Source organism: Candidatus Poriferisocius sp. (genome assembly GCF_965219775.1).
Classification (GTDB): Bacteria; Actinomycetota; Acidimicrobiia; order Acidimicrobiales; family Bin134; genus Poriferisocius.
In genome coordinates this window covers 3,382,214-3,439,302 of the sequence record NZ_OZ244793.1, presented here as the reverse complement: position 1 = coordinate 3,439,302, position 57,089 = coordinate 3,382,214, and the positions used below count along the sequence as shown (strand labels likewise).

The following is a 57,089-nucleotide window of genomic DNA, read 5'->3' as shown; positions in this document are numbered from 1 at the left end:
AACGTGTTCGCGGTCGCGTCCCACGTCACCCACGCCGGCCACGCCGAACCCGCCTTCAACGCATACGTCACCGGCGCGTTCCCCGTCGCCGTCGGCAACGCCACACCAGCACGCTGCTGACCCACCACCCACGACTCCGTCACCGACGACGGCGTGAACACCACGTCCACGTTGCCGACCACCTGGATCGTCACCGTCAACTCGGCCGACTGCCCGTCGAAGTCCGTCGCGGTGACCACCACCGTCGAGGTCCCCGCCGTCGACGGCGCCGTCCCCGACAACGTGTTCGCGGTCGCGTCCCACGTCACCCACGCCGGCCACGCCGAACCCGCCTTCAACGCATACGTCACCGGCGCGTTCCCCGTCGCCGTCGGCAACGCCACACCAGCACGCTGCTGACCCACCACCCACGACTCCGTCACCGACGACGGCGTGAACACCACGTCCACGTTGCCGACCACCTGGATCGTCACCGTCAACTCGGCCGACTGCCCGTCGAAGTCCGTCGCGGTGACCACCACCGTCGAGGTCCCCGCCGTCGACGGCGCCGTCCCCGACAACGTGTTCGCGGTCGCGTCCCACGTCACCCACGCCGGCCACGCCGAACCCGCCTTCAACGCATACGTCACCGGCGCGTTCCCCGTCGCCGTCGGCAACGCCACACCAGCACGCTGCTGACCCACCACCCACGACTCCGTCACAGTAGCAGTCAACTTGTAAGTGGTCTCCGCCACCACCGACGACGGCGCCTTCACCGACAACTTCTGACTAACCAGATCAGTGGTGTCATGGGTCAGCCAATTGGGCAACGCCTGGGAGAAAGTGAAAGTGGTGGAGCCGTTACCAGGAGAAAACGCCGGCAACACCACATCCACCTGCTGGCCCGTCACAAACGTGAACGACACCACACCATCATCATCCGCGAACGACGGCACCAGGTTGCCCCCGATGGTGATCTTCACGTCCAGGGTTGCTTCGTCGCCGTCCTCGTCTTCGGCGATGAGCCGGTAGGTCTGTTGCGAGGTCGCGCTCGCCGGCGTGCCCGTCAACCGGTGGTTGGCCCCGTCGTAGGTGATGTTCGCGGGCAGGGTGCGGGCGAACTCGTAGGTGAGGGTGCCGTCACCGCCGGTGGCCCTGGGCAACGGCTGGTCCACCGAGCGGCCCACGGCGAAGGAATACGACACCTCCGTCGGCGAGAACGACGGCGCCTTGTCCTCGGTGATGGTCAGCGTGAGCGGCAGCGAGGCGACGTCGCCGTCGCGGTCGGTGGCCCTCAGGGTGAACGTGGCCGTCTTGTGTACCGTCGGCCGGCCCGAGATCGTGTTCGTCGTGGCGTTGTACGACAGGCCCGTGGCCAGGTCGGCCTCATTCTCGAGCGTGTACACCAGCGTGCCGTTCCCACCGGAGGCGTCGGGCAGCTCCCAGGTGAACGGCTCGTTCTGGATCCCCGTTTGCGAATCCGAACTCACGGAGAACGACGGTTGCCGGTCGCCCTCGATGGTGATGTCCACATTCAGGGTGCCGGTGTTCTCGTCCTCGTCGGTGGCGGTCAGCACGTACCTGGTCTGCGGGGCGGTCGTGGACGGGGCGGTACCGCTCAGCTTCAGCCCGTTCTCGACGAAGGTGATCGGCGACGGCAACGCCGGGTCGAAGCTGAAGGTCAGATCACCCACGCCACCCGACACGGTGGGCAGGTCCTCGTCCACCGACTGGCTCACCGTGAAGGTGAACGACACCTGCGGGGAGGCGAAGCGGGGCGACGGATCCGGTGAGCCGCCGGGTCCCGGTGGCCCCACCACCACCTCGCGGTAGGGGGCGCACTCGTCGACGGCCTCCGCCTCCGGCTCCCCGAAGGTGCCCGAGACGGCCCGGCACTCCTGCGCGAACAGTTCTTCTGTGCGGGTCGGCTGCTCGGCGGCCAACCTCTCCAGGGCGAACTGGCGGGCCACCGCGGCCCGGCGGGTGCGGGGCAGCGAACAGACGTCGGCCACCCCGTCGTCGTCGCTGTCGAACGGGTAAGTGGTGGGCCCGCCCAAGCTCCGGTTCAAGCAGAAATCCGGCCCGGTGACCACCGAACCGGAGTAGAACCAGAACTCATCGGCACTCGGCACCATGGCCGTGCTCTTCGCGGGCACCGAGGTGGCGTTCTGCTCCCGGGGGGCGGCGCACTCGTCGATCCGTTCGGCCTCGGGCTCGCCGTAGGTCTCGGCCACCTTGCGGCACTCCTCGGCGAACAACACGCCCAACCGGAACGGCAGCTCCCGGCCCAGCGCCTCCAGGGCGTGCTGGCGGGCCACGGTGGCCCGTCGGGTGCGAGACAGCGAACACACGTCGGCCACCCCGTCGCCGTTGCTGTCGAACGGGTAGGTCCTCGGCCCGCCCAAACTCCGGTTCAAACAGAAATCCGCCCCGGTGATGACCGGACCGGAGTAGTACAGCTCCTCGGGGGTCAGCGTGACATCCCCACCGGACTGGGCGGATGCCGTGGTGCTGGCCAGCAGGGCCACGGCGAGCGCGCACGACAACAACAGGCCCAACCGATGGACATGCTTGCGTGCGGGCATCAACGACCTTTCAGCGACCGAGGCAGAATGTTATGGCACCTTGCTTGCGCATTCACGCATCCCAGCCGAAGAGACAAACCGTGGCTCACTGTAGACCACCGACGGGCACAGAGAAACTTGGGTGAGGCCGAATCCCATTGTCGGGGAACGGGCGCGCCGGGCGTCAATCCAAGATGCGGCGCACGCCCTCGACCACCTCGGGGCGCAAGAGCGCCACCTGGGGTTGGTCGGCGCGCAGATGGCGCACGGTGACGGTGTCGGCGGCCAGCTCGTCGTCGCCGATCAACAGGGCCAGGCGGGCGCCGGACCGGTCGGCCACCTTCATCTGGGCCTTCATCGACCGTCCGTCGAACGCCCGGTCCGCGGCGACGCCCGCCCGGCGCAACTCGAACGTGAGGTCGCGCCCGGCCTCACCGCCGGCCACGTCCACCACGAACACCTCCACGGCTCCCGTGTCCGGGGTGAGGGCCCCCTCGGCGTCGGCGGCCAACAGGATGCGCTCGATGCCCGCGCCGAACCCCACCCCCGGCGCCGGTCTGCCCCCCAGGGACTCGGCCAGGCCGTCGTAGCGGCCCCCGCCCCCCACCGCATTCTGGGCGGTGCTCAGGGCACCGGCGGCGAACTCCCAGGTGGTGTGGGTGTAGTAGTCGAGGCCCCGCACCAGGGTGGGGTCGATGTGGTGGGCGATGCCCAGGGCGTCCAACCCGGACCGGACCCGCCCGAAGTGGTCGGCGGCCTCGCCGGACAGCCCGTCGATCAGCTTGGGGGCCTCGGTGGTGACCGCCCGGGTGCGTTCCCGCTTGGAGTCCAGCACCCGCAGCGGGAACTCGGCGGCGTTGGCCCGGTCGGCCTCGTCGATGTCGTCGATGCGCTCGCCCAGCCACCCGGCCAGGCGGGCGGCGTAGGCCCGGCGGTCGGCGGGGGTGCCCATGGAATTGAGCCGGAGCGACAGGGTGCCCAGGCCCACGGCCCGGTAGAAGTCGTGCTGGAGGGCGATGACCTCCACGTCGAGGTCGGGGTCGGCCGAGCCGATGGCCTCGATGCCCACCTGGTGGTGCTGGCGGAACCGTCCGGCCTGGGGCTCCTCGTAGCGGAAGCAGGGGGTGAGGTACCACACCTTCCACGGCACGGTGGGCCGGTGCTGGTTGAAGGCCCGCACCACCGAGGCGGTGCCCTCGGGGCGCAGGGCCAGGTGGCGGTCGCCCTTGTCGCGGAAGTCGTACATCTCCTTGCGCACCACCTCGGTGCCCTCGCCGAGGCGGCGGAACACCCCGATGTCCTCGAACATGGGGCTCTGCACCAGCCCGTAGCCCGCCCGGCCCACCACCCGGGCGAAGGCGGCCACCAACGCCTGCCACCGGCCCGATTCGGGGGGCAGGACGTCGCGGGTGCCCTTGGGGGCCTGGAACGACTCGGCCACCGCGCCTACCCCGAGGGGCCGGTGGGCAGCACCCGATAGGCGCTGTAGACCGACTCGATGCCCCGGATGGTGCGCAGCAGGGCCTCGAGGTGGGTGTTGTCGCTCAGCTCGAAGTCGAAGCGCATCACCGAGATGTGGTCGGCGCCGGTTCGGGTCTCGCAGGCCAAGATGTTGACCGACCCGGTGGACAGGGCGTTGGCCACGTCCTGCAGCAGGCGGGTGCGGTCGAAGGCCTTGACCTCGATGGTCACGCAGTAGGCCCCGGTGCGCTCGGCGCTCCAGTCCACGTCGATGAGCCGGTCGCCCTGCTCGAACGACAGCGACACCGCGTTGGCGCACTCGGCCCGGTGTACCGACACGCCCCGGCCCCGGGTCACGAACCCGATGATCTCGTCGGGGGGCACCGGCTTGCAGCAGCGGGCCAGGTTGACCAGCACGTCGTCGAGGCCCTCCACCTCCACCGGCTGATCGGTGCGGGGGGCCAGCGCGGCGGGCGAGGCCACCGGCACCAGGGCGTCGTCGGGGTGTTCGTCGGTCGAGGCCTCCACCCGCATGCCCGCCACCCGCTCGGCCACCGCCTTGGCCGACACGTGGCGCTCCCCCACCGCGGCGAACAGGGTGTCGAGGTCGCGGTAGTTCATGGCGTCGGCCGCCTGGGTGAGCTCGTCGCCCGAGAGGATCTTGGCCACCGGCAGGCGCTCCCGGCGCAACGCCGCGGTCACCGCCTCCCGGCCGGCCTTGACGGCGTCCTCCCGGCGGGCCTGGGCGAACCACTGGCGGATCTTGTTGCGGGCCCGGTGGGAGGCCACCAGGCCGAGCCAGTCGCGCGACGGGCCCTTGTCGGCCACTTTGGAGGTGAAGATCTCCACCATGTCGCCGGGGCGCAGCTCCCGGTCGAGGGGGACGAGTTGGCCGTTGACCCGGGCGCCGATGCAGGCGTGGCCCACCTCGGTGTGGATGGCGTAGGCGAAGTCGATGGGGATGGCCCCCATGGGCAGCGACACCACGTCGCCCTGGGGGGTGAACACCTGCACCTCGTCGTGGTCGAGGTCGGTCTTGAGGTTGCTCAGGAACTCGGCGGCGTCGGCGGTTTCCTGCTGCCAGTCGATGATCCGGCTCAACCAGGCCAGGTCGTCGGTGGCGGTGCCCTCCTTGTAGCTCCAGTGGGCGGCCACCCCCTGTTCGGCCCGGGCGTGCATCTCGTTGGTGCGCAGTTGCACCTCCAGCGACTTGCCGCCGGGCCCCACCACGGTGGTGTGCAGCGACTGGTAGAGGTTGAACTTGGGCATGGCGATGTAGTCCTTGAAGCGGCCCTGCACCGGCTTCCAGGTGGCGTGGATGGAGCCGAGGGCGGCGTAGCAGTCGCGCACCGACTCGACGATCACCCGGATGCCCACCAGGTCGTGGATCTCGTCGAAGCTGCGGTCCTTGGACATCATCTTCTCGTAGATGCTCCACAGGTGCTTGGGCCGGCCGGTGACCTGGGCGGGGATGCCGAGTTCGGCCAAGCGGGCCTCCACGTTGGAGAGCACCTGGGTGAGGTAGAGGTCGCGCTCGGGGGCCCGGGTGGCCACCATGCGGTCGATCTCGGCGTAGCGCTTGGGGTGCAGGGCGGCGAAGGCGAGGTCCTCGAGCTGCAGCTTCATGTCCTGCATGCCCAGGCGGTTGGCCAGCGGGGCGTAGATGTCGATGGTCTCCCGGGCCACCCGGTGCTGTTTGGCCAGGGGGAGGGCGGCCAGGGTGCGCATGTTGTGGAGGCGGTCGGAGAGCTTGACCACCAGCACCCGCAGGTCCTTGGCGATGGCCACCAGCATCTTGCGCATGGAGGCGGCCTGCTCCTCCTCTTGGGTGTTGAACTGCAGCCGGTCGAGGCGGGTGACGCTGTCGACGATGGAGGCCACCTCGGCGCCGAAGTGCTGCTCGACCTCGCCAAGGCCCATGGCGGTGTCCTCGATGGCGTCGTGCAACAAGGCGGCGATGACCGACACGTCGTCGAGGCCCAGCTCGACCACGATGTGGGCCACGGCCAGGGGGTGGGTGACGTAGGGTTCGCCGGATTTGCGCTTCTGGCCGGCATGGGCCTGCTCGGCCAGGTTGAAGGCGGTTGCGATGCGCTCGGGGGAGTCGTTGGGGTGGCGGTTGAGGTAGGCGTCGAGCAGGGGGCCGACGTCCTGGCCGGGCTGGTCCATCCAGGGTCGGGCCCGCTCGGTGAGGGTCATTGGTCACCGCCGTAGCGGAACAGGGAGACCACCGGGTAGCCGTCGCCCAACTGGGCCCGGCCGCCCAGGAAGTCCAACTCCACCAAAAAGGCGGCGCCCGCCAGGTGGGCTCCGCCGGTGCGCACCAGCTCGGCGGCGGCCGCGGCGGTGCCCCCGGTGGCCAGCACGTCGTCGACCAACAGGATGCGCTGACCCGGTACCAGCGCGTCGGTGTGGGATTCGAGCGAGGCGGTGCCGTACTCGAGCTGATAGCTCACCGAGCGGGTGTGGTAGGGCAGCTTGCCCGGCTTGCGGAAGGGCACGAAGCCGAGGCCGAGGCGGTAGGCCACCGCCGCGCCCAGGATGAAGCCCCGGGCCTCCACGCCCACCACCCGGTCGGCCTTGGTGTCGCCGAAGCGGTCGGCCAGGGCGTCGGCGGCCCAGCGGAGGGCGTCGCCGTCGTCGAGCAGGGGGGTGATGTCCTTGAACAAGATGCCCTCGGCGGGGAAGTCGGGGACATCCCTGATCAGGCTCTCGGGCCAGCCGGACTCCACTGCGATCTACCCTACCCGTGCGGCGCAGGGTGCTAGCGCCGTTTGCGCTTGCGGGGGCGGGGGGGTATGGCGGTGCCGGTAGGGGCCGGGCGGCGGGGGGTGGTGGCCGAGCCGGTGGCCGGGCGGGACGATGCCGGGCGGGAGGTGGCCGGGCCGACGGCGGCGTCCTCCACCTCGTGGACGCTGGTGCCCCGGGACTGGGCCCGGGCGGCCAGGCGGTCGCGCAGCTCGGTGAACTCGGGTTGGCGCTCCTTCAGCCAGGAGGCGGCCGGGGCGGCCACGAACAGCGAGGAGTAGGTGCCCACCAACAGGCCGATGAGCAGGGCCACGGCGAACTCGGCCAGGGTGACCGCCCCCAGGATGAGCGCCCCCACCACCAGCATGGACAGCACCGGCAGCACCGAGGTGATGGTGGTGTTCACCGACCGCAACAGCACCATGTTGAGGGCGGTGTTCATGATGCGGGTGTAGGTGGCCCGGCCCACCAGGGCGGAGCGGCGCTGGTAGTCGCGGTTCTTGTCGAACACCACCAGGGTGTCGTAGAGGGAATAGCCCATGATGGTGAGGAAGGCGATGACGGTGGCGGGCGTCACGTCGAACTGGAACAGGGCGTAGATGCCCACGGTGATGACGATGTCGTGGGCCACCGCCACCAGGGCGGCCACCGCCATCCGCCACTCCAGGCGCAGCGTGATGTAGATGGCCACCACGATGAAGAACACGATGAGGGCCCGGATGGCCTTGTTGGTGATCTCGTCGCCCCAGGAGGCGCTGATGGAGTTGAAGTTGATGTCGTTGACGCTCTGGCCGGTGAGGGCGGCCAGCGCGGCCGACACCCCGGCCACGCTGGTGGCGTCGGTGGCGTCGAGTTCGGCGCGCACCCGCAGCACGTCGCCGCCCACGAACTGGATCTTGGCGTCGGCCTGGTCCACACCCCGCAAGGCGTCGCGCACCTCGGCGGTGGAGACGTCGGGGGCCTTGGCCTCCCACACCGTGCCGCCCTCGAACTCGATGCCGAGGTTCACACCCCGCACCAACAGGGCCACGATGCTGATGAGCATGAGGGCGGCCGACACCTTGAGGGTGGTCTTCCAGAGGGTGGGGAAGTCCACCCTGGTCTGGTTGCGCAACAGGCGCCGGAACCGGCTCACGTTGTGCTCCCGGCGGCGGCGGTGGGCAGGGCCTCGTCCCGGGTGGGCAGGCCCAGGCGGTGGGGGTGGGCCATGAGGCCGGCCGAGCGCGACATCAACAGGGCGCAGGGCCGCAGGAAGAAGTAGGTGGCCACCAGGTCGAGCACCGAGGCCAGGCCCAGCATGAGGGCGAAGCCCCGCACCGAGCCCGCCGACAGCCAGTAGAGGATGACGGCGGCGATGAGCGAGGCGAAGTTGGCCCAGAAGATGGTGCGGAAAGCGGCGGGGAAGGCCTGCTCCAGCGACGAGCGCAGGGAGCGGCCAGTGCCCACGTCTTCTTTGAGGTGCTCGAAGTAGACCACGTTGGAGTCGAGCGACACGCCGATGGACACGATGAGGCCGGTGACCCCGGCCAGGGTGAGGGCGAGGTCCTGGGTTTCGCCGAGCCAGGCCACGATCACCCACAACAGGGTGGCCGACACCCCCAGGCTGAGGATGGCCACCAGGCCCAGCAGGCGGTACATGGACACCATGAACAGAAACACCAGGGCCAGCCCGACGATCCCGGCGATCACCCCGGCCCGCAGGGCGTCGCCGCCGATGGTGGCCGACACCGCCCGGCTGGTGCTGTCGCTCTGGGGGTCGGTGGGGTCCTGGAACTCGATGGGCAGGGCGCCGTAGCGCAGCACCAGGGCCAGGTCGTCGGCTTCCTGTTCGGAGAAGTTGCCGGAGATCACCACCCGGCCGTCGAAGTTGGGGGTTTGCACGGTGGGGGCCGACTGCACGTTGCCGTCCACCACGATGGCCAGTCGGCCCAGCCCGGCCGGGCCCGCCGGGCAGATGGGCGAGTTGCCGAAGCACTCGGCGGCCATGTCGTCGAAGGCGTCGGCGCCCTCGTCGCCGCCCTTGAAGGTGGCGTCGACCACGAACTCGCCCCGAAAGGAGCTGTCGGCACCGCTCAGGCCGGCCCCGGTGAGCACCGACGGGCCGAGGAGGTAGCGCCGCACCACCGTGCCGTCGTCGGCGCGCTCGGGCAGGACCACGAAGCGCTCGAGCACGTCCTCGGCGGCGGTGGAGGTCTCCAGGAAGTTGCCGTCCACGTCGGTGGGGCACGGGGCCAGGCCCCGCTCGTCGGGTTCGGGGTCGGGCAGCTCGGCGTCGGGCAGCTCGATCTCCACGTCGCCGAAGGAGATGGGCTCGGCGGTGAGCTCGGCGCACACCGGGCGGAAGCGCAGCTCGGCGGTCTGGCCCACCACGTCGATGGCCCGCTGCTGGTCGCTGATGCCGGGGAGCTGCACCACCACCCGGCCGCCCTGGCGGGTGACGTCGGGCTCGGCCACCCCGAGGCCGTCGATGCGGTCGCGGATGATGTTGACGGCGGTGTCGAGGTCGCCCTCGGTGATGGCGACGGGGCGGTCGGGGTCGTCCACCGGGACCAGCACCACCTCGACCCCGCCCTTGAGGTCGAGGCCGAGGAGCGGTCGGTTGCCCACGACGAGGGAGGCGGCCAGCAGGCCGGCGGCCAGGGCCAGGATGAATGCGAGGGAGATCAGCGAACGGCGGTTCATGAACGCTGAGGGGTGGGGCTAGGTGCCGGCAGTGTCGTCGCCGTCGATGTCGGCGTACACGATCTTGTTGGCGATGGTGTCGCGGCTGATCTTGATCTCCACGCCATCGCTGATCTCGATGAACACGGTGCCGCCGTCGAAGTCGGTGATCATCCCGTAGAGGCCCGACGCGGTGATCACCTCGTCGCCCACCTCCAGGGCGGCGAGAAGCTCACGGTGCAGGCGCGCCTTCTTCTGCTGGGGTCGGATCATGAACATGTACATGACGACGAAGAGCATCAGTATGAGGTAAATGGCCTCCAAGGCTCGCGATGTTACCGGATCGAGGGGCTGGGCGGCGACTCGGCGGGAGGCGCCCATATCTGGGCCACGCGGCGGCGGAGTTGATCGAAGGTGCCGGCGGCGATGGCCTGTTTGGCGGTGTCCATGAGGTTCAGCAGCCAGGCCACGTTGTGGAGGGTGAGCAGGCGGGAGGCGGAGGGTTCGTCGACGTTGAGCAGGTGGCGGAGGTAGGCCCGGGAGTAGCGGGCGGCCGGGCTCCGGGGGAAGTCGGGGTCGATGGGGCGGTGGTCGGTGGCGAAGGCGGCGTTGCCCAGGTTGAGGCGGCCCTGGCCGGTGAGGGCGGTGCCGTGGCGGGCCAGGCGGGTGGGGAGCACGCAGTCGAACAGGTCGACGCCGAGGGCCACGGCCTCCATGAGGCCGACGGGGTCGCCCAGGCCCATGAAGTAGCGGGGTTGGTCGGCGGGCAGGTGGCCTACGGTGGCGGCCAGGGTGGCGAGCGTGAGTTCGGGGCGCTCCCCCACCGACAGCCCGCCCACGGCGTAGCCGTCGAAGCCGACCTCCACGGTGCGGGCCGCGCTCTCGGCCCGCAGGTCGGGGTCGAGGCCGCCCTGGACGATGCCGAACTGGTTGGCGCCCCGGTTGGGGCCGTTGCGTTCAAGGAAGCGGTGGCGGGCCCGGCGGGCCCAGGCGGCGGTGCGGTCCACGGCCAGGCGTTGGGCGGGGGCGGGGGCGTCGGACGGGGGGCACACGTCGAGGGCCATCTGGATGTCGGAGCCGAGTTGGAGTTGTACGTCGACCACCTGTTCGGCGGTGAACCGGTGGGTGGAGCCGTCGTAGGTGGAGCGGAACACGGCCCCGTCGTCGTCCACCTTGGGCTTGAGGGAGAACACCTGGTAGCCGCCGGAGTCGGTGAGCACGTGGCCCGACCAGCCGGTGAAGCCGTGGAGGCCGCCGGTGGCCTCGATCACCTCGGGGCCGGGCCGCATCAGGAGGTGGTAGGTGTTGGCCAGCACCACCGGGGGGTTGAGGGCTTCGAGGTCGGCGGTGTCGAGGGTGCGGACGGCGGCCCGGGTGCCGACCGGCATGAAGCACGGGGTGGGGATGGTGCCCCGGGCCGTGGTGATGCGACCGGTGCGGGCCTGCCCGTCGTGGGCCAATGTCTCGAATCGGAGGGTCATGGCGGCGGGGGGTGGGGTTGGTGGCGGGTGTTTGGGGTCATGGCGGCGGGGGTTCTAGGCGGGTGCAGAACATGGCGTCGCCCAGGGACAGGAATCGGTAGCCCTCGGCCAGGGCGGTGGCGTAGAGATCGCGCCAGCGGGGGCCGATGAAGGCGGCCAGCAGGGCCAGCAGGCTGGAGCGGGGCAGGTGGAAGTTGGTGAGCAGGGCGTCGACCACCGCGAACCGGTAGCCGGGGGTGATGAACAAGCGGGTGGGGCCCTCGGCCGAGCCGGTGGCGGCGGCCGATTCCAGGGCGCGCACCACGGTGGTCCCCACGGCCACCACCCGGTCGGCCCTGGTGCAGGCCGCCAGGGTGCTTTCGGGGATGCGGTACCGCTCGGTGTGCATCACGTGGTCGTGGAGGTGCTCGGTGGTCACCGAGGCGAAGGTGGCAGTGCCCACGGCCAGCTCCAGGGCGTGGATTTCGGCCCCGGCTCGGCGGCAGCGGTCGAGCACCGCGTCGGTGAGGTGCAGGCCTGCGGTGGGGGCGGCGGCCGAGATGGGGCGGTCGGCGTAGATCGTCTGGTAGCGCTCCGGGTCGGCCAGGGTGGCGGTGACGTAGGGGGGCAGCGGCACCTGTCCGGCCCGGCTCATGAGGGTGTGGGCATCGCCGGTGGGGCGCACCCAGCGTCGGCCGTCGTCGGCGATGCGGTCCCCCACTTCCAGCACCGGTTGCCCGTCGAAGCACAGGTGGGTGCCGGGCGGAACCCGGCGGCCGGGCCGCACCAGGGCCTGCCACCAGCCGTTGTCGCCCGGCTCCAACAGCAGCACCTCCACCCGGCCCCCGGTGGCCTTGCGGAGCCCCAGGCGGGCGGCCATGACCCGGGTGTTGTTCACCACCAGCACGTCGCCGGGTCCGACCAGCTCGGGAAGATCCCGGGTGTGGTGATGCCGGGGGGCGTGGTTCGGGCCGCGGTCGACCAAGAGTCGGGAGCTGTCGCGGGGCTCGGCGGGCTGTTGGGCGACGGCGGCGTCGGGCAGCTCGTAGTGCAGCGCCGCGGTCTCCATGGCCAGTGTCTACCGGACGGAAATCACCATGGCCGAAATTGTCGCTGCGTGGCGGTAGTTTGGGGCTGATGTTGGTGATGGGGATTGATCCCGGCTTGTCGCGCTGCGGCTACGGCGTGGTCCGCCACCAGGGGCGCGCCAATCAGGCGGTGGCCGCGGGCACCATCCGCACCGACCGGGCCGACCCGGTGCCCCAACGGCTGTTCGAGCTGCACGGCGAGCTGGTCGAGCTCATCGGCCACCACCGGCCCGATGTGGTGGCCATCGAGCAGGTGCTGTTCCAGGTGAACGTGCGCACGGCCATGGCGGTGGGGCAGGCCAGCGGGGTGGCCATGGCGGCGGCGGCCGGGTCGGGGGCCGAGGTGTTCGAGTACACCCCCACCCAGATCAAGAAGTCGGTGGCCGGGTGGGGGGCGGCCGACAAACCGCAGATGGGGAAGATGGTGCAGGCCCTGCTGCGGCTGCCCCAGCCCCTCAAGCCGGTGGACGCGGCCGACGCCATGGCGGTGGCCCTGTGCCACCTGGCCCACGCGCCGGCTCGGGCCCGCATCGAGGCGGCCCGGTGATCGGGCTGTTGCGGGGCACGCTGGCCGGGCGCGACGGGGACGAGGTGCTGGTGGAAGTGGCCGGGGTCGGCTACCGGGTGACGGTGACCCCGGCCCTGTCGGCGGGGTTGGGGGAACTCGGCGGTGAGGTGGTGCTGCACATCCACCATCACATTCGAGAGGACGCCCAGACGCTGTACGGGTTCCAGGGCGTCGAGGAGCGGCGCACGTTCGGGGCCCTGTTGGCGGCCCGGGGGGTGGGTCCGGCTTTGGCGCAGTCCCTGTTGTCGGTGCATTCGCCCGCGTCGCTGGCCACCATCTTGGCCAACGACGATCTCGACGCCCTGTGCCTGGTGAACGGGGTGGGCGTGAAGTCGGCCGCCCGGTTGCTGGTGGAGCTGAAGTCGCGGCTGGATATCGGCGACCTGGCCTCTGTGGTGTCCGCCGACGAACCCTCGGCGGGGGCGAGCGAGCCCCGCAGCCAGGTGCGCCAGGCCCTGGCCGAGCTGGGCTATCGCCCCGAGGAGGTCGGTGACGCCATGGCCGCACTGCCCGACGAGGGCGATTCCTCGGCGCTGCTGAAGGCGGCCCTCCAGCATCTGGGCGCCCGGTCGTGAGCGAGCGGGTCGAGTTGCTGGCGGGCGCGCCGCTGCCCGACGAGGAGGTGGCCGAGGTGGGGCTGCGGCCCACCCGGTTGTCCGATTTCGTGGGGCAGACCGAACTGAGGGAGCACCTCCGGATCATCCTGGGGGCGGCCCGGGCCCGGGGCCAGCCCGCCGATCATCTGCTGTTCGCCGGACCTCCGGGGCTGGGCAAGACCACCCTGGCCCACATCGTGGCCCGGGAAATGGACGCCGGGATGCACATCACCTCGGGGCCGGCGATTGAGCGGGCCGGCGATCTGGCCTCCATGTTGTCGAGGCTGGAGACCGGCGACGTGTTGTTCATCGACGAGATCCACCGGCTGCCCCGCATCGTGGAGGAGGTGCTGTATCCGGCCATGGAGGACTTCACGGTGGACGTATTGATCGGCAAGGGGCCCGCGGCCCAGTCGGTGCGCCTCGACCTTTCCCGCTTCACCCTGGTGGGGGCCACCACCCGCACCGGGCTTATCACCGGGCCGCTGCGGGATCGCTTCGGGCTGGTGGCCCGCCTCGACTACTACGCGCCGGACGATCTGCAGGCCATCGTGGTGCGGACGGCGTCGATTTTGGACATCCCGGTGGACGCGGCGGGGGCCGCCGAGATCGCCGGGCGGGCCCGGGGCACCCCCCGCATCGCCAACCGCCTGCTGCGCCGGGTGCGGGACTACGCCGAGATTCGGGCCGACGGGGTGGTGGACGAGGCGGTGGCGGCCGCCGGGCTGCGGCTGTTCGGGGTGGACCAGGGCGGGCTGGACAAGATCGACCGGGCCATCCTGTCGGCGGTGTGCGAACGGTTCGGGGGCGGCCCGGTGGGGCTGTCCAACTTGGCCATCAGCGTGAGCGAGCCCACCGAGACGGTGGAGGACGTGTACGAGCCGTTCCTGATCCAACAGGGCCTGTTGATGCGGACGCCCCGGGGCCGGGTGGCTACCCCGGCGGCGTGGACCCACCTGGGGTTGCCGCCCCCCGAGGACGCCCCCGAGCCGTCCAACCTGTTCGACTGAGGGGCCAACGGCTGGCCTCTGGCGGGGCGGTGGCCGTTGGCGGCGGGGCGCCGGGGCGGGCCCGGCGTCAGCCCACGGCGGCTTGGAGGAGTTCGTCGGGGATGTCGAAGTTGGCGTACACGTCCTGCACGTCGTCGTGGTCGTCGAGGGCGTCGATGATGCGCAGCACCGCCCGGGCGGCCTCCTCGCTGTCCACGCCCACCACCGAGGTGGGCAACATGGTGGACGACGCCGAAACGAACTCGATGCCGGCGGCGTCCAGGGCGTCGCGCATCTGGGGCAGATCGGTGGGCGGGCAGGTGAGGCGCCAGGTGTCGCCCTCGTCGGCGATGTCCTCCCCGCCGGCGTCGAGGGCGGCCATCATCAGCTCGTCCTCGTCGATCGACCGGTCGAGGATCACCACCCCCTTACGCTCGAACTGCCAGGCCACCGCGCCCGGTTCGGCCAGCGATCCGCCGTTGCGGGTGAAGAGCGTTCGCACCTCGGAGCTGGTGCGGTTGCGGTTGTCGGTGAGGGTCTCCACGTACAGGGCCACCCCGCCGGGGGCGTACCCCTCGTAGTACACCGACTCGTACGACACCCCCTCCAGCTCGCCGGTGCCCCGCTTGATGGCCCGCTCGATGGTGTCGAGGGGCACCGAATTGTCCCTGGCCTTCTGGAACATGGTGCGCAGCGTGGGGTTGGCGTCGGGGTCGCCCCCTCCCTCGCGGGCGGCCACCTCCACCTGGCGGATGAGCTTGGCGAACAGCTTGCCCCGACGCTTGTCGGCGGCCCCCTTGCGATGCTTGATGGTGGCCCATTTGGAGTGTCCCGACACGTGTGCCCTCCCCTGCTCCTCGTCCTCGCCTAGACCTCGTCCAGGAACCAACGGTGGAGCCGGTCGTCTCCGGCCAGCTCCGGGTGAAAGGCCGACACCACCGCCGAGCCCTGGCGGCACAGCACCGGCCGGCCGTCCAACTCGGCCAGCACCTCGGCCCCGTCGCCCACCGACTCCACCACCGGGGCGCGGATGAACACGCCGGGAAACGGCTCCTCCCAGGGCATGATGGCCAAGTCGGTGTGGAACGAGTCGGACTGGCGGCCGTAGCCGTTGCGCCGCACGGCCACGTTCACCGCGCCGAAGCACCGCTGGCCGGGGTAGCCGTCCACCACCCCGGCGGCCAACAGGATCATGCCCGCACAGGTGCCCAGCACCGGCATCCCGTCGGCCAGGCGGTCGGCCAGCGGTTGGGCCAGCCCGTTGGCGTCGAGGAGTTTGGAGATGGCGGTGGACTCGCCGCCGGGAATGACCAGGCGGTCGACTTCGGCCAGCTCGGCGGGGGTGCGCACCTCCACGGGGGCGGCACCCAGTGCGCTCAGGACCTGCTCATGGCGCCCGAAGGCCCCCTGCAGGGCCAGCACACCGACCTTCACCCGGGGGCTCCGGGTCTCGGGGTGTTCCCTCGGGCTGCGGCACGGTGGGTTCGCCTTACCAGCCGCGCTCGGCCAGGCGGGTTTCGAGGCCGTCCATCTCCAGGCTCTCCATGGGCCGGCCCAGGCCGCCGCTGACCTTGGCCAGGATGTGGGGGTCGCGGTAGTTGGCGGCCGCTTCCACGATGGCCTTGGCCCGAGCCTCGGGGTCGGACGACTTGAAGATGCCCGAGCCCACGAACACGGCCTCGGCCCCGAGCTGCATGACCAGCCCGGCGTCGGCGGGGGTGGCGATGCCCCCGGCGCAGAACAACGGCACGGGCAGCCAGCCGGTTTCGGCCACCTCCCGGACCAGCGGCAGGGGGGCCTGGAGCTGCTTGGCCCAGTCGAACAGCTCGGCGGCGTCGGCCTGGGTGATGCGGCGGATGTCGCCGATGATGGAGCGGAGATGGCGCACCGCCTCCACGATGTTGCCGGTGCCGGCCTCGCCCTTGGACCGGATCATGCACGCCCCCTCGGAGATGCGCCGCAGCGCCTCGCCCAGGTTGGTGGCCCCGCACACGAAGGGCACGGTGAAGGGCCACTTGTCGATGTGGTGGGCCTCGTCGGCGGGGGTGAGCACCTCGCTCTCGTCGATGTAGTCCACGTCGAGGGCTTCGAGGATTTGGGCCTCCACGAAGTGGCCGATGCGGGCCTTGGCCATCACCGGGATGGTGACCGCCTGCTGGATGCCGGTGATCATCTCGGGGTCGCTCATGCGGGCCACCCCGCCGTCGCGGCGGATGTCGGCGGGGACCCGCTCGAGGGCCATGACCGCCACCGCCCCGGCGTCCTCGGCGATCTTGGCCTCGTCGGGGGTGACCACGTCCATGATGACGCCGCCCTTGAGCATCTCGGCGAGGCCCCGCTTGACCAGCGCGGTGCCCGTCTCGCGACCCGGAGTGGACTCAACAGCCATGGGCTCAGTCTAAGGCTTCCCGCACCGGATACGCGGTGTCGTTACCCGTTGTTCAACCGCTGATGCTGCCGAGACGGCTTTGTTGCGTCAGCGGTTGTTGAGGAGGTTGCGGGCGAAGTCCTCCACCATGACGAGCACGTCGCCGCCGGGGAGGGCGATGAAGGTTTGGCCGGGGGTGAGGCGTACGGGGTTGCCGTTGCCGTCGGTGACCTTCCAGGGCTCTGCGGCTGTGGGCCGCTCCCATCGGCCCCGGATGAGGTGGCCGTCGGTGAAGACCAGGGCGACCCCGCCTTGGGGGTCGGCGGTGATGGCCTGGGGGCTCGTGGCGCTGGGGGCGCTGGGCAGGTAGCGGGTTTGGAGGACGACGACGTTGGCCGGGGTCACCTGGACGGGGTCGATGTCGGGGTTGGGGGTGCCGTCGGGCTCCCGGGCCATGTCCACGTGGGGGGTGCCGTCCTGCCAGCGGGCCCACCCGGCGGCGTCGGCGTCCCACACGAAGTGGGCGATGGATTCGTTGCCGCCGAGGTAGCGGATCTCCACGCCGGGCACCGGGTCGGCCCCCGCCGGGAGTTCCTCACCCTCCCTGCGGTACTCGAACAGGGCCTCCGGCGCGGTCAGCTCGGCCGGGGCGGCATTCCAGATGGCCGAGGTGGTGGTGTAGAGGTTGAAGGGGGCGGCCTGGTCTCCCACCCGCCAGTAGTCGTTGGGCAGGTCATCCCAGCGCAGCTCGTAGAGCTTGCCCGCGGCGTGGCCCTCGGCCAGTTCGGCCAGCACGCCGGGGTTGGCCCCGGAGTGGCCGAAGATGGGCCGGCCGAAGTTGGCCAGGATGTCGGGGTCGGAGCTGCGGGCCGAACGGACCGGTCCCAGCGGCTCGGCCCCCTGGCTGTGGTACACGGCGATCAGGCGGGTGATGCCCTCCACCCGGACCTCGATGAGCATGTCGGCCTGGTTTATGCCCGACTGCGGTCGTCCGGCGTTGCTGGTGCCGATCTTCACGGCCAGCGCCGGTCGGTCCATGATGGAGTTGTCCTCCAGCAGCTCGCCGGTGAGCGGCTCGGTGGGCAGAGGGGGCGGGGTGGGGGTGGGGGCCGGGGCGGTGCCGTCGCCCGGTTGGTCGCCGGTGTCGGGGCCCGAGGGCGCCGGGGCGGGGTTGTCGCCGGTGGACGGGGTGTCGGTGCCCGTTGATCCACCGGTGCCCGCGTCGGTGGTGGGGCCGCCGGTGGCGTCGGGCCCGGTGGGGGCGGTGGCGCCGTCGCCGGTGCCCGCGCTGACGTTGATGTCGCTAGTGTCGGAATCGCCGCACGCCGCCACCAGCAGGGCCACCGCGAGCAGCGCCACGCCCGGCGCGGTCGCCCAACGGGCCCACCGGCGGGGAGGCGTCGGGGTGCGCCTGCGGGGGCGCGGCAGGGCCCGTTTGAGGGCGGTCGGGGCGGCCATCACAGTTCCCGGAGCGCGTCGATTCGGGTCTGGAGGGGGGGATGGCGAACCGGGTCGGTGAAGCCCCAGTCGGGTTCATGGATCCACATGTGCAACGCAGCCACCGTGGGCGATGGTACCCGAGCGGGGTGCCCGGATAGTGTCACCAGCGTCGACAGCAGGCCGGGGGGATAGCGGGTGAGCGACACCGCCTCGAAGTCGGCTTCCAGACTGGTTCCGGCGGGCAGGGCCCTCTCCATCAACCGGCTGCGCAGACGGCCCACCGCCCCCAACGGCCAGGCCAACAGGACACCGGCCAGGGTCTCGAAGGCGGCATCACCCCGTCGGATGCGGCACAGGTGATGGGCCAGCAGTCCCTCCAACTCGATGCGGTCGAGGCGGTCGACCGCCCCGGTGGTGACCACGATGGTGGCCTGGTCGGGGGTGCGGGCCGCGGCCAGGGCGTTGACGGCGTCGGAGCCGATGACTCGCAACTCGGGCACCGGGATGCCGTGGTTGACGCACAGGCCCTCCAGCACGTTCTCGAGGATCTCCTTATGGGGCCCGTGGGGGGCAGCGCCCCCGGTGAGGCGCAGCAGTACGGGCCAGGCGGCCCGGAGCATCGCCAGCGCCACCACGGCGCCCACCGCCACGGCGACGATGACGCCGAACAGCCAGGGCTGCCCGACAAGGATGACGACCACACCGGCCGCCACGCCCACAACGGCCCCGTAGACCCCGACGACCGCGGCCGAACGGCGGCGGGCGGCGCTCATCGGGTGCCCTCGGGGGCGGGGGGTGCGGGGATGCGGACCGGGCGGCCCGCGGCCAGGTCGGCGTAGATCTCCACGTAGCGTTGGGCCAGGGTGTCCATGGAGAACTGCTGGGCTCGTTCCAGGCCCGAGGCCACCAGGGCCCCGGCGGTGTCGTGGTCGTACAGCACCCGCTTGAGGGCGGCGGCCAGCGCCGCGGGGTCGCCGGGTTCCGACAACAGGGCGTCGCGGCCCGGTCGGGCCACGATGGCGTAGGCGTCCAGGTCGGAGGCCACGATCGGGGTGCGGGCGGCCATGGCCTCCAACAGCACCACGCCGAACGACTCGCCGTACAGCGACGGGGCGCAGAACACGTCGGCCCCCCGCAGGCGGGCCTGCTTCTCCGTATCGGAAATCCGTCCCAGCCACTCCACCCGGGGGTCGTTGCCCGCCCGGGCCCGCAACGCCTCGGTCTCGGGGCCGTCGCCCCCCACCCACAGGCGCACCTCGTCGGGGAGGTGCGACAGGGCGTCGATCAAGACGGCGAGGCCCTTGCGGGGCTCGTGGCGCCCCACGAAGAAGATGGTGGGCCCGGTGGTGGGAACGGGCTCGGAGGCGGGGGCGTCGAGTTCCACGCCGTTGAACATCACCTCGTAGCGTCCCCCGAGTTGGGCCTCGGCCAGTCGGCGGGCGTCGTCGGACACCGCGCAGCGGTGGTCCAACCGGTTGGCCACCCATTGCACCAGGGGCCGCAGGTACTGGTAGGCGGTGCTGTGGCCGGCCCGGTGGAAGGTGCCGAGCAAGGGGGCCGACTTCATGACCGCGGCGGTGTTGGTGGGGCCGGGGGCCAGGGGCTCGTGGAGGTGGAGCACGTCGAACTGCTCGTCGCGCAGCACCCGGATGGTGCGGAGCTGGGCCGGGGGGTCGGGGGCCAGGGGGGCGATGGAGCCGTTGGAGGCGGTGGGCAGGCTGTTGCCCAGGGGGGTGACCGATTCGTCGGGGGGCGGGCCGTCGCAGGGGGCCAGCACCCGGGCCTCCACCCCCATGCGGCGAAGCGAGCGGGCCAGCCCCATGACCTGCCCCTGCACGCCGCCGGGAATGGTCAGGCTGTAGGGGCACACCAGCCCGACCCTCATCCGATCACTGTCTCCCGGTCGGCCTGCTCGGCGCCGAGGCGGCGGGGGGCATCCTGGGGGCCGGGGCGTTCGAACATCCGGCGCTCCTGGCGGAATCGGCGCAGGGCATCCTCGTCGCTCGCCCAGTTGGGCTGCATCAGGTGCCACTGTTCGGGGGCGGCGCGGATCAGCTCTTCCAGGGCGTAGGCCAAGTCCTGGGTGACCCGGGCCACGTCGGCCCGGAGGCGGCCCTGGCGCTGGGCCGGGATTGGGGGCAGCACCACGCCGTGGTGGTTGGGGCCGTCCTGGTAGACGGCGGTGGGCAGGATGGGCGCCCCGGTGCGCAGGGCCAGGGTGGCCGGGCCGCCGGGCAACAGGGTGGGTTCCCCGAAAAACTGCACCTCTATACCGCCTCGTCCCACCTGCCGGTCGGCCAGCAGGCAGACCACCTGGCCCACTCGCAGCGACCGGATGAGCACCGACACGGCGTCGGGGCCCAGGGCCACGATGTCGATGCCCATGCGGCGGCGTTCCTCCACCATCCACTCGAACAGGCGAGCCTGCTCGATGGGCTCGACCACCGATATGACCGGGTAGCCGGGTATGCGGGCCATCCAGGTGCCGGCCCACTCCCAGCCCCCCAGGTGGGGCAGGGCCAGGATGGGGGCGGTGCCGGAGGTGACGGCGTCTTGGATGTGGTGGAAGCCCTGGTGGGTGAATCCGGCGTCCACGGCGTCGTCGTCGAGGTAGGCCAGGCGGGCGCCGTCGTACCAGTAGCGGGCGTAGGACTCGAAGGCCTCCTGCACCTTGTGAGCCAACGCCCGGCCTTGGAGGTCGGGGCCGCACACCCGCTGGAGGCGGCGCTCGGTGATGAAGCGGCGCTCGGGCAACAGGTGGTAGGCGCTGCGGCTGATGCCCCGGGCCAGGGCGGTGCCCACCGGTCGGGGCAGGCGACGGGCCAGGGCCGCCCCCGAGCGGTACAGCACCGTGTCGGCGGTGAGGCGGTGGGTTCCCCCGGTTGGTGGCGCCTTCTCGGCGGGGTCGGCCACGAAGTACCGGGGTGGTCAGAGCCGCGAGCGGCGGGGCGGGCGGCGGGGTTGACGACCGGTTTGGCGGCGGGTGGCCCGTCGGGCCTGGTAGGTGGCCCGCCACCGGTCGTGGGACGGACGGCGTTCCCGGCGAGCCCGAGGGGCCACCGGGCGGCGGGCGGGCGGGGAGTCGGCCTGACGCCACACCTTGGCGAAGCGGTAGAGGGCGGTGGCCCCGGTGAGCACCAGCATGGCCCACAGCACCGGGATGAGCACGAAGCTGAAGGCCAACCCGGCGCCGAGCACGATGAACCGCTCGGCTCGCTCCATGAGACCGCCCTTGGCGTCGAGGCCCAGCGACTCGGCCTTGGCCCGCTGGTACGACACCAGCATGGCGGCGGCCATGAGCGCCACCGGCAGCATGAAGATGTGGCCCGGTTCATTGGCCCCGAGGTACCAGGCCACGCCGCCGAACAACAGGGCGTCGCACAGCCGGTCGCTCACCGAGTCGAAGAAGGCGCCCCGGATCGAGCTGGTTCCCGAGGCCTTGGCGATGGGCCCGTCGAGGGCGTCGGGCAGCCCGGTGAGGATGAGAAACACCAACCCGAGGATCAGCCGACCGCTGCCGATGACCACCGCGGCGGTGGCGGCCATGAGGATGCCGACCACGGTGACCGCGTCGGCGCTGACCCCCAACCGGTACAGAGCGGTGCCGATGGGGCCGAGTCCCCGATTGACCGCCACACGCCAGTTGCCGTCGAACATTCGGCCTCTACTCTACTGGCCGGTCGGTGAGGTGGTCAGTCCAATCCTCGGGATTGGGCTGCACCAATTGGTCGATCACCTCGCCGGTGATGCCGTCCACGAACACCAGGCCCCGCTGGTGGGGTTGGGGCTCGTTGGAGTAGAGCAGGATGCGCCACAGGGGGCGGCTGAGCCAGCCCCGCCAGCCCATCTGGGCCGAGGCGTGGCCCACCGGAAAGCCCACCGCACCGACGGCGACCACCAGGGCGTCGGACTCGTCGATCTTCAGCTCCCGCCCGCACACGAACCCGTAGGCCGCGAACACAGCCAGGGCGATGCCGGCGGCCAGGATTCCCCCGTTGACCAGGGGGCTCTCGGAGGCCACGGCCCACACCACCACGCAGATCACGGCGGCGGCCAGGTAGATGATGGCCGGGATCCGGCGTCGGCTGTTGTTGGGGAACAGGTTCGGGCCGACGTACTCGCTGACGTTCAGTTCCTGGGGAAGCTGGTCGGTGATCTCGGCGTCGGACACCGCGGTGTTGTCGTCGTCGCCGGGCCGGGCTTCGGCGTCGGGCTGCGTTTCGGCGTCGGACACGGTCGGAGACTACCGGGGTTCCCAGGCCCGGCTCAGCTTGGACCAGGACTCGGCCAGGGATTCGGGCAGCACCCGGGTTTCGGCCACTGCGGTCATGAAGTTGGTGTCGCCCCGCCAGCGGGGCAGGCAGTGGACGTGCAGGTGGTCGGGCACCCCGGCCCCGGCGGCCGCTCCCAGGTTGAGGCCCACGTTGATGCCGTCGGGGCGGTAGGCCCGGCCGATGGCGGCCACCGCGGCCCGCACCCCGGCCCACAGCTCCTCGCTTTCGGCGTCGGTGAGGTCGGCCAGGTCGGCCACCGGCCGGTTGGGGACGACCAGGAGGTGGCCGCTGCCGTAGGGGTAGGCGTTGAGCACGGCGAAGCAGGTGCGTCCCCGCCACAAGATGCCGGTGGCCTCGTCGGGTTCGGGGGCGGCCAACAGGCCCTCGAACAGGGTGCCCTCGGGCTGTTCGGGCCGGGTGTCGCTCACCGAGGCCACGTAGTGGCTGCGCCACGGGGCCCACAGGCGCTCGATCATCGGCGGTGGGCCATCAGCGGTGGGCGGCCACGTCGTCGGTCAAACGGGCGGCGAAGTCGTCGAGGGGCACGCCCCGCTCGTCGCCGTCGGCCCCTCGGGCGTTGACCCCCACGGTGCCGTGGGCCACGTCGTCGTCGCCCACGACCAGCACGTAGGGCAGCTTCTGGAGCTTGGCCGCCCGGATGCGCCGTCCCAGGGGGTCGGCGGCCTCGGCCACCTGCACCCGGAACCCTTCTCGGGTCAAACGGGCCTCCACCTCGGCGGCGTAGGGACCGTGGGAGGCGGCCACCGGCAGGACGGCGGCCTGGACCGGGGCCAGCCACGCGGGAAAGGCCCCGCCGTAGTGCTCGATGAGCACCCCGAAGAAGCGCTCGACCGATCCCATCAGGGCTCGGTGGATGATCACCGGGCGGTGGCGCCCGCCGTCGGCGCCCACGTACTCGAGGTCGAACCGCTCGGGGAGTTGGAAGTCGACCTGGATGGTGGAGAGCTGCCAGGCCCGGCCGATTGCGTCGCGCACGTCCACGTCGATCTTGGGGCCGTAGAAGGCGCCGCCCCCCACGTCGACGGTGTACTCGAGGTCGGCTTGGTGCAGGGCGTTGCGGAGGGCCTCGGTGGCCAGCTCCCACTCGGCGTCGTCGCCCACCGACTTGTCGGGGGGCCGGGTGGCCAGGCGGGCGTCGAAGGAGTCGAATCCGAAGGCCCGCAACACCGACAACACGAAGGCCACCAGCGAGGCGATCTCGGCGGGCGCCTGTTCACGGGTGGTGAAGATGTGGCTGTCGTCCTGGGTGAATCCCCGGGTGCGCATCAGCCCGTGGACCGCCCCCGACAGCTCGTAGCGATACACCGTGCCCAGTTCGAACAGGCGGATGGGCAGATCCCGGTAGGAGCGCTGATTGCTCTTGTAGATCAACATGTGGAACGGGCAGTTCATGGGCTTGGGGTAGTAGCTGGCGCCGTCCATCTCCATGGCCGGGTACATGCTCTCCTCGTAGAAGTCGAGGTGGCCGCTGGTCTCCCAGAGCTCGGAGCGGGCCAAATGGGGGGTGAACACCGATTGGTAGCCCCCTTCGTCGTGGCGGCGGCGGCTGTAGTCCTCGATGATGCGGCGCACCGCCGCGCCCTTGGGGTGCCACACCGCCAGCCCCGGTCCCAGTTCGGTGGGCCACGACAGCAGGTCGAGTTCTCGGGCCAGCCGGCGGTGGTCGCGCTTTTCGGCCTCGGCCAGGCGGTGCAGATGGGCGGCCAGGTCCTTGCGGGTGGCCCAGGCGGTGCCGTAGACGCGCTGGAGCGAGGGGCGGCCCGCGTCGCGCCGCCAGTAGGCGCCGGCCACGCTCATCAGCTTGAAGTGTCCCAGCCTGCCGGTGGAGGGAACGTGGGGGCCCCGGCACAGGTCGATGAAGGTGTCGGAGTTGCGGTAGTAGCTGATTTGGCCGTCGCCGGAGACCTCGGCGGCCAACTCCTCGGCCTCCTCGGCGCTCTCCCCAGAGGGGTGGGGCTCGGTGGCGTCAGGGGCGGCGGCATCGGGGGCGGCGTGATCGGGGGCCAGGGCCACCGTTTCGATGATCTCCCGCTTGTAGGGATGGTCGGCGAACAGCTTCAGCCCCTCGGCGGCCGACACCTCGTGGCGCTCGAAGGGCTGATCGGCGGCGATGATCTCCCGCATCCGGGCCTCGATGGCCTCGAGCTCGTCGTCGCTGATGGTGGCCCCGTCGGGCAGGTCGAAGTCGTAGTAGAAACCGTCCTCGATGGGGGGACCCACCGCGTAGGTGGCTCCGGGGTACAGCTCCAGCACGGCCTGGGCCAGCACGTGGGCGGTGGAGTGGCGCAGGGTGGTGAGCCCCACGTCGCTGTCGGCGGTGACGATCGCCACGTTCTGGCCGTTGGCCAGCGGCATGCTGAGGTCGACCTCCACCTCGTCGGCCACCGCGATCAGGGCGGCTCTGGCCAGGCCGGGACCGATGTCGGCGGCCAGGTCGGCGGCGGTGGCGCCGGAGGGAAGGGCACGCTCGCTGCCGTCGGGGAGGGTGACGCTGATGTCAGCCATGACCGGGCAATTTTATCGGCAGCAACCGGTGGCCCGAGAGCCGTTACCGGTTACAGCGAGACGCCCAGCAGGGCGGCGGCGGAGGCGAGGGCGCCGGTGCCGGTGGCGACGGCCCGGTCGATGGCGGCCACGGCCCCCGGGGTGTCGAGATCGTCGTCGAGGCGGGCCCGCACCTGATCCAGCACCCCATCGGCAGTGTCGGAGTGGCCCCCGGCGGCGGCCTGCCAGGCGTCGAGGCGGGCGGCGGCCTCGGGCATGAGCGCATCGGTCCACTCCCACGAATCCCGGTAGTGGTGGCTCACGATGGCCAGGCGAATCGCCCGCGGGTCGTATTCCTTCAACAGGTCGGAGACGAACACCAGGTTGCCCAGCGACTTGGACATCTTGGCGCCGTCCATCCGCACCATGGCCTGGTGCATCCAGTGGCGCACGAACTGCTCCCCCATCACCACCTCCGACTGGGCCGCTTCGCACTCGTGGTGGGGATAGATGAGATCGCTGCCCCCGCCGTGGAGATCCACCGTGCCCCCGAGTTCTCGCAGGGCCAGCGCCGAGCACTCGATGTGCCAGCCGGGGCGGCCCGGCCCCCAGCGGGAGTCCCAGGCCGGTTCGTCGGGGGCCGACTTCTGCCACAGCACGAAGTCGAGGGGGTCGCGCTTGTTGGGGTCGTCGGGATTGCCCCCGTGTTCAGCGGCCAACGCCAGCATGGCCGGGCGGTCGAGGTGGCTGATCTGGCCGAACCGGTCGAAGGCCGAAATGTCGAAATACACCGAACCGCCCGACTGGTAGGCGTACCCCCGGTCGAGCACCTGGCCGACCATCTTGCGGATGTCGGCGATGGCCGAGGTGGCCCGGGGCTCCGACCAGCACGCCAGCATGCCCAGGGCCTTCATGTCGGAGTCGAACCGGGCGGTCTCGGCGGCGGCCAGATCCAGGTAGTGGACGCCGATCTCCCGCGCTTTGCGGAGGATGTCGTCGTCCACATCGGTGATGTTGCGGACACAACGGGTGTCGTGGCCCCGGTCGCGCAGACGGCGCTGGAGCACGTCGTAGGTCACGTAGGTGGCGGCGTGGCCCAGATGGGTGGCGTCGTAGGGGGTGATGCCGCAGGTGTACATCGTGACCACCGGGCCGGGCTCGAAGGGCACCACCGCTTGTCGGGCCGTGTCGTACAGCTTCATCGGAGCGGTTGGGTCGACCCCGGAAGGCGGCGACGGCGGGGGCGACATGGCGGGGCGACTCAGTCGGCTTCTGTGTCCAACCCGGTGAAGCGCACGGCCACCCGGGTCTTGTAGCGGACGTTGAGTTGCAACAGCACGGCAGTGAAGGCCTCCACCGGGGTGGCGCCCGACAGTGGGCCGGCGTCGAGGGCCCGCACGCCGGGCAGGCGGTTCATGATCTCGATGGTGGTGGCCATGGCGTCGGAGTGGTCGGAACAGACCAGCACGTCGCTGTCCACCGGCCGGTGCAAGTCGCCCAGGTCGTGGGCGGGCACGTGGTGCAGGGTGGCCGACACCCGGGCCTGGGGCACCACCGCCTGCACCGAGGCGGCCACCGACCCTCGGGGGGGCAGCAGCGGTTGGAACTCCCGGCCCACTTTGATGAGGGCGTTGGCCATGGAGATGACCACTTTGTCGGCCAACTGATCGGCCACGGTGGCCGCGGTGGCTGCGGCGGCGTCCCAGGGGGTGGCCACCACCACCACGTCGCAGGCGGCGGCCCCCGGATTGGCGGCGCCGGAAAGCGCCATGTCGTGCTGGGGCCACTCCCGAAGCAAGCCCTCGCAGATCTCCTCGGCCCGCTCGGCCGAGCGCGATCCCACCACGGTGTCGTAGCCCACCGAGGCCAGACGAACGGCCAAGGCTCTTCCGGCCGGGCCCGTGCCTCCGAGTATGCCGATGCGCATCGGCCCCACGGTATAGGACAACGGCCGGGCGGCCCACCCGCGAGTGGTTCATCGGAGCGGTCGGCCCCGGTGCATCGGATGCGTTGGGCGGTGCCCACGGGGCGAGGCCACCGGGTCGGGCGAGTAGTCTGCAACGACCATGGGACTCCTGGACGGCAAACGGATCTTGGTCACCGGCGTGCTCACCGACGCCTCGCTGGCCTTCGGCATCGCCTCGCTGGCCGCCGACGAAGGGGCGGAGCTGGTGCTGACCGGGGCGGGGCGGGGCCTGCGCCTCACCGAGCGCACGGCCCGCAAGCTGCCGGGCTCCCCCCCGGTGTTGGCCTTCGATGTGACCGAGCCCGACCACGCCGCCGCCCTGCGGGCCGAACTGGCCGACCGGTGGGGAACGGTGGACGGCGCCCTTCACGCCATCGGGTTCGCCCCCGAGGTGTGCCTGGGCGACGACTTCATGGCCGCGGGCTGGGACGACGTGCGGGTGGCGTTGGAGATTTCGGCCTACTCCCTCAAGACGCTGGCCGAGGTGGTGGTGCCGCTCATGGATGAGGGCGGGTCGATCGTGGGGCTGGACTTCGACGCCACCGTGGCCTGGCCCGCCTACAACTGGATGGGGGTGGCCAAGGCGGCCTTCGAGTCCACCGCCCGCTATTTGGCCCGCAGCCTGGGCGACCAGGGCATCCGGGTGAACCTGGTGGCCGCCGGGCCGGTGCGGACCATGGCCGCCCGCTCCATCCCGGGTTTCGCGGTGTTCGAGGACACCTGGGCCGACCGGGCGCCGCTGGGCTGGGATGTGTCCGACAGCTCGGCGGTGGCCAAGGCGGCGGTGGCCCTGCTGTCGGACTGGTTCCCCATGACCACCGGGGAGATGGTGCACGTGGACGGCGGCTATCACGCGGTGGGGGCCTGAGGGCGTACTACCGGTTGGGAGTGCTACGCGTCGGTGGGGGGCCGGGCGGGATCGGCCGGGGGCCGGGCAGGGTCGGTCTCGTCGAAGAGATCGCCCACCAGCACTTCGAGCACGTCCTCCAGGGACACCAGGCCCACCGTTCGCCGTCGCGCCCCGTGCCGGACCACGGCCAGATGCCTGCGACTGCCCCGCATCAACGCCAGCGCGCCCTCCAGTGAGGTCTCCTGCTCGATAGCCGGCACCACCCGGATCAAGTCGTCACCCAGGGGCTGCGACGCCCGCACGCCGGCGACGTCGAGCAGATCCTTGGCGTGGACGAAGCCCACCACCTGGTCCAGCGACCCCCGGTGGACCACCACCCGGGAGTGGCCGCTGTCTTTCATCACCTCGAGCACCTGGTCGACGGTGGCTTGGTGCTCCACGGCCACGATCCGGTCTCGGGGGACCATCACCGAACGCACCGGGCGACCAGCCAGCTCCAGGGCGCTGGACAAGAGCGAATGGTCGAAGTCGTCCAGGAACCCCTCGGCGGCCGAGTGTTCCACCACGGCGGCGAACTCCTGGGCGGTATGGGTGGTGGAGAGCTGATCGATGGGCTCCACGCCGCACAGGCGGACCAGGCCGGCGCTCATGTGGTTCAACAGACCGATGAGCGGACCGAAGACGATGGAGTAGAGGCGGTTGACCGGTGCGAGCCACATGGCGGTGCGCTCGGCCCCGGCCAAGGCGACGTTCTTGGGGACCATCTCGCCCAGCACCATGTGGAGGAACACCACCAGCGCCAGCGACACGGCGAACGAAATGGTGTGCAGCACCCCCGAGGGCAGGTCGGCGAACGACTCCACGGCCCGTTCGATGAGGACGGCCACCGCGGGCTCGGCCACGAAGCCCAATCCCAGCGAGGCCATGGTGATCCCCAGTTGGGCGCCCGCCAGTTGGCGGTTGAGGTCGCCCATGGCGGCCAGCGTCATGCGGGCCCGGCGATTGCCCTGTTCGGCCAACGGCTCCAGACGGGACCGGCGGGCGGCGATCAGGGCGAACTCCACGGCCACGAAACCGGCGTTGGCCACCAGAAGGGCCACCGCCACCCCGAGGTAGAGGGCGGTCATCGGTCCGCTCCCGGCGGGTGGGCCGGGCGGGCGCAGGGCGCGGCGGTCATCGGTCCGCCCCCGGCGGGCGGGCCGGGTGGGCGGAACCCACCGGACGGAGGCGGACGGTGTCGATGCGGCGCCGCTCCACCGACTCGATCTGCCACTCCCAGCCCTGGTACCGGAACACCTCACCGGCCGCCGGGATGCGCTGCAGGTGGTCGAGAATGAAGCCGGCCACCGTCTCGTAGTCGCCGTCGGGGACCCGGAGTCCGGTCATGTCCTCCAACTCGTCGGGGTGGATGCCGGACTGCACCACCAGCTCGCCGGCGTCGCGGGCCACCGCCGGGGGTTCGGTGTCGTCGTGTTCGTCGGCGATCTCCCCCACGATCTCCTCCACCAGGTCCTCCTGGGTGACGATGCCCGCAGTGCCGCCGTGCTCGTCGAGCACCACGGCCAGGGGGCTGCGTTGCTGTCGCATGTCGAGCAGCAGCGACCGCAGATCCCGGGTTTCGGGCACCACCAGCGGCGGGCGCATGATGGTGGTCACCGGGGTGGCGACCCATTGGTGGTTGGGCACCTGGTAGACGTCCTTGACCAGGACCACGCCCACCACGTCGTCGATGTCGGCGCCGATCACCGGGAAGCGGGACAGCCCGGTGTCGCTCGACATCGCCACCAGATCGGCCACCGAGCGGTGATGCTCGATGGCCCGCACCGACACCCGGGGCACCAGCACGTCGGCCGCGTCCCGCTCGGCGAAGCGAATGGCCCGGGTCAGCAGGCGAGCCCGTTCGGGCCGCATGGACCCCTGTCGGCCCAGCGACCGGATCAGCCAGGCCAGCTCCTCGCGGGAGCGGGCCTCGCTCAGCTCCTCGGTGGGCTCGATTCCCAGCCGGGTGACCACCCAGTTGGCCGATCCGTCGAACAGGGCGATGAACGGTCGGGCCGCCGCCGAGAAGCCCCGCATGGGTGCGGCCAGCCGCATGGCGGTGGGCAGGGGCCGGGAAATGGCCACGGTCTTGGGTACGAGTTCGCCCAGCACCATTTGCACCACCACGGCGATGGCCAGGGCGGCGGCGATGGAGAGCCCGGTGGCCGCCCCGGCGGCGATGCGTTCGGCCACCGGCTCCAGGGCGGCGGCAATGGAGGGCCGGGCGATGAATCCCAGGGCCAGGGAGGTGACGGTGATGCCGAACTGGGCGCCCGAGAGCTGGTACGACAGGGACTTGAGCAGCGACAGTGTGGTCCGGGCGGCCCGGCGGCCCTCGGCGGCCAACCGTTCGATGCGCAGGCGGTCCACCGCCACCAGGGCGAACTCCACGGCCACGAACACCGCGTTGGCGGCCACCAACAGGGCGGCGGCCCCGAGCCCCACCGCGGTGGTCCAGCTCATCGGCGTGTCCCCCGGCCCGCTCGGGCTTGGCATCCGCCATAGTCTTTCGAGACACTAATCATGTGAGTCTCAAACAATCGCCGTCTCGAGCTGCCGTGGAAGCGGCTCAGGCCGCGGCTCGACTGGCCCGGCAAGTGGCCCTGGCCTTGGGAACGGTCGACCTGTCACCCTCACAGTATCGCCTGCTGTTGTTCCTTTCGGAGGGTCACGCGGCCGCTTCGGTGGTGGCCGGACGGCTGTCGGTGAGCCGGCCCAGCGTAACCGCACTGGCCGACGGACTGGAGAAGCGGGGCCTGCTCCAACGCCGGGGGGACCCTTCGGACCGTCGAATCGTGGCCCACCAACTCACCGACGCCGGTCGGGAGGCCCTGAGCGCGGCCGACGCGGCCATTGCCGAACACATCGTGCCCATCGTCGACCACCTCGGCGATTCCCGATCCGCCCACGCGTTGGAAGGTCTGGCCCTGTGGAACGAGGCGCTCACCCTGGCCCGCAGCCGAAAGGACGCCGGTTAGTGGCCACCCCCGAGCACGGCGGGCTCGCCACCCCGGTGGCCCCGCCCTCCCAGGAGCAGACCCGCTCCCCCGTTCCCGAGTTCGAGCCGGTGGGCGTGACCGCCCGGTACGCCCCGCCGCCCGCGGGCATCGACCCCGACCAGACCAAGGGGTGGATGAAGCGGCTGATGCCGATGATCCTGGCCCACCGGCGGACGCTGATCCTGGGCGTGGTCACCGGGGTGTTCGCGCTGGCCGCCCAGGTGGCGGTGCCCGCGGCGGGCCGGTCGGCGGTGGACGCCGCCATCGCCGGGGACCGGTCGGCCATGTGGATCGTGGCCGCGCTCATCGCCGTGTTCGGGGTGGCCCGGCTGGTGTTCGGCGGGGTCTACCGCTACCAGCTCTTCAAGCTGGGGTGGAACGTGGAAACCGATCTGCGGGCCATCGTGTACGAGCACCTCACCCGGTTGTCGTTTGCCTACTACGACCGCACCCAGTCGGGACAGGTGATCTCCCGGGCCAACAGCGACATCCGGTCGGTGCAGTTGCTGCTGGCGTTCGGGCCGCTCCTCAGCATGAACCTGCTGATGTTCGTGATGGCCCTGGGGTTCATGGTGTACATCCACCCCTGGCTGGCCCTGGTGGCCCTGGCCCCGTTGCCCGGTGTCTTCTGGTTCGGCCTCAAGTTCCGCGATCAGGTGTTCCCGCTGTCGTGGGTGAGCCAGGCCCGGATGGCCGATCTGGCCACCATCGTGGACGAGAACGTGAGCGGCACCCGGGTGGTGAAGTCGTTCGCCGCCGAGGAACGCCAAATCGCCCTGTTGGGCCGGTCGGCCCAGCGCATTCAGTGGGCCAACGTGGAGATCGCCAACAGCCGGGCCCGGTGGAATCCCGTCATCGAGTCGCTGCCCCGGCTGGGGACGGCCATGGTGGTGCTCTACGGCGGCTGGCTGGCCATCGACGGCGTGGTGTCCATCGGCACCCTGTTGGCCTTCAGCGCCTATGTGATCATGCTCCAGGTGCCGTTCCGGATGGCCGGCTTTCTGCTCATGCAGGGGCAGCGGGCCAGCGCGGCGGCTCAGCGGATCTACGAGATTCTGGACGAGGTGCCCGAGATCACCGACTCGCCCGACGCGGTCGACCTCCTGGACCCCCAGGGTCGGGTGGACTTCTGTGACGTCAGCTTCGGCTACAGCCCCGACATCCCGGTGCTCGACGGCTTCACCCTGCACATCCAACCCGGCGAGCGGGTGGCCATTGTGGGCAGCACGGGCAGCGGCAAGTCCACGGTGGCCCGCCTTTTGGATCGCTTCTACGACACGGACGCCGGTTCGATCCGCATCGACGGTACCGACGTCCGGGAGGTGACCCTGCGCAGCCTGCGCCACACCGTCGGGTTGGTGCTGGACGAGCCGTTCCTGTTCTCGGCGTCGGTTCACGACAACATCGCCTACGGACGGCCCAACGCAACCCGCGCCGAGGTGGTGGCGGCGGCCGAGGCGGCCCAGGCCCACCGATTCATCATCGAGTTGGCCGACGGCTACGACACCGTGGTGGGCGAACGGGGCTACACCCTGTCGGGCGGGCAACGCCAGCGCATCGCCATTGCCCGCACGCTTCTGGCCAACCCCAAGGTGCTGGTGCTGGACGACGCCACCAGCGCCATCGACGTGACCGTGGAGGAGGCCATCCACGTGGGGTTGCGCCGGCTCATGGCCGACCGCACCACCATCATCATCGCCCACCGACTGTCCACCATCAGCCTGGCCGAGCGGGTGGTGGTTCTTGACCGGGGGCGGGTGGTCAACAGCGGTACCCACGCCGAATTGCTGGCCCGCGATCCCCATTACGTGGCGATACTGGCCCGCAGTCACCAAGCGGGCGCCGAGGATTCACCCGTGTCCGGGAACGGCCAGTAGTGGGTTGGGGAGGATACTTCGGCGGGCCGCAATCCCAGAACGCCGCCCGCGACGCCGGACTGCCCCACGCCGGTGTGCCCGGCGACCTGCGGACCCACGTGGAGGAGGTGCTCCGAAAGGAGCCCGAGTACCCCCCGGTGGAGGTGGACTTCAGCCACCGCCAGCCCTCCGACCCCCCGCTGACGCTCCGGTCGTTCCTGTGGCCCTACCGGGTGCAGCTCGGGGTGGCCCTGCTGTTGGTGGTGGTCGAGTCGGCCATGATGCAGTCGGGTCCGCTCCTGGCCAAAGAGGGCATCGACCGGGGCGTGAGCTCGGGCAATCTGCGGATCCTGTTGGTGGTGGCCGCCGTGTTCCTGGGCACCGTGGCCGCTCATGCCCTCAGCTCGTCGCTGCGGATTCGCTACACCGGCAAGCTGGGCGAGCGGCTGATGTACGCGCTGCGGTTGCGGGTGTTCTCGCACTATCAGCGGCTGTCGCTCAACTTCTTCACCCAGGAGAAGGCGGGCGTGCTGATGACCCGCATGACCAGCGACATCGAGGCGTTGACCGTGCTGTTCCAGGAGGGTCTGGTGAACTTCGCCGTGCAGGGCCTGGCCCTGTTGGTGATCACCGCGGTGCTGTTCTACCTGGACCCGCTGTTGGCCGTGCTGACCCTGGTGATGGTGGTGCCGGGCACGTTTGTGCTCAGCATCTGGTTCCGCAAGGTGTCCGACCGCTACTACGGGCTGGTGCGGGATCGCATCGCCGAGGTGCTGGCCGACCTGCAGGAGAGCCTGGCGGGCATCCGGGTGATCACCGCCCACAATCGGCGGCGCCACAACGTGGTCCACCACACCAACGTGGTGGGGCGACACAAGGACGCCAACCTGGCCGGGGTGCGGGCGGCGTCCATCTACGCCCCCACCACCGAGGCCATTGTCATCATCGGCCAGGCCATCCTGTTGTTTATCGGCGGGACCATGGTGATCAACGGGAGCCTCACCGCAGGCGAGCTCACCGCCTTCGTGCTCTATCTCACGTTCTTCTTCGCCCCCATCCAGCAGATGGTGCAGCTCTACAACGGCTACCAGCAGGGACAGGCCTCGGCCAAGAAGCTGCGTGAGGTGCTGAGCACCGAGCCGTCGGTGTCCGAGGCCCCCGATGCGGTGGACCTGCCCCCCATCGAGGGGGAGATCACCCTGGAGGGGGTGAGCTTCGGGTACGACGACGACACGCCGGTCCTGCACGACGTGAGCCTGCGGCTGGCACCGGGCGAGAGCCTGGCCGTGGTGGGGCCGACCGGGGCGGGCAAATCGACGGTGGCCAAGCTGATCGTGCGGTTCTACGACCCCCAGCAGGGCACGGTGCGCATCGACGGCCACGACCTGCGGACGGTGACGCTGGCCTCGCTGCGCCGCCAGCTCGGGGTGGTGCCCCAGGAGCCGTTTCTGTTCTACGGCTCCATCCGCGACAACGTGGCCTTCGCCCGGCCCGACGCTTCGGTGGCCGAGGTGCTGGAGGCCTGCCGGGCGGTGGGCCTGACGGAGCTGTTGGAGCGGCTGCCGGACGACGTGAACTCGCAGATCCACGAGCGGGGGGCGTCGCTGTCGGCCGGGGAGCGACAACTGTTGGCCCTGGCCCGGGCGTTCCTGGCCCGCCCCCGGGTGCTGGTGCTGGACGAGGCCACCTCCAACTTGGACCTGCGGTCGGAGTCCAAGATCGAGGCCGCCCTCGACGTGGTGTTGGAGGGGCGGACCGCCATTGTGATCGCTCACCGTCTGGCCACCGCCATGCGGGCCGACCGGATTGCCGTGGTGGAGGACGGTCGGATCACAGAGATCGGCACCCACGACGAACTGGTGGCGCTGGGTGGCCACTACGCCGACATGTACGCCACCTGGATGGCCCACGCCAACTGAGCCCATGGCTGTTGAGCAACCGGGGTCGTTGTCCGGGCCGCCCGGCGGGGTACGCGGTGACGAGCGCACGGACTCCCGGGGATTGACGGCCGCGCTGGTGATGGACGGGGTGGGATTCGTGCGGGACCGCCGACCCATCCTGGCCGACGTGTGCTGGCAGGTGGCCGACGGGCAGCGCTGGGTGGTGTTGGGGGCCAACGGCAGCGGCAAGACCACGCTGTTGCGGATCGCCGCGCTGTACGAGCACCCCACCACCGGCACGGTGGAGGTGTTGGGTCGGCGCCTGGGCCAGGTGGATGTGCGCCGCCTGCGCCACCGGGTGGGGTTCGTGTCGCCGTCGCTGGCTCAGATGCTGCGGCCGCACGTGCGGGCGGCCGAGGTGGTGATGACCGCACGGCACGGGGCCCTGGAGCCGTGGTGGCACGACTACACCGACGACGACCGCGAGCGGGCGGAGGGGCTTCTGGAACAGGTGGGGGCAGGCGGGCTGGGCGACCGCACCATCGCCACGCTGTCGTCGGGGGAGCGTCAGCGGGTGCAGCTTGCCCGCAGCCTGATGACCGATCCCGGCTTGGTGCTGTTGGACGAGCCCGCTTCCACCCTGGACCTCGGGGGCCGGGAGATGCTGGTGGGAGACCTGACCCGATTGGCCACCGATGCGTCGGCTCCGCCCTTGGTGCTGGTCACCCACCGTCCCGAGGAGATCCCCGAAGGGTTCACCCATGTGCTGCTCCTGCGAGAGGGGCGGGTGCTGGCCCAGGGCCCGCTCGCCACGGAGCTGACCTCGGAGACCCTGTCGGCCTGTTTCGGCCTGGGGTTGTCGCTGGAGCACCGCAACGGTCGCTGGTACGCCCACGCCCGCTGAGGCGACCGGATTTCCGCATTCGGCGCGGTTGAGGCCGTCCCCCCTGCTACGGTGGGGCGGGCTTCCCCCTGCACCGACCTGTGAGGAAACCTCATGGAACAAGCCATCCTCGCGCTGCTGGGAATAAGCATCACCCTGACGCTCTACCTCGACCGCAGTCGACGGGCCGACATCACCCAACTCCGGTCCGAAATGAACGCGGGCTTCGCCCAACTCCGAGCCGAATTGAACCAAGGGTTGGCCCAACTCCGGTCCGAAATGAACGAGGGGTTCGCCCGGCTTGACGGCCGAGTGGATGAACTATGCGGTCGGGTGGGCCGCCTCGAGGGCCGGGTGGGCAGCCTCGAGGGCCGGATGGAGGCCTGGACTCCGGTTCCCGACCCCCAGCGGTAGTCGCAACTGCCAACCCCACTGAGCATCAGACCGCTCCGCCAAAGTGTCACCGGAGCGATGTAGCTTCAGTGCGTGGAGCTTGACCGGCGCCGGCAGACAACGGCCACCTCTCGCTTCGGGGTGGGTGCCCGTGAGGGGCACGATGCCTCGGCGTTCTACCAGCGCTTCTCGGTACCGGACATCTGCGGTGACTCCGAGGTGGCAGCTCCGGCCTGCGTCGACACGTTGTGGCTGGGGGATGCCCGGGCCATGGATGCCCACGGGCAGGTGTCCGACGGCTCGGTAGCGCTGGTGGTCACCTCTCCCCCCTACTTTGCGGGCAAGGAGTACGAGGAAGCGGTGGGTCGGGGGCACATCCCCGCCGACTACGCCGACTTCCTGGACATGCTGGGCGAGGTGTTCGCCGAGTGCGTGCGCAAGTTGGAACCGGGCGGGCGCATCGCCGTCAACGTGGCCAATCTGGGACGCCGCCCGTACCGGTCGCTCTCTGCTGATGTAATCGCCATCCTCCAGGACCACCTGGGGCTGTTGCTTCGGGGTGAGGTGATCTGGCACAAGGCCCGTGGCGCCGCAGGCAACTGTGCCTGGGGCAGCTTCCGGCGACCGGGCAACCCGGTGCTGCGCGACCTCACCGAGAGAATCGTGATCGCCTCCAAGGGGCGTTTCGACCGGGCCCTGCCGGCGGCGGAGCGAGCCGCTCGGGGGCTTCCCTCGGAGGGCACCGCGTCGGTGGACGAGTTCCTGGAGGCCACCACCGACGTGTGGGAAATCCCCTCGGAATCGGCCACTCGGGTGGGCCATCCCGCCCCGTTCCCGGTGGCGTTGCCCGAGCGATTGATCGACCTCTACACCTACCGGGGCGACTTGGTGCTGGACCCGTTCATGGGTGCGGGCACCACCGCGGTGGCGGCGGTGCGCACCGGCCGCCACTACGTGGGCTTCGACACCGATGCCGACTACATCGCCTTGGCCGAACAGCGCATTGCCGCCGAACGGCATCGGCTGGAGGAATCCGAGGAAGGAGAACGCTGGTCGGTGACGGTGCCGTCGACGGCCAACGGCACCGAAGCCGACGACAGCGGTGACTTTCAGGCCCGGGCCGGACGGCAGGGCCGCAAGGCCCTGGAGATGGCGTTGGACATTCTCCGGCGGTGCGGCTTCGAGGACATCCGCGAGAAAGTGCGCTTCGCTTGCGGGGTGGAAGTGAACTTCGAGGCGGTCGACCAACGGGGCACCCCCTGGCTGTTCGACGTGTCGGGAGCGTTCAGCGTCACCCAGCGGCCCGGACTGCGCCGGACCGACACGCTGTGGAAGGCGCTGGGCAAAGCCGCCGCGCTCCACGCCGACGGGAACAACCCCCGTTTGGTGCTGTTGACCACCGATCGGCCGACCCGCAACAGCGCCGGGCACCGAGCCCTCCAGTCGGTCACCGGCCCGGAAAAGCCGGTACACGACGTGTTCGAGATGCTCAACCCCCAAGACATAGCCCGCCTCACCGCCCTGGCCACAGGAGAGTCCTGAACCCGGAGCAACGCGGGTACCTACAGGGAGATGACCTGGCCGCCTTGTTGGGAGGACTGCCAGCGCAGGGACTTGCGCTCGGCGAATCCGATGGCGCCGTTCATGATCAGCGCGATCAGAGCCAGGATGAACACGATGGCGAAGGTGTCACCGTAGGAAAGTTGGTTGGCCGCGGTGATGAGCCGCTGTCCGAGGCCTCGGCGGGCCGAGAAGATTTCGCCGAACACCACCGCCAGCACCGAGATGACCGCCGCCAGCCGCAGGGCACCGAACACCGCCGGGGTGATGCCTGGCAGGGTGACCTTGGTGAAGAGCTGGCGCTGGGACGCCCCCATGGTACGGGCCACCATGTCGAGGTCGGGATCGACCAGCGCCACCGCAGCCTGGGTGGGCACCTGCACGATGAAGAACACGATGATCACCGCCAAGACCACCTTGGAGGTCTCGCCCACGCCGTACACGATCAGGATGAGGGGCAGGAAGGCGATCTTGGGCATGGCGTTTATGAGAACGATGAACGGCCCCACCGCCTTGGCCGCCTTTTGGAAGCGGCCGAGGACGATACCCACCAACAGGCCGAGCAAAGAGCCCAATGCGAAACCCAACAGCGCCTCCTTCACGGTGACCCAGAGATCCTCCCAGAAGAGTCTCTCGTGGAAGATTTGGGTGAAGTACTCCCAGGTCTCTTCGGGACTGGCCCGAAACGTCTCCGGCACGTCGGGGAAGGGCTGGATGCCGGCCACCGAGAACCGCTCCCAGCCGTTCCAAACGACCTCGTAGTGCCACAGGGCCCAGATCCCGGCCAGGATGGCCAGCCGCACAAGTTGAATGGGCAGGTCGAGGCGACGCAACCGGTACTTCCAGATGGACTCGCGGGGTATCAGCGCCTCCACCTCCTGCTGGCTCAGCGCGTCGGCCAGGGTTGCTTGGTCGGCCATGTCGGCTTCCCGGGGCTCGTCACCCTCAGACGATCTCACCGCGCAACTCCTCCCAAATCTTGTGCTCGGTCTCCCGAAACGCCGGGTCGAAGCGGAGTTCGTCGATCACCCGGGGGCGGGGCAGAGCGACCAGTGTGTCCGACTTGATGCGGCCGGGACGGGCGGTCATGACCACCACCCGGTCGGCCAGGAGCACGGCCTCCTCCAGGTCGTGGGTCACGAAGATGACCGTCTTGTGGGTCTCGTACCACAATTCCAAGAACTCGGCTTGGACGGTCAGACGGGTCTGGGCGTCGAGGGCGCCAAAGGGCTCGTCCATGAGCCACAGGTCGGGATCGATGGCCAGTGTCCGGGCGATGGCCACCCGCTGGCGCATGCCCTGGCTGAGCTGGGAGGGGAAGGAGTCGGCAAAGCCCTCCAGGCGCAGCTTGGCCAACAGCTCCATGGCCCGTTCGCGCCGCTGCCCCTTGGGCACGCCTCGAAACTCGAGCCCCAACTCCACGTTGCGACGAGCGGTGCGCCAAGGGCTCAGCCCCGAGCGGGCCAGCATGTAGCCGATGTCCTGGCTGGGGCCGTTGACCTCCTCGCCATGGCGCATCACCGACCCCCGAGTCGGGCCGATGATGCCGGCGAGCATGTTCAAAATGGTGGTCTTGCCGCAGCCGCTGGGGCCCACCACGGCCACGAACTGGCCGGAGGGTATAGCCAGGTTGACGTCCTGCACGGCCAGCACGGGTTCGTCGTCGGGATGATCCCCCCCGAAGATGAGGGTCACCTCGTTGAGTTCTACTGCTGGTGGCACGACGCTGGGCGACTCCTCCCCGGATGCCCCTACCCTGGTCGGGGGGAATACCTCGATTCCCCCCGACCAGGATGAGGTCGGACTTACGGGGTGACGGTGAACTCCGAAATCTCCTGGGCTTCCTCGAGGATGCCCCGGCCCACGGCGTAGTCCACGTTGTTCTGGAGTCGGGCCGGTTGCAGCGCGCCGTTGAGCGAGAGGCTGGCGATGTTGTTGTCCAAGATCGCCTCGGCCACCTCGCCCTCAGCCCCGAACAGGGCGTTCATTTCGGCCAGCACGTCGGCACGATTGGCCGGATTGCGCATCCAGTCCATGGCCTCGCGTATGGCTTGGGCGTAGATGGCCACCGTGTTCGGGTTGTTCTCGTAGAACTCCCGCGCCGTGGTGTTGACCAACGACGGCCAGTTCAGCTCCGTGGGGCCTTCACCCTGTCGCAAGGCGAACGGGATGTAGCCGATGCCGTCGATCACCGCCTGACTGAGACCGGGCTCGAAAGTGATGGCCCAGTCAACCTCATCCGACGACAGCGCGGCCAACGTGGTCCCCGACAAACCGGTGGCGATGTAGGTGGAATTGTCCGGGTCGTATCCGGCGGAGTCCAAGAGCTGACGGGCGATCTGCTCGGCGGCGGCGCCTCGGGCCACCACGCCCACCCGGGTACCGTCCAGCGCCGCCATGACGCACTGCCAGTCGCCGCCCTCGCAGTCGATGGCCCCGAAGTTGTTGCTCACCACGATGTCGAAGAAGTGGTTGTTGACCACCTGTTGGAACATCACCACGTCGAATCCGGCGTTGCGGATGCCCAGCATGTTGTCGGGGGTGTTGCCCACGAACTGGACCTCGCCCGCGATGAGCGCAGCGGCGTTGGCCGGGCCGGAGGGACACTGGACGAACTGGCCGTTGACCCCCCGATCCTTGAGCATGCCTCTCGACACGGCAACCGCGGCAGGCATGCCGGTGAACGACGGGGCCTGGCAGATGGCCACGTCGACCACTTCGGGAATCAGCGCTTCGGGGAGGATCACATCGATGCCCGGGCCCACGGCGAACTCGCCGAACTCCTGGGGCTCAGCCAGGATGCCCCGGCCCACCGCGTAGTTCACGTTGTTCTGGATCCGTACCTGGTTGAGTTCGCCGGTGGTGGTCATGGAGCCGATGTTGTTGTCGAACACCACCTCGGCCACCGCAGGATCGAGGCCCAGATGGGCGTCGAGTTCCTCGAGTACGGCCTCTCGGTTGGCCGGATCGCGCAACCACTCGATGGCCTCGACCATGGCGGCCCGGTAGTGGAGGACGGTGTTGGGATTTGCCTCCCAATAGGTGCGGGCGGTGTTCAAGATGGCCGACGGCCAGTCCAGTTCGGTGGGGCCATCGCCTGAGCGCAACCGGAACGGGGCGTAGCCGATGCCGTCGAGTTCGGCCTGGCTGAGGCCGGGCTCGAAGGTGATGGCCCAATCCACCTCATCGGATGCCAACGCGGCCAGCGTGGTCCCCGACAAGCCGGTGGCGATGTAGGTGGTGTTGTCCGGATCGAGTCCGGCCGAGTCCAAGAGCTGGCGGGCGATCTGCTCGGCGGCTGCCCCTCGGGCCACCACACCCACCCGGGTACCGTCCAGCGCCGCCATGGCGCACTGCCAGTCTCCCTGGACGCAATCGATCTCGCCGAAGTTGTTGCTGACCACGATGTCGAAGAAGTGCAGATCGACGACCTGGGCGAACATCACCACGTCGAAGTCGGCGTTGCGAATGCCCAGCATGTTGTCGGGAGTGTTCAGAGCCACATCGACTTGGCCGGAGATCAAGGCCGCTGCCTGGGCCGGACCCGACAGGCAGGCCACGAATTCGCCCTCGATCCCCCGCTCGGCAAGGAACCCCCGGTTGACCGCCACCTTGGCGTAGAGCTGGGTGAACGACGGTGCATCGCAGATCGTCACCGTGGTGTCCTCGGGAGCGCCCAGGGCTATCGGCTCGACGTCGCCGGGGTCGCCGTCGCTGACGTTGGTACCGGAGTCGCCCGAGCCCGAATCACCAGATCCGGCATCGGAGTCGCCCGATCCCGAATCGGCCGTCCCTCCGTCTCCGTCGCCGCCGGAGTCGCCCGACCCCGAATCACCGGAACCGGCATCGGTTGAACCGTCACCAGCGGGCGCCTGCGTCCCCCCATCGTCGTCGTTGCCGCACGCGGCGGCGACCAAGACGAAGGCCAATATCAGGGCCAGCACGGCCACAAGGCGAGAACGTGTCGTCATCAAGGGCATCCCTTCATCCCCTCCACTGCCGCGCCGAATTGCCCGGCTGGAGCGGCACTAGTCCACCAGCAAAATGTCGGACGTGCAAGAAAGGCTGCGATCAGACACAAGCATCGGTCCTGGTGGGTACCGCTACGCTGCCGGGCGTGCATCACCCCGCCCGACCCAACATCTTGCTGGTGGTATCCGACCAGGAACGGCAACGAGACTGGCTGCCGCCCGGTGTGCCGCTGCCCGCCCGTCAACGCCTGTTGGACCAATCGTTGGAGTTCCGCCGCCACTACACCCACACCTCGCCGTGTTCGCCCTCGCGAGCCACGCTGTTCACCGGGCTGCACATGGACCAACACGGAGTGACCGAGAACTCCAGCTACCCGGACAACACCCAGCTCGCCACCGACATCCCCACGCTGGGTACCCGCCTGCGGGAGGCGGGCTACCGCACCGCCTACAAGGGCAAGTGGCACCTGCAGGCGTCCGCCGAGCCCGACATGGAGGCCTACGGGTTCTCCGACTGGGCCGGAAACGACATGGCCTATTGGGGCTTGCCGGGAAGCGGCACCGAGTTCGACCCGCCCATCGCCGCTGATGCCGCCGCTTGGCTTCGCGACCAGCGGGATGCCTCCGGCCCGTGGTTCTTGACGGTGGGGCTGGTCAACCCCCACGACATCATGTGGTTTCCCCTGGACCAGCCCTGGTTCTGGGAGGATTCGCCCGATTACGTGGCCGAGAGCAAGAACCGGCTGGACCGGCGCCGGTGGGGGCGGGCCACCAACCTGCCTGCGTTTGACCACGACGTGGAGCGGTGGTGTACCGAGTTGCCCGAGAACTTCGATGACGACCTGCACACCAAGCCCGAAGTCCACCGGCGGTGGCTGTTGCAGATGGAGCGCAACGGGCGACCGGGACCCATGGATCCCGGCGACCACGACCGGTGGCTGCGCCAGCTCGACTACTACGTGAAGCTCCATCAGCTCAGCGACCAGAGCCTGGCCGTGATCCTTGCCGCCCTGGACGACATCGACCAGTGGGGCAACACGGTGGTGATCTTCACCTCCGACCACGGCGACCAGTGCGGCTCCCACGGGCTGCGTTCCAAGGGGCCGTGGAACTACGAGGAGACCATGCGCATCCCGCTGTACGTGTGGGCACCGGGGCTGACCACGCCGGGCACGGTCACCGAGTCGCTCACCTGCCACACCGACTTGGCCGCCACCATCGTGGAGCTGGCCGGCGTGGATGCCTCACAATTGCCGGGCCACAGTCTCTCCCCGCTGTTCGGTGACCAGACCGCGGTGATCCGCGACCACATTCTGTTTGCCCAGCGGTGGCCGTGGTATCTGGGAGTGGAGAAAGTGCGCTACGCCTCCTCCGGGGTGTTCGACGGTCGCCACAAGTACTGCCGCTACTACGGGATCGGCGGCGGGGTCAGCAACCTGGGGGTGTCGCTGGGCGACGCCATGCTGTTCGGGCCTGATGCCGACTTCGACGACCACGACCATGAGTGGTACGACCACGACGCCGACCCCCATGAGCTGGTGAACCTGGCCCACGACCCCGGTCGCCGCCAGGAACTGCGGGATCGGTTCGAGCACCTGAAAGAACTCGAAGCCGCCGAATACGGGGGATGACCGTGCCCCTGAGTGGCGCTACTCGAGGGCGAGGCCGATCTCGCGGAATTCGGCGAGGCGGATGTCGTCGGTGTCGGGGGCGGGGGGGCCGGGGGTGTAGGTCACGTGGTGGAGAGTGCCGGAATAGGGGAAAGTGCCGTGGCGTTGGTGGAGGGTCCACGACACCGGCGAGCGGCGATCGATGCCCACGTCGATGCCCTGCCAGGGCAGAAAGCCGATCATCTGGGGGACATCGGACAGGGTTGGTCCGGTACGTCCGTCGGCGCTCACGGTGACGTTCCAGATGCGCCCACCGGGGGCGGCAACGTCCACGACGATGTTTCGGCACGGCCCGGGCAGGCTCAACGGCTCGGTGGCGAGGTAGCGGCCGGCGGTGTTGACCACGAACCACAGGGCGTCGTCCTCGATGTAGAGCACATACCCGGTGGCCTGGCTGCCGTGGGCCACCAGCACGCCCTGATCACCGGGGTGGTGGTCGAGATCAACAGCGATGGCGAAGTTGCCGCCGGCGATGATTCGGGCCGAGCGCAGACGCTCCACGGTGGGTGATCCGGGCAGGATCCGCAGGGTGCGGGTGAGTCTCTCGTGCTCGGGCGGCTTGAGGGTGCGGAACAACCCGGAGGCCTCGTCGAGGGGGAAGACCCGGTTGCGCCAGGCGGCCTGTTCCCAGGCCTGCACCAGTTCAGCCAGCTTCTCCGGCTCGGCGTCGGCCAGGTCGATGCGCTCGTTGAAGTCGTCGGCCAGGTTGAACAGCTCCCAGCGGTCGGCGCTGAACGGGGTGAGGTGTTCGTGGAAGACGGCTGCCGACCAGCCATCTCGGTAGATGCCCCGGTGGCCGATGCACTCGATGTACTGCTCGGTGTGGTGGGACGGGGCGTCGGCCTCCACCAGGGTGGGGGCGAACGACACGCCGTCGGGGGCGTCGGAGGGTTGCCCGTGACGCTCGGCGGGGATGTCCAGGCCCACCAGTTCGGCCAGGGTGGGCACCAGGTCGGTGACGTGGGTGTACTGGTGGCGCAACTCCCCGCCCACCACCGTGGTGCGGGCGGGCCACGACACCACCAGGGGCACCGAATGGCCGCCCCGGTGGGCGGTGATCTTGTACAACCGGAAAGGGGTGTTGCAGGCCATGGCCCACCCCCGGGGATAGTGGGGCCAGGTGGTGGGACCGCCGATGGCGTCGGCCTCCAGGGCCGCCAATTCATGGTCTCCCACTGCCGGGGAGGGCCGCGCCCCGGTGCCGCTGTGGGTGAAATAGGAGGTGCTTCCCTGGGCCCGGCCCTCTCGGGAGGCGCCGTTGTCGCTGGTGAACACGAAGATCGTGTTGTCGAGCTGACCCAGGGCTTCCAGCTCGGCCCGGATGCGGGCCACGCTGTGGTCGATGGTCTCCACCATGGCGGCGTACACCTCCATGTAGCGGGCCATCACCCGGCGGTCGTCCTCGGGGTAGCTGTCCCAGGGGGCCACGTCTTCGTTGGGCTCGGTGTTGCGAGGGGGCAGCTGGGCTTCGGGGGGGACGACGCCCAGTTGCTTCTGGCGGGCGAGGCGTTCTTCCCGGAGCCGGTCCCAGCCCTGGTCGTAGCGGCCCCGGTGGCGGGCGATGTCGTCGGCTTTGGCGTGCAGGGGGGCGTGGACCGCCCCGTGGGCGTAGTACAGGAACAAGGGTTTGTCGGGGTCGGTGGTCTTGACCTCTCGGATCATGCGGCAGGCCCGATCGGTGAGGTCGTCGGTCAGGTAGTAACCCTCGGGATACTGGTCGACGTGGACGGGGTTGTTGCCCTCGTAGAGCTGATGGGGAAAGTGGAAGTCGGTCAGGGCCTCCAGGAACCCGTAGTACTGGTCGAAGCCCCGCTGCAGCGGCCACGAATGGGTGTCACCCGCGATCGACAGGTCGTCTTCCTGGCACAGGTGCCATTTGCCCACCGCCATGGTGGCGTAGCCGGTGGCCCGCAGCATCTCGGCCAACGTGGACTGGTTGTGGGGCAGCTCCCCGGCGTAGCCGGGAAAACCGGGATCGGCGTTGGCCACGAACCCCATGCCTGCATGGTGGGAGTTGAGCCCGGTCAACAATGCCGCGCGGGTGGGTGAGCACAACGGCGTCACGTGGAAGTTGGTGTAGCGCAGGCCGGAGGCGGCCAAAGCGTCGATGGCCGGGGTGGCGATCTCCGAACCGAAACAACCCACATCGGAGAACCCCAGGTCGTCGGCCAGCACGATCACGATGTTGGGCGCGCCCTCCGGGGGCGTGGGCCGGGGCGGCCACCACGACTCCGACGATGCGATGATCCGACCGATGGTCCCCCCGAATCCGGGATAGTGCTCCTGCTGACGCCGATCGGTCATCGCTCCGGTCTCCCTCCGTATTGCCGCCGCCACCCTATGACACACCATCGGGGCGCTGTCGTCTGCGGAAGCCGGCCTTACTCCAGGGCGAGGCCAATCTCTCGGTACTCGGCCTCGCGGACCTCGTGGGAGTCGGGTGAGGGAGGCCCGGGCACATAGGTCACATGGTGGATGGTGCCGGTGTAGGGAAAGGCACCGTGGCGTTGGTGGAGCGACCATGACACCGGCGAGCGCCGATCGGCGCCCACGTCGATCCCCTCCCAGGGAATGAAGCCGTAGATCTGGGGGATGTTGGAGGCGGTGATGCCGGTGCGACCGTCGGCGCTGACCGTGATGTTCCAGATGCGCCCTCCGGGAGCGCTCACGTCCATCACCACCTGTCGGCACGGTCCGGCCAGTTCCATGGGGTCGTAGGTCAACGGCTGCCCGCCGCTGTTCACCTCGAAGTGCAGCCGGCCGTTCTCGATGTACAGCACATAGCCGGAGGCCTGTCCGCCGTGGGCCACCAGCACGCCCTCGTCGCCGGGGCGGTGATCGAGGTTCACGGTGACGGTGAAGTTACCGCCGGCGATCACCCGTGAGGCCCGGTAGCGCTCCACGGTGCCCGCCCCTGGCAGGATTCGCAGCGGCCGGGTGAGTCGGCGATGGTCAGGCGGGCGAAGTGCGTGATAGAGCCCGCTGCCATCGTCCAGAGGGAATACCCGGTTGCGCCAGGCGGCCTGTTCCCAGGCCTGCACCAGTTCGGCCAGCTTCTCCGGTTCGGCGTCGGCCAGGTCGATGCGCTCGTTGGGGTCGTCGGCCAGGTTGAACAGTTCCCAGCGGTCGCCGCTGAACGGGGTCATGAACTCGTGAAAGGTGGCCGCCGACCAGCCGTCGCGGTAGTAGGCCCGGTGGCCGATGCACTCGTAGTACTGCTCGGTGTGGACATCCGGGGCGTCGGGGTCGGCCAGGCTGGTGGCGAACGACACGCCGTCGGGGGCGTCGGAGGATTGCCCGTGGCGCTCGGTGGGGATGTCCAAGCCCACCAGTTCGGCCAGGGTGGGCACCAGGTCGGTGACGTGGGTGTACTGGTGGCGCAACTCCCCGCCCACCACCGTGGTGCGGGCGGGCCACGACACCACCAGGGGCACCGAATGGCCGCCCCGGTGGGCGGTGATCTTGTACAACCGGAATGGTGTGTTGCAGGCCATGGCCCACCCCCGGGGATAGTGGGGCCAGGTGGTGGGACCGCCGATGGTGTCGGCCTCCAGGGCGTCCATTTCCTCCTGGCCCACTGCGGCCGACGACATCGCTCCGGGGTTGCTGTAGGTGAAGTAGGAAATGGTGCCCTGGGCCCGACCTTCGCGGGAGGCACCGTTGTCGCTGGTGAACACGAAGATCGTGTTGTCGAGCTGGCCGAATGCCGCCAGCTCGGCCCGGATACGGGCCACGCTGTGGTCGATCGACTCGACCATGGCGGCGTACACCTCCATGTAGCGGGCCATCACCCGGCGGTCGTCCTCGGGGTAGCTGTCCCAGGCAGCCACGTCCTCGTCGGGCTCGGAGTTGCGAGGGGGCAGTTCGGTGTCCAGCGGGACGACGCCCAGTTGCTTCTGGCGGGTGAGGCGTTCTTCCCGGAGCCGGTCCCAGCCCTGGTCGTAGCGGCCCCGGTGGCGGGCGATGTCCTCGGCTTTGGCGTGCAGGGGGGCGTGGACCGCCCCGTGGGCGTAGTACAGGAACAGCGGCTTGTCGGGATCGGTGGATTTGACGTCGCGGATCATGCGGCAGGCCCGATCGGTCAGATCGTCGGTGAGGTAATACCCCTCGGGATACTCGTCCACGTGAATGGGGCTGTTGCCCTCGTACATCAGGTGGGGGTGATGGAAGTTGGTGAGTGCCTCCAGGAACCCGTAGTACTGGTCGAAGCCCCGCTGCAGCGGCCACGAATGGGTGTCGCCGGCCGCTGACAAGTCGGCCTCCCGGCAGAGGTGCCACTTGCCCACCGCCATGGTGGCGTAGCCGGTGGCCCGCAGCATCTCGGCCAACGTAGATTGGTTGGCGGGCAGTTCCCCGGCGTAACCGGGAAAACCGGGATCGGCGTTGGCCACGAACCCCACCCCCGCACGATGGGAGTTGAGCCCGGTCAACAGCGCCGCCCGGGTAGGTGAACACAACGGCGTCACGTGGAAGTTGGTGTAGCGCAAGCCGGAGTCGGCCAAAGCGTCTATGGCCGGGGTGGCGATCTCCGAGCCGAAACAGCCCACGTCGGAGAATCCCAGGTCGTCGGCCAGCACGATGACGATGTTGGGCGCGCCCTCCGGCGGCGTGGGCCGGGGTGGCCACCACGACTGAGAGGTGGCGGTAATCCGGCCGATGCTGCCCTCGAATCCGGGATAGTGCTCCTGCTGGCGTCGATCGGTCATCGCTCCGCTCCCCCTCCGTCTTGCCGCCGACACCCTACCTTGGAGGGAGAATGCCCCCTTCCAGGGCGAGACAGACGTCGCGAATCGCAACCTGGCGGACCTCGTTGGAGTCGGTTACAAGAGACCCGGGCAAATGGGTCCGTGGTGGATGGCACCAGTATCGGGGTAGGCCCCGTAACCTTCGTGGATCGACCACGACACCGGATAACCTCGATCGGCTCCTCGGACGCATGCTCCGGCTGCTCTGGGAGAAGAACGTTGCAAGGCCTAGCGTGGAAGCCAAAGGAAATTCGGACTCTAGACCATCAACTTTTGATGTTGGCTGTCCCTGCTCGGTAGCATCCGTATTGTGCGTTGTCACGTAAAGCTGCGTCTAGATCACCATCACTTGTGGTCTCACCGACTTCCGAGGCTCACTATGGTGTGGAAGCAAAGGAAGTAACCAATGCTTGAATCCAAGGTCCAACACAGAGCGACCATTCGCCCTACCCTCATTGGCCTAGCAATCATCATATTGCTGCTAGGTGCTCAAAGCGGTGCTGACTCACATGAAATTGATGGAGATCCTATCAGGTCTGGTGATCTCACCAAAGAGGGTGCCCTTGCCCTTTCCTCTCGCACTGACTTGGCGTCAGCACGTGCTGACTTAGGATTCGATCCTAATCAATCTACAATCGAACTGTTGTTGGAAGATGCTGAGTCCCGAGCAGGGCTCCTTGAGACAGGACTACTCTTGACAGCAAGCGAGCGTGCACAGTACGACGCCCGCATGAGCATGGTTGATTCGATGAGGGAACCACTAATGCAAGCCAACAGGCTTGATGGCTTTAGCGGCGCCCGACTTGAACATATAGGTGATGGAATATTCCACATATATCATACCTCAAGTGTTGCTGGCCAACAAGTGGCTGCATTGTTCCAAGAGAAGATTCCCCCTAGTGCTTCAGTCCAATTTCACAGTGTCACTCATTCCATTAGTGAACTGATGCAGCAACAAGACCGACTCTGGTCCCTGCTATATGATTCGGAAAAGGGAGCACTAGGTGTCCATGCTATCGGAGTAGATGTCGCTGCCAACAAGCTAATTGTCGAATTAGACTCCAATATTAGTCTGACTGACCGCGTCTCTCAGCATGGCCTAGTTTCCAAGATCTATAGCCATATGAAGCGGATCGACTTTGATATTACATTCTCTGAGTTGGGAACCGATTCAGTCTGCAATCATCCCGACAATTGTGTGAATCCAATGATGGCTGGTATCAAGATAACAAAGGGCTCACAAAATGGGGCAGCCTGTTCCTTGGGATTCATGGTGGTAGATGGTGCTGATACTCAGGCCCTCACTGCTGGGCACTGCGGGTGGTCAGGTTCAACATCCTGGTATCACAATGGTTATGGATCCTCAAGCTTTGGAAGTGAAATTGATGATGACGCATATTTTGATATTGGTAGAGATGGTATGCTGATACAAGTACCTGACAACCAAGGGTCGAATGATGTAGCACTGTGTCACGATTGGGGTTGCATTCAAATCACCAACTATCTTACAAACTCCGAGCTATATGGTGGTATGCCAGTGAGTATGATGGGCCAATTTTCAGGCCTCAAAACAGGAACAATCAAAGACACACAGTATTCTTGGTGGAGCAACACTTGCGGATGCCAACAGTATGGGTTCAGTGCCACCTATACCAGTTCGAATGGGGACTCCGGAGGGCCAGTATGGCGTGGGAACAATGCTGTGGGATTGCATTCTGGAGGTTCCTCATCGTCATATAGAAGAGCTGTACCAATTGAATATCTACTAGTCTACTACGACGTTGATGTCCGAACCTCTTGACCTTCAATGGCACTTCTATTTGGGCAGAGGCAGGCGTACTGGGGAATGATCCTCGTCGCCGTCGGCATAGTTGTCGCCGTCTTTGTCGTCCGAAGCTGTCAGGGAGGGGAGAGGCTCTCAGGTAATGGGGTTCAATGGGTCGAGTCCATCGAGGACATAGAAGTTGAGGAAATCCTGGAATTGCCAGAACTTGCCGACGACCTCGCGTCAGCAGATCCGCCGATGACACCTGGTGAGTTCATCAACTTGAACTGTGCCCAACTGATACACACCGATGTAGGGCACAGAATTTCTGCCTTTGGGGCGGAGTGCACCGCTGTGCTGACGCCTCACACGCTGGGATTTGATCTGGTGCTCTCGTACACGGACGGCTCGTGCAGGTACCCTCCGACAATTGAGGTGACTGCCATTCAAGGTCTGCTGCACTTCACAATTGACAAGACACGAGATCGGGGCGGTTGTGACGATATGAGACTCTTCCTCGCCAAGGGAATCCGATTGGTTGACCCTGCCGGTGCAGACGGCCAAGGGGTAGCGCGATGAGCGAGGGGCGGAACCGGCGGTGGGTTCTGCGGGCTCGGCCGCGGGGTGAGGTCACGCCGGACGACCTGGAGCTGATCGATCTGCCGGTGCCTTCGCCGGGGCCGGGTCAGGTTCTGGTGCGCAATGTGTACCTGACGGTGGACCCCGCCAATCGCATCTGGATGAGCGACATGGATTCTTACGTGGCCCCGGTGGAAGTGGGCGAGCCCATGCGGGGACGCACGTGGGGGACGGTGATCGAGTCGCACCATCCGGGATTCCGGCCCGGCGATGTGGTCACCGGCGGGCTGGCATGGGAGGAGTACTCGGTGCTTGACGAGCCCCAGGCCATTCCCATGGAACTGGGACTGCCGCTGGAGGCGTTCACCGCGCCGCTCGGCCCCACCGGGATGACCGCTTATTGGGGCCTGCTCGACATCGGGGATCCCCGTCCGGGCGAGACCCTGGTGGTGTCGGCGGCGGCCGGGGCCACCGGTTCGGTGGCCGGCCAGATCGGCAAGATCCGGGGCTGCCGGGTGGTGGGCGTGGCCGGTGGGCCCGAGAAGTGTCGGTTCGTGACCGAGGAGCTGGGCTTCGACGCCTGCGTGGACCACCGCGTCGGCAACGTGGCCGAGCAGCTTCGGGAGGCGTGCCCCGACGGGATCGACGTGGACTTTGAGAACGTGGGCGGCGAGGTAATGGACGCCGTGCTGGGCTTGGTCAACCACCACGCTCGGGTGGTGCTGTGCGGCATGATCTCCACCTACAACGCCACCGGCGACTGGTGGTCGCCCCGCCTGTTCCGCAACATCTTGTTCCGCCGGGTGCGGGTGCAGGGCCTGATCGTGTCCGACTACTTGCCCCGCTTCGGCGAGGCCCTGCCCGTCCTGGCCAACTGGGTCCGCCAGGGGCGCATCACCTACCGGACCGATGTGGTCGACGGCATCGAGAACGCCCCCCACGCCCTCCGGCGCATCTTCGAGGGCCGCAACATCGGCAAACAGCTCGTGCGGGTGTCGCCGGGGTAGGGTGCCGGGCATGACTCCTGAGGACTTGGTGGAGATTGAGGCCATTCGCCTGCTCAAGGCCCGGTACTTCCGGTTGATGGACCAGAAGCGGTGGGACGAGTGGGAGGACGTGTTCTGCGACGACGTGGTGATCTCCACGCCCGACGACACCGGGGAGGGCTCGGACATCACCGGGAACAAGGCGTTCCGGGAGTATCTGGAGCCCATCTTGGCCCCCATCATCACCGCTCATCACGGCCACATGAGCGAGATCAGCATCGACGGCCCCGACACGGCCTCAGCCGTGTGGGCCATGGAGGACAACCTGGACTGGCCTCCGGAGAGCGGCATGAGCCACATGTGGGGCCTCGGCTGGTACGAGGAGACCTACCGCCGGTGCGACGACGGGCAATGGCGCATTGCCACCATGCGGCTCCGGCGCCAACGCATCGAGGTGGACGGCAACCGGGTGTTCCCCGCCGAGCGTCCGACGGCATAGCCGTACGGCCTAGCCCTACGGGAGAACCGCCAGCACCACCCCTTCGGACACCTGGATGTACGCCGGCGCGTCCACCACCCGGTTGCTCACGCCCCGGCCGCTCAGGGGTTCGAGCACCTCGTCGCGAAGGGACCAGGCCAAACCGGTGGTGGTGACCCGGGCAGGGCCGCCCACTGCGAACAGCGACACGGTGGCACCGGGCTCGGCCTCCAGGGCGCGCCGCCCGTGGGCCACCACGGCCCGGGCCTCGCCCAGCCAGACCTCGATGTCGGTGCCCGCCCAGCGGGGCGAGGCCACCACGGCCAGGTTGCCGAGGAGGTGATCCACCCGGCCGCCGCCCGCGCCGATCACGATGACCCGGTCGGCCAGCCGGGCGGCCCATTCCAGGGCCAACTCCAAGTCGGTCTGATCCTTGTCGACCGGGTGGCACTCGACTCGGGTTCCGGCCTGTTCGGCCGCCGACAACGCTTCGGGGGACACCGAGTCCATGTCGCCCACGGCCACCGCCACTTCGAGCCCGGCCGCATAGGCATGGTCCAGGCCGTGATCGGCGGCCACCACCACCGCACGGTCGGGCAGGCGGGCGATCTCGCCGGGGGAGGGAGGGTCGCCCCCGGCCACCACTACTACGGTGACCTCAGCCGCTTCGGGCGGCGACGTCCCGGTTCCCCCCGGTCGGGCCATCAGAACGGCCGGGTCACGGCCCGAGAGGGACCGAAATTGTGAAGGCCGCCGGCATGGAGATTGCCGAGCCCCCCGGCGCACGCCACGAGGACGTCGCCGGGGTGTTCCACGATGTGGGCGGCGCCGTCGGGGCTGATCCGGTCGCGCTCGGCCAGCCACGTCCGGTGGGTCTCGGGGAACCCGGCCACCGGGTGGCAGGCGTGCGACCACACCGCCTCCTGCACGTCCTCCACGGTGGGATAGGTGGCGGCCAGCATGTCGGCCCACGGCGGCGGCACCACCACCATGACCTCGGCCCCCCAGTGGGAGATGTAGGCGTTGGTGCCGACGTAGGCCAGCGACTGGCCGATGACCCAGGCCAGCGAACGACCGTCGTCAGCGGCAATGTCGGCGATGTCCATGGTGCCGATGGTGCCGTAGACCGTGACCGCATCGCCGGGCACCCCCCGGCGTTCGGCCAGCGGCGGCCACGGGGATCGTTCCTCCCACTCCCCCATCACCAGGCCCACCACCCGGGCGGGCTGACCCAACACACACTTGGAGGTCTCGCCGGCCACCTGGCCACCCACGTTGCGCATGACCAGGCGAAGGGCCCGCCCGATGGCCGGACCGGCCCCGGCCGCCCCACCGAAGCAGCCCGCCTCACAGGGCAAGTCCAACCGATGGCGGGCCGGGCCGTTCACGATGAGGGCGGGCACCACCGAACTGGTGGTGGTGTTGAGGGCGAACAGGTCGAATCGGCGCTCGGCCATGGCCTCCAGCGCGGCCATCATCAGGGCCATGGCCTCGGGGACGGCGCCCGCCATGCAGGCGTTGACGGCCAGCTTCTCGACCGTACACCAGGCGTTGTTCGGGGGTATCTCGGCCAGCACCGTGTCGGCGGGTCGCCCGGCGGCCTCGACGAAGGAGGCCACCCGCTCCGGGGTGGGAGGGATCAAGGGCAAACCGTCGCCCCACCCTTGGCCGGTGGCCCACGCCTGGAACGCCACCGGATCCTCGGGCACCTCCACCTGCCCGTCGGGTAGGGCACCGTCGGGTACGGGACCGGCGTCAGCGGCCATCTACGAGGGCACTCCCAGCGCCTCGAGCAACGCGGGCCAATGGTCGTGGGCGATTCGGCGGACGTCGGGTTCGGGCCGGGTGTCCAAGGGATAGGGCAGCACGCACAATCGCAGGCCGGGCCGTTCCAGATTGCGGGCCATGATCCGGGCGAGGGGCACGAACTCCTCGGTCACGACGGCGACCGCCGTCTTGCCCTGGGCCGCCACCGCAACTGCGTCGTGGACGGTCCAGGACGTGCAGCTTCCTCAATTGCCCAAACCGACGATGGCGATGTCGACGTCGGTGGTGAAGTTCTCCAGCTCCACCAAAACGGCGTCGTCCAAGCTGACGTCCTGGCGGGACTCCGAGCACCACGACACCACCTCCGCCCCGGCCGCTTCCAGCCTGGCCTGCCACTCCTCGGTGGTCCACAAGAACGATCGCCAGGTGAGGTCGTAGCGGATGCCCACCCGCTTGCCGGTCAGCGGACCGGCGTCGGGACCCCGGTCGGGGTCAACCACAGGGGGAGCAGCCGTCGGGTCCAAAACCAACATGCCCGCACACTATCGGGCGTCGACTCCGATGCCGGCTCGGACCCCGCTCAGTGACCGGTGAACTCGGGGGGTCTGCGCTCCTTGAAGGCCTGTGACCATGCCCGGAAGTCGGACGAGCGAGCCGACAACTCCAGAGCAAAAGCCTCTTCCTCCATGTGGGCGGCCAGGCTGCGCCCGGAACCGCGGTGGATGAGGGTCTTGGCCAGCCCGACGGCCACGGTGGCCGACGCGGCCAGCCGGTCGGCCAGAAGTTCCGCCTCGGCGGTGACCTGATCCTCGGGAACCGACCGGTGGACCAGCCCCCATTCGGCGGCGGTGGCCCCGGAGAGCTCCTCGCCCAGCATGAGCATCTGCTTGGCCCGGGCCACCCCGGCCAGGCGGGGCAACAACCACGACATGCCGCTGTCGGGCGTGATGCCCATGGCGGTGAACGGGGCCCGCAGGCGGGCGTCCTCGGCCACCACCGCAAAGTCGCAGGCCAGCACCAGGCTGAAGCCCAGCCCCACGGACCACCCCCGCACCGCCCCCACGATGGGCACCTGCACCTCCAACATCACCGGGATGAGCCGGTTCACCAAGTAGGGCATGCGCCGGGCGATGCTGCCCGGCCGGGGCCGGGGGCCGTCGCCTGCCCGGCCAGCCAGGTCGAAGCCGCTGCAGAAGTTCTCGCCCACCGAGTCGAGCAGCACGGCGCGGATGTGCTCGTCGGCGCTGGCCGCCTCCAGGTTGTCGATGAGGTTCAGCACGATGTCGTCGGTCAGAGAGTTTCGGCGGTGGGACCGGTCCAGGGTGATCCTCAGCAGGGGCGGCGCCATCTCCACGCGCAGACCCTCCACCGGGGCGGGATAGGGCTTCATGTGCGGACCAGGCTAGTGGTGTGTCGCTGATTGGGCTTCATGGTCCGCTCCGGGCATGGGCGGAGCGGGCCCGGCAGCGGCCAGAGCCGGCGACCGGGCAATCCGACAGAGGCTGAGACAAACTGGGGCCATGGGGTATGAGACGCTGATCGTGGAACGCCGCGGCCGGGTGGGGTGGCTGATCAACAACCGCCCGGATCAGCTCAACGCCATGAACTCCACCATGAGGGAGGAGTTTGCCGACGCCTGGCTGGAGTTGGACCGCGATCCTGAGGTGCGGGTGATCGTCCACACCGGGGAGGGTCGGGCCTTCCAAACCGGGGTGGACGTGGTGGAGTTGGCCACCGACGGCCAGGGCATGGAGCGCTACCGGGAGTCGGTGGAGAATTTCGACCTGCACTTCACCTCGTGGCACCAACAGGTGCGCAAGCCGGTGCTGACCGCCATCAACGGCATTTGCTGCGGTGGCGGCTTCCACTGGGTGGCCGATGCCGACATCGTGATCGCCGCCTCCGACGCCCAGTTCTTCGACCCCCACGTTTCGGTGGGCCAAGTGGTGGCCCTGGAGGCCATCGCCTTGTTGAAGAAGATGCCCGCCGAGACGGTGATGCGCATGGCGCTGATGGGGGCCCACGAGCGAATGGGGGCCCAGCGGGCCTACGAGCTGGGGATGATCAGTGAGATCGTGGATCCCCCGGAGCTGCTGCGGGACCGGGCCGGGGAGATCGCCGAGGCCATCGCCCGCAACTCCCCCTCGGCCATGGCCGCCACCAAGCGGGCCCTGTGGGACGCCATGGAGCACGGCCTGACCGAGGCCAGCCGCCAGGGCGCCTTTCACATGACCGGCGTATGGGGCCACCCCGATCAGGTGGAGGGACCGGCCGCCTTCGCCGAAAAACGCGAGCCCCGATGGGCCCCCCTCGACCCGGACGCGTTCACATCACCTTCCACCACGGAGCCGCCAGCACATCGGGAGTCAACCACTCCAGGGTAGACCCGGCATGGAGCAACAGGCCGGGGGTGGCTGCGTCGCCGTACTCCGACCGGAAGGCCCGCAGGTGTTTGGTGTCGACCAGTCGGGGCCGGTCGGCGGCCTTGATTTCGATGGGCAAGAGCCGATCGCCGGCCTCGACCACCAGGTCCACCTCCTCCCCCGTTCTGGTGCGCCAATAGAACACGTCAGCGGGCTGGGTGCGGGCGTCGCGCCAGGCCAAGAGGTCGCAGAGCACCAGGTTCTCCAGATGGGCTCCCTCCGGTTGGGAGTTCTGGGCCAGATGGAGCGCCACGCCGGTGTCCCCCCAGTACAGTTTGGGGGATTTCACCAGCCGTTTGGTTCGATTCACCGCAAACGCCGGGAGCCGCACCATCAGGTACGAGGTCTCCAGCAAATTGAGGTACCGGTGGGCCGTCGACTGGGACAGCGCCACGTCACGGCCCAAGTCCACCTGGTTGAGGATTTGTCCGAGGCGATGGCAGGCGGCCCGCATCAACCGCCGGAAGTCCGCCAGCGACGAAATTGCCGAGAGATCCCGCAGGTCGCGCTCCAAGTAGGTTCGGACGTAGCCGTCGAACCAGATTGACCGTTCTTCCGCGGTCTTGAGATGGACGGCCGGTTGCGGGAATCCGCCCCGCAGGCTGAGGACCCGCCAGTCCTCTCGGGCGTCAGGCTGCGAGGCCACCAGATCCAGCCATTCGCCGCTGGGGGCAGTGAGCAAGTCCTCCCAGACGCCGCAGTGGCCCAGGCCCATCTGCTCCCGACGGGTCATGGGCCAAAGCGTCAGGTAGCTGGCCCGACCGGCCAACGACTCCGACACCTGGCTCATCAACAGCAGGTTGGCCGAACCGGTCAGCAGGAACTGCCCCGGCTTGCGGTTGTGGTCGATGGCCCGCTTGATCTCATGGAGCAGCTCGGGTGCCCTCTGTACCTCATCGAAAGCCATCGGTTGGTCCCCTCGCACGAGGGCAGCGGGGTCGCGACCGACCATGTCGATCACATCAAGGTCGTCGAGGGTGAAGTGGCGCCGCGAGCCCGGCATACGCTCTTGAACAAGGGTGCTCTTGCCCGACTGGCGAGCCCCGGTGACCACCACGGCGGGCATGACCTGCAGCCGAGCAGCCAGACTCGACTCGACGAGACGGGGCAGGGCGGTGCCGACCATGGGTAGAATCATATCTATTCTCTCCTTGAATACAATTTATTCACTAGCAGAATGACAAGGTGGAGGGCGGCACCGGCGTAGAATGAACGGCCATGGGAACGATTGTCATCACTGGATCAGCGGGCGGCATCGGGAAAGCCACCAGGGAGCGGCTCAGCCGCGACGGTCACGAGGTGATCGGCGTGGATGTGCGCGACGCCGAGGTCATCGCCGACCTGTCCACCCCGGACGGGCGCACCGAGATGGTCGGGGCGGTGGCCGCGGTCAGCGGCGGCCGGATCGACGGTTTGGTGGCCGGGGCGGGGATCACCGGCCCCGACCCCGCGCAGGTGGTGTCCATCAACTACTTCGGGGCGGTGGCCACCGTGGAAGGGCTGCGCCCCCTGCTGGCCCAGGGAACCGACTCGTCGGCGGTGGCCATCAGTTCCAACTCGAGCACCACGGTGGTGGCC

General features: G+C 69.1%; 51 protein-coding genes and 1 pseudogene (2 of these 52 running past the window's edge). 17 read left to right on the top strand and 35 right to left on the bottom strand.

Going from position 1 to position 57,089, the window contains the following annotated elements:
- From ACOQPQ_RS15555 to queA, 9 genes are all read right to left on the bottom strand, one after another.
- The coding region annotated (locus tag ACOQPQ_RS15555; RefSeq protein WP_420640326.1) for a beta strand repeat-containing protein crosses the window boundary (this coding region is incomplete at its 3' end): on the bottom strand, positions 1–2,564 show 2,564 of its 10,957 nt. Its footprint begins 8,393 nt before the window's first position.
- A gap of 163 nt (positions 2,565–2,727) precedes the next feature.
- Positions 2,728–3,984, bottom strand: a complete 1,257-nt coding sequence (gene hisS, locus ACOQPQ_RS15550) for a histidine--tRNA ligase (protein ID WP_420640325.1) — start codon at positions 3,982–3,984, stop codon at positions 2,728–2,730.
- Positions 3,985–3,989: 5 nt separating this feature from the next.
- Positions 3,990–6,203 carry a RelA/SpoT family protein gene (locus ACOQPQ_RS15545; protein WP_420640324.1) on the bottom strand — a complete coding sequence of 738 codons (2,214 nt, stop codon included), beginning with the start codon at positions 6,201–6,203 and terminating at the stop codon, positions 3,990–3,992.
- A complete protein-coding gene (locus tag ACOQPQ_RS15540; RefSeq protein WP_420640323.1) occupies positions 6,200–6,736 on the bottom strand; it encodes an adenine phosphoribosyltransferase in 537 nt (178 codons plus the stop codon). Before ACOQPQ_RS15540 ends, ACOQPQ_RS15545 begins: the two co-directional genes overlap by 4 nt.
- A 32-nt stretch (positions 6,737–6,768) precedes the next feature.
- Positions 6,769–7,887 carry a protein translocase subunit SecF gene (gene secF / locus ACOQPQ_RS15535; protein ID WP_420640322.1) on the bottom strand — a complete coding sequence of 373 codons (1,119 nt, stop codon included), beginning with the start codon at positions 7,885–7,887 and terminating at the stop codon, positions 6,769–6,771.
- A complete protein-coding gene (secD, locus tag ACOQPQ_RS15530) occupies positions 7,884–9,434 on the bottom strand; it encodes a protein translocase subunit SecD (RefSeq protein WP_420640321.1) in 1,551 nt (516 codons plus the stop codon). The genes secF and secD overlap by 4 nt, the downstream gene beginning before the upstream one ends.
- Positions 9,435–9,452: 18 nt before the next feature.
- Complete coding sequence (yajC, locus tag ACOQPQ_RS15525; RefSeq protein ID WP_420640320.1) at positions 9,453–9,737, bottom strand: preprotein translocase subunit YajC; 285 nt, start codon at positions 9,735–9,737, stop codon at positions 9,453–9,455.
- An 11-nt stretch (positions 9,738–9,748) separates the two neighbouring features.
- The gene (gene tgt / locus ACOQPQ_RS15520; protein WP_420640319.1) at positions 9,749–10,894 is read right to left on the bottom strand and encodes a tRNA guanosine(34) transglycosylase Tgt; all 1,146 of its coding nucleotides are present in this window, start codon (positions 10,892–10,894) and stop codon (positions 9,749–9,751) included.
- Between the two features lie 37 nt (positions 10,895–10,931).
- Positions 10,932–11,942 (bottom strand): tRNA preQ1(34) S-adenosylmethionine ribosyltransferase-isomerase QueA, encoded by a 1,011-nt coding sequence (queA, locus tag ACOQPQ_RS15515; RefSeq protein WP_420640318.1) that lies wholly within the window; start codon positions 11,940–11,942, stop codon positions 10,932–10,934.
- 68 nt (positions 11,943–12,010) lie between these two features.
- Between queA and ruvC the strand changes: the two genes are divergently transcribed.
- Genes ruvC through ruvB form a run of 3 tightly spaced genes read left to right on the top strand, consistent with a single transcriptional unit; the run spans position 12,011 to position 14,135 of the window.
- Positions 12,011–12,508: a crossover junction endodeoxyribonuclease RuvC gene (gene ruvC, locus ACOQPQ_RS15510; RefSeq protein WP_420640317.1), complete on the top strand. Its 498-nt coding sequence runs from the start codon at positions 12,011–12,013 to the stop codon at positions 12,506–12,508.
- A complete protein-coding gene (gene ruvA, locus ACOQPQ_RS15505) occupies positions 12,505–13,104 on the top strand; it encodes a Holliday junction branch migration protein RuvA (RefSeq protein ID WP_420640316.1) in 600 nt (199 codons plus the stop codon). Before ruvC ends, ruvA begins: the two co-directional genes overlap by 4 nt.
- Entirely contained in the window at positions 13,101–14,135 is a 1,035-nt protein-coding gene (ruvB, locus tag ACOQPQ_RS15500) for a Holliday junction branch migration DNA helicase RuvB (protein ID WP_420640315.1), read from the top strand. Before ruvA ends, ruvB begins: the two co-directional genes overlap by 4 nt.
- A gap of 67 nt (positions 14,136–14,202) precedes the next feature.
- Here the strand turns inward: ruvB and ACOQPQ_RS15495 are convergent, their stop codons facing one another.
- The 13 genes from ACOQPQ_RS15495 to npdG form a co-directional block, all read right to left on the bottom strand.
- Positions 14,203–14,952, bottom strand: a complete 750-nt coding sequence (locus ACOQPQ_RS15495; RefSeq protein ID WP_420640314.1) for a YebC/PmpR family DNA-binding transcriptional regulator — start codon at positions 14,950–14,952, stop codon at positions 14,203–14,205.
- Positions 14,953–14,981: 29 nt separating this feature from the next.
- Positions 14,982–15,548 carry a pyridoxal 5'-phosphate synthase glutaminase subunit PdxT gene (gene pdxT, locus ACOQPQ_RS15490; RefSeq protein WP_420640313.1) on the bottom strand — a complete coding sequence of 189 codons (567 nt, stop codon included), beginning with the start codon at positions 15,546–15,548 and terminating at the stop codon, positions 14,982–14,984.
- A 55-nt stretch (positions 15,549–15,603) separates the two neighbouring features.
- A complete protein-coding gene (gene pdxS, locus ACOQPQ_RS15485) occupies positions 15,604–16,503 on the bottom strand; it encodes a pyridoxal 5'-phosphate synthase lyase subunit PdxS (RefSeq protein WP_420640312.1) in 900 nt (299 codons plus the stop codon).
- Positions 16,504–16,590: 87 nt separating this feature from the next.
- Positions 16,591–17,940 (bottom strand): DUF3048 domain-containing protein, encoded by a 1,350-nt coding sequence (locus tag ACOQPQ_RS15480; RefSeq protein WP_420640311.1) that lies wholly within the window; start codon positions 17,938–17,940, stop codon positions 16,591–16,593.
- A complete protein-coding gene (locus ACOQPQ_RS15475; RefSeq protein WP_420640310.1) occupies positions 17,940–18,695 on the bottom strand; it encodes a M48 family metalloprotease in 756 nt (251 codons plus the stop codon). Before ACOQPQ_RS15475 ends, ACOQPQ_RS15480 begins: the two co-directional genes overlap by 1 nt.
- Entirely contained in the window at positions 18,692–19,807 is a 1,116-nt protein-coding gene (locus ACOQPQ_RS15470) for a glycosyltransferase family 4 protein (RefSeq protein ID WP_420640309.1), read from the bottom strand. The genes ACOQPQ_RS15475 and ACOQPQ_RS15470 overlap by 4 nt, the downstream gene beginning before the upstream one ends.
- Complete coding sequence (locus ACOQPQ_RS15465; RefSeq protein ID WP_420640308.1) at positions 19,804–20,835, bottom strand: phosphatidylinositol mannoside acyltransferase; 1,032 nt, start codon at positions 20,833–20,835, stop codon at positions 19,804–19,806. The genes ACOQPQ_RS15470 and ACOQPQ_RS15465 overlap by 4 nt, the downstream gene beginning before the upstream one ends.
- A 15-nt stretch (positions 20,836–20,850) precedes the next feature.
- Positions 20,851–21,579: a CDP-alcohol phosphatidyltransferase family protein gene (locus tag ACOQPQ_RS15460; protein WP_420640307.1), complete on the bottom strand. Its 729-nt coding sequence runs from the start codon at positions 21,577–21,579 to the stop codon at positions 20,851–20,853.
- Positions 21,580–21,586: 7 nt separating this feature from the next.
- The gene (locus ACOQPQ_RS15455; protein WP_420640306.1) at positions 21,587–22,156 is read right to left on the bottom strand and encodes a hypothetical protein; all 570 of its coding nucleotides are present in this window, start codon (positions 22,154–22,156) and stop codon (positions 21,587–21,589) included.
- A gap of 9 nt (positions 22,157–22,165) precedes the next feature.
- Positions 22,166–22,672 carry an HIT family protein gene (locus tag ACOQPQ_RS15450; RefSeq protein ID WP_420640305.1) on the bottom strand — a complete coding sequence of 169 codons (507 nt, stop codon included), beginning with the start codon at positions 22,670–22,672 and terminating at the stop codon, positions 22,166–22,168.
- A gap of 13 nt (positions 22,673–22,685) precedes the next feature.
- Positions 22,686–24,722 (bottom strand): threonine--tRNA ligase, encoded by a 2,037-nt coding sequence (thrS, locus tag ACOQPQ_RS15445; protein ID WP_420640304.1) that lies wholly within the window; start codon positions 24,720–24,722, stop codon positions 22,686–22,688.
- Positions 24,723–24,772: 50 nt separating this feature from the next.
- Positions 24,773–25,903 carry a cysteine--tRNA ligase gene (gene cysS / locus ACOQPQ_RS15440; RefSeq protein WP_420640303.1) on the bottom strand — a complete coding sequence of 377 codons (1,131 nt, stop codon included), beginning with the start codon at positions 25,901–25,903 and terminating at the stop codon, positions 24,773–24,775.
- 59 nt (positions 25,904–25,962) lie between these two features.
- Entirely contained in the window at positions 25,963–26,628 is a 666-nt protein-coding gene (gene npdG / locus ACOQPQ_RS15435) for an NADPH-dependent F420 reductase (protein ID WP_420640302.1), read from the bottom strand.
- A gap of 139 nt (positions 26,629–26,767) precedes the next feature.
- On the opposite strand from npdG, the gene fabI reads away from it, so the two are divergent.
- Positions 26,768–27,535, top strand: a complete 768-nt coding sequence (gene fabI / locus ACOQPQ_RS15430; protein WP_420640301.1) for an enoyl-ACP reductase FabI — start codon at positions 26,768–26,770, stop codon at positions 27,533–27,535.
- A gap of 23 nt (positions 27,536–27,558) precedes the next feature.
- Here fabI and ACOQPQ_RS15425 read toward each other — a convergent pair whose 3' ends face one another.
- On the bottom strand, positions 27,559–28,644 hold the full coding sequence (locus ACOQPQ_RS15425) for a hemolysin family protein (protein WP_420640300.1): 1,086 nt from the start codon (positions 28,642–28,644) through the stop codon (positions 27,559–27,561).
- Between the two features lie 46 nt (positions 28,645–28,690).
- On the bottom strand, positions 28,691–30,052 hold the full coding sequence (locus ACOQPQ_RS15420) for a hemolysin family protein (protein WP_420640299.1): 1,362 nt from the start codon (positions 30,050–30,052) through the stop codon (positions 28,691–28,693).
- A 62-nt stretch (positions 30,053–30,114) separates the two neighbouring features.
- Between ACOQPQ_RS15420 and ACOQPQ_RS15415 the strand changes: the two genes are divergently transcribed.
- The 6 genes from ACOQPQ_RS15415 to ACOQPQ_RS15390 all read left to right on the top strand — a co-directional run bounded on the left by ACOQPQ_RS15415 (position 30,115) and on the right by ACOQPQ_RS15390 (position 37,109).
- Positions 30,115–30,534, top strand: a complete 420-nt coding sequence (locus ACOQPQ_RS15415; RefSeq protein ID WP_420640298.1) for a MarR family winged helix-turn-helix transcriptional regulator — start codon at positions 30,115–30,117, stop codon at positions 30,532–30,534.
- Positions 30,534–32,432 (top strand): ABC transporter ATP-binding protein, encoded by a 1,899-nt coding sequence (locus ACOQPQ_RS15410; protein ID WP_420640297.1) that lies wholly within the window; start codon positions 30,534–30,536, stop codon positions 32,430–32,432. The genes ACOQPQ_RS15415 and ACOQPQ_RS15410 overlap by 1 nt, the downstream gene beginning before the upstream one ends.
- Positions 32,432–34,330, top strand: coding sequence for an ABC transporter ATP-binding protein (locus ACOQPQ_RS15405; RefSeq protein ID WP_420640296.1), 1,899 nt, complete (start codon positions 32,432–32,434; stop codon positions 34,328–34,330). The genes ACOQPQ_RS15410 and ACOQPQ_RS15405 overlap by 1 nt, the downstream gene beginning before the upstream one ends.
- A 4-nt stretch (positions 34,331–34,334) precedes the next feature.
- Positions 34,335–35,195 carry an ABC transporter ATP-binding protein gene (locus ACOQPQ_RS15400; protein WP_420640295.1) on the top strand — a complete coding sequence of 287 codons (861 nt, stop codon included), beginning with the start codon at positions 34,335–34,337 and terminating at the stop codon, positions 35,193–35,195.
- Positions 35,196–35,288: 93 nt separating this feature from the next.
- Positions 35,289–35,588 (top strand): hypothetical protein, encoded by a 300-nt coding sequence (locus ACOQPQ_RS15395; protein ID WP_420640294.1) that lies wholly within the window; start codon positions 35,289–35,291, stop codon positions 35,586–35,588.
- 72 nt (positions 35,589–35,660) lie between these two features.
- Positions 35,661–37,109, top strand: coding sequence for a DNA-methyltransferase (locus tag ACOQPQ_RS15390; protein ID WP_420640293.1), 1,449 nt, complete (start codon positions 35,661–35,663; stop codon positions 37,107–37,109).
- A 20-nt stretch (positions 37,110–37,129) separates the two neighbouring features.
- On the opposite strand, the gene ACOQPQ_RS15385 is transcribed toward ACOQPQ_RS15390, so the two are convergent.
- From ACOQPQ_RS15385 to ACOQPQ_RS15375, 3 genes are all read right to left on the bottom strand, one after another.
- Positions 37,130–38,086, bottom strand: a complete 957-nt coding sequence (locus tag ACOQPQ_RS15385) for an ABC transporter permease (RefSeq protein WP_420640292.1) — start codon at positions 38,084–38,086, stop codon at positions 37,130–37,132.
- The gene (locus ACOQPQ_RS15380) at positions 38,073–38,849 is read right to left on the bottom strand and encodes an ABC transporter ATP-binding protein (protein WP_420640291.1); all 777 of its coding nucleotides are present in this window, start codon (positions 38,847–38,849) and stop codon (positions 38,073–38,075) included. Before ACOQPQ_RS15380 ends, ACOQPQ_RS15385 begins: the two co-directional genes overlap by 14 nt.
- 83 nt (positions 38,850–38,932) lie before the next feature.
- Positions 38,933–41,098 carry an ABC transporter substrate-binding protein gene (locus ACOQPQ_RS15375; RefSeq protein ID WP_420640290.1) on the bottom strand — a complete coding sequence of 722 codons (2,166 nt, stop codon included), beginning with the start codon at positions 41,096–41,098 and terminating at the stop codon, positions 38,933–38,935.
- A gap of 146 nt (positions 41,099–41,244) precedes the next feature.
- On the opposite strand from ACOQPQ_RS15375, the gene ACOQPQ_RS15370 reads away from it, so the two are divergent.
- Positions 41,245–42,729, top strand: a complete 1,485-nt coding sequence (locus ACOQPQ_RS15370; RefSeq protein ID WP_420640289.1) for a sulfatase-like hydrolase/transferase — start codon at positions 41,245–41,247, stop codon at positions 42,727–42,729.
- Positions 42,730–42,747: 18 nt separating this feature from the next.
- Here the strand turns inward: ACOQPQ_RS15370 and ACOQPQ_RS15365 are convergent, their stop codons facing one another.
- Both ACOQPQ_RS15365 and ACOQPQ_RS15360 read right to left on the bottom strand, forming a co-directional pair.
- A complete protein-coding gene (locus ACOQPQ_RS15365) occupies positions 42,748–45,072 on the bottom strand; it encodes an arylsulfatase (protein WP_420640288.1) in 2,325 nt (774 codons plus the stop codon).
- A 77-nt stretch (positions 45,073–45,149) separates the two neighbouring features.
- Positions 45,150–47,474, bottom strand: coding sequence for an arylsulfatase (locus tag ACOQPQ_RS15360; RefSeq protein ID WP_420640287.1), 2,325 nt, complete (start codon positions 47,472–47,474; stop codon positions 45,150–45,152).
- Positions 47,475–47,919: 445 nt separating this feature from the next.
- On the opposite strand from ACOQPQ_RS15360, the gene ACOQPQ_RS15355 reads away from it, so the two are divergent.
- The 4 genes from ACOQPQ_RS15355 to ACOQPQ_RS15340 are packed head-to-tail and all read left to right on the top strand — an operon-like array spanning position 47,920 to position 51,342.
- Entirely contained in the window at positions 47,920–49,314 is a 1,395-nt protein-coding gene (locus tag ACOQPQ_RS15355; protein WP_420640286.1) for a S1 family peptidase, read from the top strand.
- Between the two features lie 45 nt (positions 49,315–49,359).
- The gene (locus ACOQPQ_RS15350) at positions 49,360–49,857 is read left to right on the top strand and encodes a hypothetical protein (RefSeq protein ID WP_420640285.1); all 498 of its coding nucleotides are present in this window, start codon (positions 49,360–49,362) and stop codon (positions 49,855–49,857) included.
- On the top strand, positions 49,854–50,864 hold the full coding sequence (locus tag ACOQPQ_RS15345; RefSeq protein ID WP_420640284.1) for an NADP-dependent oxidoreductase: 1,011 nt from the start codon (positions 49,854–49,856) through the stop codon (positions 50,862–50,864). Before ACOQPQ_RS15350 ends, ACOQPQ_RS15345 begins: the two co-directional genes overlap by 4 nt.
- Positions 50,865–50,874: 10 nt before the next feature.
- On the top strand, positions 50,875–51,342 hold the full coding sequence (locus tag ACOQPQ_RS15340; RefSeq protein WP_420640283.1) for a nuclear transport factor 2 family protein: 468 nt from the start codon (positions 50,875–50,877) through the stop codon (positions 51,340–51,342).
- A 15-nt stretch (positions 51,343–51,357) separates the two neighbouring features.
- Here the strand turns inward: ACOQPQ_RS15340 and ACOQPQ_RS15335 are convergent, their stop codons facing one another.
- From ACOQPQ_RS15335 to ACOQPQ_RS15315, 5 genes and pseudogenes are all read right to left on the bottom strand, one after another.
- The gene (locus ACOQPQ_RS15335) at positions 51,358–52,026 is read right to left on the bottom strand and encodes a thiamine diphosphokinase (protein ID WP_420640282.1); all 669 of its coding nucleotides are present in this window, start codon (positions 52,024–52,026) and stop codon (positions 51,358–51,360) included.
- On the bottom strand, positions 52,026–53,087 hold the full coding sequence (locus ACOQPQ_RS15330) for a hypothetical protein (protein WP_420640281.1): 1,062 nt from the start codon (positions 53,085–53,087) through the stop codon (positions 52,026–52,028). Before ACOQPQ_RS15330 ends, ACOQPQ_RS15335 begins: the two co-directional genes overlap by 1 nt.
- Positions 53,088–53,321, bottom strand: a pseudogene (locus ACOQPQ_RS15325) (UGSC family (seleno)protein); the annotation flags it as partial. It lies immediately after the preceding gene.
- A gap of 12 nt (positions 53,322–53,333) precedes the next feature.
- Complete coding sequence (locus ACOQPQ_RS15320) at positions 53,334–53,621, bottom strand: hypothetical protein (RefSeq protein WP_420640280.1); 288 nt, start codon at positions 53,619–53,621, stop codon at positions 53,334–53,336.
- 47 nt (positions 53,622–53,668) lie between these two features.
- Complete coding sequence (locus tag ACOQPQ_RS15315; RefSeq protein ID WP_420640279.1) at positions 53,669–54,478, bottom strand: enoyl-CoA hydratase/isomerase family protein; 810 nt, start codon at positions 54,476–54,478, stop codon at positions 53,669–53,671.
- 130 nt (positions 54,479–54,608) lie between these two features.
- Between ACOQPQ_RS15315 and ACOQPQ_RS15310 the strand changes: the two genes are divergently transcribed.
- Positions 54,609–55,472 carry an enoyl-CoA hydratase/isomerase family protein gene (locus ACOQPQ_RS15310; protein WP_420640278.1) on the top strand — a complete coding sequence of 288 codons (864 nt, stop codon included), beginning with the start codon at positions 54,609–54,611 and terminating at the stop codon, positions 55,470–55,472.
- Here ACOQPQ_RS15310 and ACOQPQ_RS15305 read toward each other — a convergent pair.
- The gene (locus ACOQPQ_RS15305) at positions 55,414–56,637 is read right to left on the bottom strand and encodes an ATP-binding protein (RefSeq protein ID WP_420640277.1); all 1,224 of its coding nucleotides are present in this window, start codon (positions 56,635–56,637) and stop codon (positions 55,414–55,416) included. The two genes, ACOQPQ_RS15310 and ACOQPQ_RS15305, sit on opposite strands and share 59 nt — an antisense overlap.
- A gap of 92 nt (positions 56,638–56,729) precedes the next feature.
- On the opposite strand from ACOQPQ_RS15305, the gene ACOQPQ_RS15300 reads away from it, so the two are divergent.
- Positions 56,730–57,089: the 5' portion of an SDR family oxidoreductase gene (locus ACOQPQ_RS15300; protein ID WP_420640276.1), read on the top strand. It continues 438 nt past the right edge of the window; the window shows 360 of its 798 coding nt (coding positions 1–360); its start codon is at positions 56,730–56,732; its stop codon lies off the right edge, out of view.

What these genes read in the sequence shown, in the direction of transcription:
- ACOQPQ_RS15545 (WP_420640324.1), bottom strand. Translation starts at nt 6,203, where the DNA reads ATGACCCTCACCGAGCGGGCCCGACCCTGGATGGACCAGCCCGGCCAG.
- secD (WP_420640321.1), bottom strand. Translation starts at nt 9,434, where the DNA reads ATGAACCGCCGTTCGCTGATCTCCCTCGCATTCATCCTGGCCCTGGCC.
- tgt (WP_420640319.1), bottom strand. Translation starts at nt 10,894, where the DNA reads ATGACCCTCCGATTCGAGACATTGGCCCACGACGGGCAGGCCCGCACC.
- queA (WP_420640318.1), bottom strand. Translation starts at nt 11,942, where the DNA reads ATGGAGACCGCGGCGCTGCACTACGAGCTGCCCGACGCCGCCGTCGCC.
- ruvC (WP_420640317.1), top strand. Translation starts at nt 12,011, where the DNA reads ATGTTGGTGATGGGGATTGATCCCGGCTTGTCGCGCTGCGGCTACGGC.
- pdxS (WP_420640312.1), bottom strand. Translation starts at nt 16,503, where the DNA reads ATGGCTGTTGAGTCCACTCCGGGTCGCGAGACGGGCACCGCGCTGGTC.
- ACOQPQ_RS15480 (WP_420640311.1), bottom strand. Translation starts at nt 17,940, where the DNA reads ATGGCCGCCCCGACCGCCCTCAAACGGGCCCTGCCGCGCCCCCGCAGG.
- ACOQPQ_RS15475 (WP_420640310.1), bottom strand. Translation starts at nt 18,695, where the DNA reads ATGAGCGCCGCCCGCCGCCGTTCGGCCGCGGTCGTCGGGGTCTACGGG.
- ACOQPQ_RS15470 (WP_420640309.1), bottom strand. Translation starts at nt 19,807, where the DNA reads ATGAGGGTCGGGCTGGTGTGCCCCTACAGCCTGACCATTCCCGGCGGC.
- ACOQPQ_RS15460 (WP_420640307.1), bottom strand. Translation starts at nt 21,579, where the DNA reads ATGTTCGACGGCAACTGGCGTGTGGCGGTCAATCGGGGACTCGGCCCC.
- ACOQPQ_RS15450 (WP_420640305.1), bottom strand. Translation starts at nt 22,672, where the DNA reads ATGATCGAGCGCCTGTGGGCCCCGTGGCGCAGCCACTACGTGGCCTCG.
- thrS (WP_420640304.1), bottom strand. Translation starts at nt 24,722, where the DNA reads ATGGCTGACATCAGCGTCACCCTCCCCGACGGCAGCGAGCGTGCCCTT.
- cysS (WP_420640303.1), bottom strand. Translation starts at nt 25,903, where the DNA reads ATGAAGCTGTACGACACGGCCCGACAAGCGGTGGTGCCCTTCGAGCCC.
- npdG (WP_420640302.1), bottom strand. Translation starts at nt 26,628, where the DNA reads ATGCGCATCGGCATACTCGGAGGCACGGGCCCGGCCGGAAGAGCCTTG.
- fabI (WP_420640301.1), top strand. Translation starts at nt 26,768, where the DNA reads ATGGGACTCCTGGACGGCAAACGGATCTTGGTCACCGGCGTGCTCACC.
- ACOQPQ_RS15425 (WP_420640300.1), bottom strand. Translation starts at nt 28,644, where the DNA reads ATGACCGCCCTCTACCTCGGGGTGGCGGTGGCCCTTCTGGTGGCCAAC.
- ACOQPQ_RS15420 (WP_420640299.1), bottom strand. Translation starts at nt 30,052, where the DNA reads ATGCCAAGCCCGAGCGGGCCGGGGGACACGCCGATGAGCTGGACCACC.
- ACOQPQ_RS15400 (WP_420640295.1), top strand. Translation starts at nt 34,335, where the DNA reads ATGGCTGTTGAGCAACCGGGGTCGTTGTCCGGGCCGCCCGGCGGGGTA.
- ACOQPQ_RS15395 (WP_420640294.1), top strand. Translation starts at nt 35,289, where the DNA reads ATGGAACAAGCCATCCTCGCGCTGCTGGGAATAAGCATCACCCTGACG.
- ACOQPQ_RS15375 (WP_420640290.1), bottom strand. Translation starts at nt 41,098, where the DNA reads ATGACGACACGTTCTCGCCTTGTGGCCGTGCTGGCCCTGATATTGGCC.
- ACOQPQ_RS15365 (WP_420640288.1), bottom strand. Translation starts at nt 45,072, where the DNA reads ATGACCGATCGGCGTCAGCAGGAGCACTATCCCGGATTCGGGGGGACC.
- ACOQPQ_RS15360 (WP_420640287.1), bottom strand. Translation starts at nt 47,474, where the DNA reads ATGACCGATCGACGCCAGCAGGAGCACTATCCCGGATTCGAGGGCAGC.
- ACOQPQ_RS15355 (WP_420640286.1), top strand. Translation starts at nt 47,920, where the DNA reads ATGCTTGAATCCAAGGTCCAACACAGAGCGACCATTCGCCCTACCCTC.
- ACOQPQ_RS15350 (WP_420640285.1), top strand. Translation starts at nt 49,360, where the DNA reads ATGATCCTCGTCGCCGTCGGCATAGTTGTCGCCGTCTTTGTCGTCCGA.
- ACOQPQ_RS15345 (WP_420640284.1), top strand. Translation starts at nt 49,854, where the DNA reads ATGAGCGAGGGGCGGAACCGGCGGTGGGTTCTGCGGGCTCGGCCGCGG.
- ACOQPQ_RS15340 (WP_420640283.1), top strand. Translation starts at nt 50,875, where the DNA reads ATGACTCCTGAGGACTTGGTGGAGATTGAGGCCATTCGCCTGCTCAAG.
- ACOQPQ_RS15335 (WP_420640282.1), bottom strand. Translation starts at nt 52,026, where the DNA reads ATGGCCCGACCGGGGGGAACCGGGACGTCGCCGCCCGAAGCGGCTGAG.
- ACOQPQ_RS15330 (WP_420640281.1), bottom strand. Translation starts at nt 53,087, where the DNA reads ATGGCCGCTGACGCCGGTCCCGTACCCGACGGTGCCCTACCCGACGGG.
- ACOQPQ_RS15320 (WP_420640280.1), bottom strand. Translation starts at nt 53,621, where the DNA reads ATGTTGGTTTTGGACCCGACGGCTGCTCCCCCTGTGGTTGACCCCGAC.
- ACOQPQ_RS15315 (WP_420640279.1), bottom strand. Translation starts at nt 54,478, where the DNA reads ATGAAGCCCTATCCCGCCCCGGTGGAGGGTCTGCGCGTGGAGATGGCG.
- ACOQPQ_RS15310 (WP_420640278.1), top strand. Translation starts at nt 54,609, where the DNA reads ATGGGGTATGAGACGCTGATCGTGGAACGCCGCGGCCGGGTGGGGTGG.
- ACOQPQ_RS15305 (WP_420640277.1), bottom strand. Translation starts at nt 56,637, where the DNA reads ATGGTCGGCACCGCCCTGCCCCGTCTCGTCGAGTCGAGTCTGGCTGCT.